This window comes from Mesorhizobium sp. M7A.F.Ca.US.005.03.1.1, from assembly GCF_003997975.1.
GTDB classification, from domain to species: Bacteria; Pseudomonadota; Alphaproteobacteria; order Rhizobiales; family Rhizobiaceae; genus Mesorhizobium; species Mesorhizobium ciceri.
On the sequence record NZ_RZRO01000012.1, the window covers coordinates 57,672 to 102,627 of the forward strand.

Genomic DNA, 44,956 nt, shown 5'->3' on the forward strand with positions numbered 1-44,956 from the left:
GGAAGGCGCCGGCGACGAACTCGGCCGCCGAAATAAAGCCCGGCGTGTGGTCGTTTTCCTCGAGATCATTGTCGATGGTTTTTGGCGCATGAACAAAGGCAATTGAGCCGCCGGCGGCGTCGGTCAGGATCTGCTGGGTACCCGACGTGTCGTTGCCGCCGATATAGATGAAGGCGTCGGCGCCGGCCTTCTTCAGGCCGTTGAGGATGACATCGCAATAGGCGGCGTCGGGCTTGTCGCGCGTCGAGCCGAGGGCGGCGCTCGGCGTGCCGGCAATCAGCCGCAGGCGGTCTTCCGGAATGGCGGAAAGGTCGACATAATTGCCGTCACGGATGCCGCGCACGCCATGGATCGAGCCCAGCACCTTGGCACCGGGATGCCGCTTGCGGATCTCCAGCGTCGCCCCGACAACCGTCTGGTTGATGACGGCGGTTGGGCCGCCGCCCTGCGCGATGACAAACGTTCCAGCCATGCTTGATTTCTCCCGGCGCGATGGTTTTCAAGGCACCTTGGCCTGTCTTGCCGCATCGCGCAACGGGAGTTTCGAGCGGCGCCAACACGCCGCATAAGCGTCAGACGACGACGACCGGATTTTTCTTGGAGACGCGGCTGTAGAGGTCGATGATGTCCTGGTTGATCAGGCGCACGCAGCCCGACGACATCGCTTGCCCGATGCTCCACCATTCGGGCGAGCCGTGGATGCGATAGCCGGTGTCCTTGCCGTCCTGGTAGATGTAGAGGGCACGCGCGCCGAGCGGATTGGTGAGGCCGCCGGGCTGTCCGGCCTGCCATTTCACCAGTTCAGGCTTGCGGGCGATCATCTCCGGCGGCGGCGTCCAGGTCGGCCATTCCCTGCCGTACTGGATGTTGGCGCGGCCGGACCAGCGGAAACCGTCCTTGCCGATGCCGACGCCGTAGCGAATGGCATCGCCACCCGGCTGGACGAGATAGAGCATGCGCTCCTTGAGATGGACGACGATGGTGCCGGGCGCCTCGCCTGTCGTGTCGACGACGATCTGGCGGCGGAATTCCGGCTTGACCTTCAGATATGGCACTTCCGGCACGTTGAAGCCGCCGTCGGTCAGCCCGGCATACATGACCCCGGGACTGGTGACGTTCTTGTCGACGCTGATGCTTGGCCGGATCGGCCGCACGGAACCCGTGGTGACGTCGTCGAGCTCGAGCGCCGGCAGGCCGCCGCCCGAGGTCGAGCAACCGGCGGCGCTCAGCAGCGCAAGCGCCCCTGCCCCGGACAGGATGGCGCGGCGGCAAAGATGATGATCGGTTTCGATTGCGTCGCCATTTCGCGGCGGCGTCAGACCTTGCGGCAACTCACGCATATACCCAGACCCTACGCTGTCGGCGGGAAGCACGGTCCGGCCGGATAGCAGGCATTTTCCTCATTCATGGTTGATAAAGCGTGAAGAGCTTGCACAGCCTGCATTTGCGCATGGCCTTGGCGATGTTCGACCTTCTTGCCTGAACTTGAACGAAGGCTGCTGCACAAAAAGACCTCGGTCGAGTCATATTCCCGGCGCCGGCGTCTCCTACTCCTCGAACCATCAGCGAGGGGCCTCCATGTGCAAGACCTTAAAAACCGACATCAAGCTTTTTGCCGCTGCCATTGTCGCGGCGGCAACCGTTCTTGGTGCCAATGTCAGCCTGGCCGATATAGTGAGCACGCTGAGCGGCGCGAACTGACACCGATCTGCCGCTGGCGCAGTTAGGGAAATCGCCTCTTTACATTCTTCCGGGCCTAAGGATTTATCCTCTTCTTTAAGCTCAAAGGAGACGAGCATGTCCTTCGAAAACTGGGCCGCCTTCGCTGCCGCATCGACGATCCTTCTCATCATTCCAGGTCCGACCATCCTGCTGGTCGTGTCCTATGCGCTGGGCCAGGGCTGGCGTACCGCTCTGCCGATGGCCGTCGGCGTGGCGTTGGGGGATTTCACTGCGATGACGTTGTCGATGCTGGGTATCGGCGCGCTGCTGGCGGCCTCGGCGACCGTCTTCACCATCCTGAAGCTGATCGGCGCCGGTTATCTGATCTATCTTGGCGTGAAACTGTTTCGCGCCGGCGGCGCGTTGAAGGCCGAACCGCGCACCGACGCGGTCTCCTCGGCCAAGATGATGGCGCACGCCTGGCTCGTCACCGCGCTCAACCCGAAAAGCATCACGTTCTTCGTTGCTTTCCTGCCGCAGTTCCTCGACCGGCACGCCGATTTCTGGACGCAGATGCTGATCTTCGAGACGACCTTCCTGGCGCTCGCCTTCGCCAATGCCTTCGGCTATGCGCTGATCGCGGCACGCGCACGCAACGTGGTGCGCAATCCCAAGGCGATCCGCATCTTCAACCGCACCGGCGGTACGCTGCTGGTCGGCGCCGGCATCGCCACGGTGGCGATGCGTTCCAGCAATTAAGCTGTCTTTTTGATCATGATCCCGAAACTGGTTTTCGGGATCATGACCGGCCTTACCATTTGACGCTGAAGCCCAGATTGCCTTCGAGGATCCGACGCTTGTCGCCACCGAGATTGGTGGTGTAGTCGCCGGTGGCGAAGATGCTGACCTTGTCCGTCACCTTGGCAATCACGCCGCCGCCGAACTCGAACGAGGTCGATCTGCCCTCGGTCGAGATGTCGGTGGTGTCGAAATTGACATGGCTGGTGCCGCCGAAATCGTGCCAGATGTTGGCCTTGAGATACGGCTGCAGCGCCATGCCATTGATCGCTGTTTCGCCTTGCAGCCGTGCGCCGAGCCGGCCGGTCACGCTGCCGTCCGTATCGAAGGAAACCGAAGCAAAGCGGTCCGACGCATCGTCGAGCGACAATTGCTGCCAGACCAGTTGCGCCTGCGGTTCAAGCGTCCAGCCTTGCGCCAGCGCGATGGGATAGCCGCCTTCCAGCGAAGCGGTGACGCCGGTCCCGCCGACGTCGATGCCAATGTCGCGCGACGATGTTGCGTTGCCGCCGAAGAAGGTGGCCATGAGGACGCCGTCCAGGTACCAGCCACCCTGACCGATCCGGGTCCAGTAGCCGCCGATACTGGTGCCGTTGATATCCATGCTGCCGACGGACAGATTGTCCCTGCCCAGCGCCTGGCCGCGCACGTCGCCATTCATGCTGGCATAGGCGACGAACAGGCCGGCGCGATCGGTCTGGCCCGACGCGGTTTCGCGGCCGAACAGATCGAAGCCCGCCTGGAGGCCGAACAGGGTGCCGTCAAAGGACGGCGACACCGTTCCTGAATAGGCCATTTTGCTGTCCTGACCGAAGATGCGGCCCCAGACCGGCGACAGCTCGGTGTTCGACAACAGGCTCTGCTCGCCGCGCCGTTCGTGGAATGTGCCGAGCGTCGTCATCGCCAGATGTTCGGCGACCGGCGGCAAGGCCGAATAGACCGGAACCTCGATGCGATAGAGCAGGATTTCCTCGCCCGCCGCCGCTGTCGGCAGGTCGGGCACCTCAGTTGGCACCACCGGCGGCGGCGGGGGCGGATCCGCCACTGGTGCCGGTGGTGGTGGCGGTGGTGTCGCGGGCGGCGGATCGGCCGGCACGACCGGCGGCGCCGGATCAACCGGATCGGGATCGCCGGGGGTGGATTCCGGCGGAGGCGGCGGCGCAGGGTCGATGGGCGGCGGCGGCGGCGGTTCGGCCGCCGGCGGCTCAGGTGCCGGCGGCGGAGCAGGTTCCAGCGCCGGCGGGGCTGCGGCCGGCGGGGCCGGCGTGTTCAGCGTCGAGCGCAGGTACCAGTTCTCCTCGCTGCCGGCGCTGACGCCGCCCTTGAACAGATAATATTCAAAGGCCCCGGCGGCGACCGGGGCGTCGAGCGCGAATGTCGTGGCGCCCGAGGTGGCGCCGTTGATTGCCTGGATGACCATGATGCCGTCCTGCGTGGTCGCAGCCCCCGCGCCGCCGAGATTGACCACGGAGATGCCGGTCGAACCGGAAGCCGTTCCGCTCGACAGGACCAACTTGTCGGATGCGGAGGAATCGTCACCGAGCTCGGTCTGGATAAGCAGCAGGCCACCCAGGCCGACATAATTGCCCGAAATCGTCAGGCTGTCGGTGGCGCCGGTGCTGCCATTGGTCAGGTCGATGCGCCCGGCATTGGTGACCTGCGCCAGCTGGCCTGCCGTAAACGCCTGGATCGCCGCATTGAAGCCGCCGCCGTAGAGCGTGCTTGCGGCATCGACACTGAGCGAACCCGTGCCGGTGCCGCTGTCGCCGAGCACCAGATTGCTGTCCATCGTCAGCTGGGTGTCATTGGTGGCGTCGATGCTTTCCCAGTTCTGGAGCCGGCTGACGCCATCCAGTTTGACGTTGTCCAGGGTCAGCGCATCGGTGCCGGCACCACCTGATATGGCATCCGTGGCACCGAGATTGGCGTTGGTGAGGTTGCTGAGCCTGGCGGTGTCGTTATCGCCGCCGAGATCGACGGAACCATAGATGATGCCGCCACCGTTCCAGACGAAATTGTCGGCGCCAAAGCTCATCAGTATATCGCCACCGACCGTGCCGCCGGTGACCGTGACGCTGTCATTGCCGCCGCTGACGCTGATGTTGCCGCCGATGGTGCCGCCCGACAGGATGATCGTGTCCTTGTCGAAGCCAGTGACGAGGTTGCGGTCGATGGTGCCGCCTGACATGTTGAAATAGTTCTGATCGAGCTTCATGTTGACCCGGCCGATGCGGCCACCGGTCATCACGGCGTGGTCGCCATCGTCGAAGAAATCGACGATGCGTCCGCCGGTCATGGTGAAGGTGTCGAGGCCGTCGCCCTGGTTGAGCGAGCCGATCTGGCCGCCGCTCATGTTGAAGTCGTCGATGCCGGCGCCCTGCTGGACATTGCCGGTGACGGTGCCCGCGCCAATTTTGAAGAAATCCGTGCCGCCACCCTGATCGACGGTGCCGGTTATGGTGCCTGACTGCATGTCGATGCGGTCCGTGCCGACGCCAAAGGTCACATTGCCTGATATCTGCCCGGTGCCGCCGGCGGGAAAATTCAGCGTGTTGTCGCCGTCGAGATCGGTGAGGCTGCCGCCTGAGTCGCCGCTGTCACAGGTGTAGACGGTGTTTCCGGCGGATGGAGCCAGCACGCATGCGGCAAACGCGGCGGAGTTGGGCAGCAACGCAAAAGCTGTAGTTGAGAGGATGCTAATAAGCCACGGATGTAACGGATGCGGCTTTCGCCATTGCGAAGCAATTGTCACCTGCACATCCGCCGAACGACTGTTCGGAAGCGAGTTCTTCACATGCCGCATCGCGTCCCCTCTCGATTCGCGATTTCCAGCCCCCGCCAGCCGCCGCAATGAAGACACAATTCATTCAATTTTACAAAGCCTAATCTGCCCCGCATGGTTGCTAAACTGCAAAGACTACTGAAAGGTCTGGCGTAGCGCACGGTTGGCGTGTCCGTGGCCTATGCTTTAGGATCGCTTTGGGCCGAAGGATCAAGGGCCTGTCACGGGTCGATAAAGGACATCGCATGGCAACCAGGGACGCATTCGGCCTGGCACTTTCGGGCGCGACGGAGGCGGGATTCACGCCTTACAGCCAGGCAGTGCGTGAACTGCAGTGCTTCATCGGCGATCCCGTAGCTTCCGTCGACCGCGCCATCGCTGAAGATCCCGGCTTCGTCATGGCCCATGTCTTCAAGGGATATCTCTTCGGCCTCGCCACCGAGCGGGAGGCGACGGCCGTGGCCAAGGCTTGCCATGAGGCCGCACTGCCGCTTGCCGCGACCACGCGCGAGCGGGCGCATGTCTCGGCCCTTGGCCATCTCGCCAGCGGGCGCTGGCATGAGGCCAGCCGCGTTCTCGAGGACATCACCATCGAGACCCCGCGCGACGGGCTGGCGCTGCAGGTCGGCCACCAGATCGATTTCTTCACCGGCAATGCCCGCATGCTGCGCGACCGCATCGCTCGTGCCCTGCCTTCGTGGCAAAGCGGCATGCCCGGCTACCACGCCATGCTCGGCATGCAGGCTTTCGGGCTGGAGGAAATGGGTGACTATGTCAGGGCCGAGCAGCTTGGCCGCGAGGCAGTCGACATCGAGCCGCGCGACGGCTGGGCGCAGCACGCCGTCGCCCATGTCATGGAGATGCAAAGCCGGCAAAGGGATGGCATTGCCTGGATGCGCGCCAATCCGGAAGCGTGGACACGGGAGAGCTTCCTGCAGGTCCACAATTGGTGGCACCTGGCGCTGTTCCACTATGATCTCGGCGAGACCGACGCGGTGCTGGCCCTCTATGACGGCCCTATCTACAGCGTGCAATCGACGATGGCGCTCAACATGGTCGATGCCTCGGCAATCCTGTGGCGGCTCCACCTCGGCGGCGTCGATGTCGGCGACCGCTGGGCGGCACTCGCCGCCAACTGGGGCAAGGCGGGAGCGGGCCTTTATGCCTTCAACGACGCCCACGCGATGATGGCCTTCGTGGGTGCCGGGTTAGATGCGCCGGCCCTCGCCTTGCTCGAGGCTCAGCGCGAGGCCATGCGTGGCAGCGACGACAATGCGGCTTTCACGCGAGATGTCGGCCATCCGCTGACGCTCGCCATCAAGGCATTCGGTGAGGGCAGCTACGCCGAGACCGCGCGCCTGATCCGGCCGATCCGCGCGATCGCACATCGTTTCGGTGGCAGCCACGCCCAGCGCGACGTCATCGACCTGACGCTGATCGAGGCGGCCTTGCGCGCCGGTGAGGGTGCGCTGGCCAGGGCGCTCACGGCGGAGCGTTCGATGGCGCGGCCCGACAGTCCGCTGTCAGCGCTGTTTGTGCGACGCGCCGCCGATTTGTCGGAGAATTGACCCGAAGCGGATCTTGTTTTAAAAACTGGCCAAGCCAGATTTTTTCGAGACCCGAAAAAATTAACTGGCGTGGGAGGAAGACATGTATCTGGGCCTCGATCTCGGGACGTCGGGCGTCAAGGCGCTGCTGATCGATGCCGGGCAAACCGTCATCGGTTCCGGCCATGGTTCGCTTGATGTTTCACGGCCGCACCCCGGCTGGTCGGAACAGAATCCCGAGCACTGGATCCGGGCCTGCGAAGACGCAATCGCCGAGCTCAAATCCTCCCATCCGCATGAACTCGCGGCAGTCAAGGGCATTGGCCTGTCTGGCCAGATGCATGGCGCCACGCTGCTTGACGCCGCCGACAAGGTGCTGCGCCCCTGCATCCTGTGGAACGACACGCGCAGCCATGCCGAGGCCGCCGTCCTCGATGCCGATCCGCGTTTCCGCGCCCTGACCGGCAACATCGTCTTTCCCGGGTTCACCGCGCCGAAACTGGCCTGGGTGAAGAACAACGAGCCCGCTGTCTTCGCCAAGGTCGCAAAAGTGCTGCTGCCCAAGGATTTCCTGCGGCTCTGGCTTTCGGGCGAGCACATTTCGGAAATGTCGGATTCTGCCGGCACGTCCTGGCTCGATGTCGGCAAGCGGCGCTGGAGTGCGGATTTGCTCGCGGCGACATCGCTCGATGAAAAGCAGATGCCGTCGCTGGTCGAGGGTACGCAGAAGGCAGGCGCATTGCGCAGCGAATTGGCATCGAAGTGGGGCGTCCAGGCCGGCATTCCGATCGCCGGTGGCGCCGGCGACAACGCGGCCTCGGCCTGCGGCATGGGCACGGTTGGCGCCGGCCACGCTTTTGTTTCGCTCGGCACGTCGGGTGTGCTGTTTGCCGCCAACGCTTCCTACCTGCCCAACCCGGCTAGCGCGGTTCACACCTTCTGCCACGCGCTTCCGAACACCTGGCACCAGATGGGGGTCATCCTGTCGGCAACCGATTCGCTCAACTGGCTGTCGGAAATCACCGGGAAGAGCGCCGGCGAGTTGACCACTGAGCTCGGCGACACATTGAAGGCGCCGAGCGGCGTGTCCTTCCTGCCATACCTCTCGGGTGAGCGCACGCCCTACAATGATTCCGCCATTCGCGGCGCGTTCACCGGGCTGGCGCATCAATCGAGCCGTGCCGTGCTGACCCAGGCCGTGCTGGAGGGTGTAGCCTTTGCCTTCCGCGACAGCCTCGAAGCGCTGGCCACGGCCGGCACAGCCTTGACGCGGGTGACGGCGATCGGCGGCGGTTCGCGCTCACGCTACTGGTTGAAGGCGATTGCCACCGCGCTTCAACTGCCTGTCGACATTCCTGCCGACGGCGACTTCGGCGCCGCCTTTGGTGCCGCGCGGCTCGGCCTGATCGCGGCGACGGGTGCCGATCCGCTCGAAATCTGTACGGCCCCGAGGACGGACGCAACTATCGAACCGGATGCGGCGCTCGGCGGCGCCTATGCCGATGCCTATCAGCGCTACCGGGCGCTGTACCCGGCAATCAGGGTCGCCACGGCGTGAACGGTCTTTCGCCCACGCCGCGGCTGTCCGGCTCACTGCGCCGGCACCTTGTCGAGAAAACCGGTGACGCTCTTGAGGCGGCCGTTCTCGATGATTCCGATGTCGGTACCTTCGATCACCGAAGGCGTCCCCTCAGGTCCGAGATTCCACGAGAAGCGGATCTTGTCGGCAAAACCGTCCGGCGTACCCTTCAGCGAGAACCGGAAACCGGCAAAGCGCTGCTGCACGCCGTCGATCAGAGCCGCGACGCCTTCATGGCCATCACCCTGCATGAGCGGATCGCGGTAGCTGACGTCTTCCGTGAAGGTCGCCTTGAGCAATTCGGCCCGGCGGCCGGCATCGCTTTCGTTCCAGGCGGTGATGTAGTTTTTAGCGATCTTGGTGAGGTCGGTCATGGTCTGTCTCCTTCGTTTGGTGGCTTTGACATGACCCTTTTCAACCAGCGCCGGCGTGAAACCAATTACGCCTGAGGTAATGGCGTCAGAACTTTGTGAGAGGACAGAAATCATGAGCAGTGGATTTTTCGGCGACATCCAGAAGATCAAATATGAAGGGCCGGATTCGACCAATCCGCTGGCCTATAGGTTCTACAATCCCGATGAGGTCGTCGCCGGCAAGCGGCTGGAAGATCATCTGCGCTTCGCCGTTGCCTACTGGCACTCCTTTGCCTGGCCGGGTGGCGATCCGTTCGGCGGCCAGACTTTCGACCGGCCGTGGTTTCCCAAGGCCGGCGGCACCGACACGATGGAGCTGGCAAAACTGAAAGCAGACGTCGCCTTCGAGATGTTCTCGTTGCTCGGCGCGCCCTACTTCTGCTTCCACGACGCCGATGTACGGCCGGAAGGCAAGGATTTTTCCGAGAGTGCGGCGCGCCTCGATGAGATCGCCGACTACTTCGCGGGCAAGATGAAGCAGACCGGCGTCAAGCTGCTTTGGGGCACCGCCAATCTGTTCTCCAACCGCCGCTTCATGTCGGGCGCGGCCACCAATCCCGATCCGGATGTCTTTGCCTACGCGGCGGCGACGGTAAAAAGCTGTATCGACGTCACCAAGCGGCTGAAGGGCGAAAACTACGTGCTGTGGGGCGGGCGCGAAGGCTATGAGACCCTGCTCAACACCGACCTTGCGCGCGAGCAGGAACAGGCCGGCCGGTTCCTCAGCATGGTCGTCGACTACAAGCACAAGATCGGCTTCAAGGGCACGATCCTGATCGAGCCGAAGCCGCAGGAGCCAACCAAGCATCAGTACGATTACGATGTCGCCACGGTCTACGGCTTCCTCAAGCGCTTCGGGCTGGAGAAGGAGGTCAAGGTCAATATCGAGCAGGGCCACGCCATCCTGGCCGGCCATTCTTTCGAGCACGAACTGGCTCTGGCCAATGCGCTCGGCATTTTCGGTTCGATCGATATGAATCGCAACGACTACCAGTCGGGCTGGGACACCGACCAGTTCCCCAACAACGTGCCGGAAATGGCACTGGCCTACTACCAAGTCCTGCAGGCTGGCGGCTTCAAGACCGGCGGCACCAATTTCGACGCCAAGCTGCGCCGCCAGTCGCTCGATCCGCAGGACCTGCTGATCGGCCATATCGGCGGCATGGACTCTTGCGCTCGCGGCCTGAAAGCTGCGGCGCGCATGGTCGAGGACAAGGCACTGTCGGCGCCGCTGGCCGAACGCTATGCCGGCTGGAACACGGCCGAGGGCAAGGCGATGCTTGCCGGCAAGCGCACGCTTGAGGATATCGCCGAGCGTGTCGTCAAGAAGAAGATCGAGCCGCAGCCGAGGTCCGGCCGCCAGGAACTGCTGGAAAACATCGTCAACCGCTACGTGTAGGGCGAGCGCCGCTTCATCTTTGGACCGACATCCGGCGCCACTGGCTGAAAGCCGCCGCCATCGCCATCTGCTAGTCAGCCCACTTCGCGACAAGCTGCCGAGGATCGCACAGATCTTCGGCAGCCTGCGTGAGACCAGGACGCTACACGTGTCACCGAAAGAGGACCCGTGCGGCGGCATGTCGTCGTCCCAAATCGCTGTGCACTTTGGGCGACATGCATTGGCAGGAGACGGAAATGGCAGAGGATCGAATCATTGTGCGCCCGGCGCAGGCGAGCGATATTCCGGCGCTGAAGCAGGTGCTGCAGGAAACCTTCGAAGGCACCTGGCTGCCGAACATCACCGAAGCAGCCGCGCAACGCTATGTCGAGACGGATATTGGCGGGCGCTATGTCGACCAGAGCTGGCCTGAATTCGCCGTTGCCGAGATCGATGGCGAGGTCGCCGGCTTGATCCATTGGCGCGCGGATTTCATCGAGGCCCTGCACGTGATGGCATCCCGTCAAGGCCAAGGTGTCGGCCGCAAGCTGCTTTCCCATGCCGAACAGGCGGTCAGTGCGGCCGGATTGGCGCAGGCGCGGCTGGAGACCGACACGTTCAACCTGCCCGCACAAGCACTCTACAAAGCGGTCGGCTATATCGAGAAAAGCCGCTATCCCGATGACGAATGGGACAGTGGCTTCACCACGGTGCTGTTCGAAAAGCGGCTTTGAGCAATTCCAGGAAAAGTGGGTAACGGTTTCCCCGGGAAAAGCGTACAGCGCTTTGCCTTGGGAATTGCGCAATCCAACAATAGATTTCTCGTTGACCTGACCTGCCTGGGCGCAGGAACAGCTTTGCGCATGGCCCGGTCCAGCGACATGGTTTTGCCCTTCGACGCCCTTCAATAACCTCGCTCTTGCCTTCAAACTGCCGTCACGAATCTCGTATAAGAGTGGCTCGTGGCGGGAGAGGAAGAAGGAGGCGAACCGATATGCAGAACGAACGTGAAATCGACGCCCTGCTCTCACCTGGCGAGGCTGGATCGATCATCGACCGGCTGATGGCAATGCCGCATCCGAAGGACGGCACGCGCCGCTCGAACGAATGGGATCGCGCTGTGGCCAGCCGTTTCGAGACCCATCTTGCCAAGCAAATGCGCTCGCAGATCGACGGCGGCAGCGACCGTCAGAACGCTGCCTGATTCTATCATAGTCAGCCCCGGCGCAGCCTGACCGGCGCTTCGCCGAAAGCCCTTGAAAACGCTCTTGAAAACCCCGCGGCGGATGAGAATCCGGTCCGCCCGGCAATATCGGCCATGGCGATCCTTGTATCGACTACCAGCCGGCGCGCGGCGCCCAGGCGCAGCCTGAGATAATAGGCGCCCGGTGTCTCGCCGATCGATTTGCGAAAGATGCTCTCCAGCGTCCGTGCCGTCACGCCGGCGCGCTTGGCCACCGCTTCAATGGTCAGCGGCTGGTCGACATGCGCTTCCATCAGCCGGATCGCTTGCGCCAGCCGCGGATCGTAGCCATCGAGCCGGCCGAGCGAGACCAGCGGCTGTGCGTCGGTGGCGGCGCGCGCCTGGTCGTAGATGAAGACGCTGGCGACATCGAGCGCGACGGCCATGCCGAGCCTCGTGCGGATGAGATGCAGCATCAGGTCGAAGGTCGGCGACGCGCCGCCCGAGGTGAACACCGGCCCGTCGATGACATAACGGTCCGGACGCACGTCGACGCCGGGAAAGGCCGAGGAAAAATCCTCCATGTCTTCCCAGTGGGTGGTGGCGCTGCGTCCTTCCAGCAGGCCGGCGCGCGCCACCAGCCAGGTGCCGGCTTCGACACCGCCGCAAGCGCGTGCTGTCCGTGCAGCCCGGCGCAGGCCGGACAACAGAGCCGAGGTTGCATAGTTCTGGGTGCCGAAGCCGGCGACGACGACAAGAACGTCGGTCGACTCGCCCGCATCGAAGCGGCCGCCGACCGCCACCGGCAGGCCGCAAGTGGTGACTGGAGCCTCGCCGGTCACCGAGACCAGCTTGAAATCGAACAGGGTCTCGCCGGAGATGCGGTTGGCCGCGCGCAGTGGATCGACGGCGGATGCGACGCACATGATCGACGAACCGGAAAATACCAGCAGCGTCACCCTAAGCGGCGAGCGCTCGGCGCGAAAGATCGTTGGTTTTTCGCTTTTCGTCATGGAAGCTTCGTAAAACGCAAAACAGTTTCCGGCAAGTCGGGCATTGTTGAGGTCTATTTCTTTCGGAGGAGAGTTCCATGCCGCTTGCGATGAACCGTGAGGTCTTCATTACCTGTGCCGTGACCGGGTCCGGCGGGTCGCAGGACCGCAGCCCGCATGTGCCGCGCTCGCCCAAGCAGATCGCGGATTCCGCCATCGATGCGGCCAAGGCGGGCGCCGCCATCGTGCATTGCCATGTGCGCGATCCCGAGACCGGTAGGCCGAGGCGCGACGTACATCTCTACCGCGAAGTGACCGAGCGCATCCGCGCGGCAGAAGTCGACGTCATCCTGAACCTGACCGCCGGCATGGGCGGCGACATGGTGTTCGGATCGCCGGAAGCGCCGCTGCCGCTCAACGAAAAAGGCACCGACATGGGCGGTGCCACCAACCGCATGGAACATGTGCGCCAATGCCTGCCGGAAATCTGCACACTCGACTGCGGCACCATGAATTTCGCCGAGGCCGACTATGTCATGACCAACACGCCCGGCATGCTGCGCGCCATGGGCGGCATGATGACGGCGCTCGGCGTCAAGCCGGAGATCGAGGCTTTCGACACCGGCCATCTGTGGTTCGCCAAGCAACTGGTCGAGGAAAAGGTGCTCAACCCGGATGCGCTGGTGCAGCTTTGCATGGGCGTGCCGTGGGGTGCGCCTGATGATCTCAACACCTTCATGGCCATGGTCAACAATGTGCCGTCGACCTGGAACTGGTCGGCCTTCGCCATCGGCCGCAACCAGATGGCTTATGCCGCGGCGGCGGTGCTGGCCGGCGGCAATGTCCGCGTCGGGCTGGAGGACAATCTGTGGCTCGACAAGGGCGTGCTGGCCACCAACGCACAGCTGGTCGAGCGCGCCGCCAGCATCGTCACCAATCTCGGCGCCAGAATCCTTGGGCCGGAAGAGGTACGGCAGAAGCTCAACCTCACCAAGCGGGCGCCGATCGCGGCATAAATTATTCGTCGGGAGGGTCGGCATGACTACCGTAAAATTCACCGCGATGAAGGATGGCGACCGGGACGACTACGAGTTCCTGACCGCGCATGAAATCGACTATGCGGCCAGGACCGGCGAGCGGCTGCTCGACGCGCTGGTGCAGCTCGACGCGGGTCTTTCCGGCTACAAGATCACCCGGCTCGGCCATTCGCTGCAGGCAGCGACACGTGCCTGGCGCGACGGCGCAGACACCGACTGGATCGCTTGCGCGCTGCTGCACGACATCGGCGACATCTATGCGCCTTACAATCACGACGAATATGCCGCTTCGATCCTGAAACCTTTCGTGCGCGAGCAGTGCACTTGGGTGGTGGAAAAGCATGGCGACTTCCAGCGGCTCTATTATGCCCATCATCTCGGCGGCAACCGCCACGCCCGCGACCGCTTTGCCGGCCATGCTTATTTCGACGATTGCGACGAGTTTTGCGAACGCTGGGACCAGTCTAGCTTCGACCCCGACTATGACACGCTGTCGATGGAATTCTTCCGGCCCTTCGTGCTCGAAGTCTTTGCCCGCAAGGCCTACGATCCCTCGGTGATCCGAGCCGGCGAGCGCGTACCCCTCATCGATCCCGCAACCGCCGCGACAAGAACCGGAGCTTCAGCATGAGCATCATCAACAAGGCAGCCGCCATCGGTGGCGGTGTGATCGGCGCCGGTTGGGTGGCGCGCCTGCTGCTCAACGGCATCGACGTGTCGATCTTCGATCCCGATCCCGAGGCGTCGCGCAAGGTCGGCGAAGTGATGAAGGGCGCGCGCCGCGCCTATAAGCAGATGGTGCCCGGCGGCCTGCCGAAAGAGGGCAAGCTGACCTTCGCCAAGACCATCGCCGAAGCGGTCGCCGATGCCGATTTCATCCAGGAGAGCGTGCCGGAGCGGCTCGACCTGAAACACCGCGTGCTGGCCGAGATCGACGCTCACGCGCCGGCCAACGCGATTGTCGGCTCCTCGACTTCCGGCATCAAGCCGACCGACATGCAGGTGGCGATGAAGAAGCATCCGGAGCGGCTGGTCGTCGGCCATCCGTTCAACCCGGTCTATCTCCTGCCGCTGGTGGAGATCGTCGGTGGCGAGCAGACCTTCCCCGAGGCGATCGAGGTCGCCAAGGAGATGTATGCCTCGATCGGCATGAAGCCTGTCGTCATCCGCAAGGAGATCGAGGCCTTCGTCGGTGACCGCCTGCTCGAAGCGGCATGGCGCGAGGCGCTGTGGCTGATCAAGGACGGCATCTGCACGGTCGAGGAACTCGACGACATCATGCGCTACGGCTTCGGCCTGCGCTGGGCGCAGATGGGCATGTTCCAGGTCTATCGCGTCGCCGGCGGCGAGGCCGGCATGCGCCACTTCATGGCGCAGTTCGGGCCGTGCCTGAAATGGCCATGGACCAAGCTGATGGACGTGCCTGAGTTCAACGACGAACTGGTCGACCTGATCGCCACGCAGTCGGACGAACAGGCGCATGGGCTGTCGATCCGCGAGCTGGAAAAGATCCGCGACGACAATCTGGTCGCCATCATGGATGCGCTGTCGAAACAAAACAAAGGCAAGGGCTGGGGCGCCGGCGCGCTGCATAAGGACTATACCAGGCAGCTGGCCAAGCTGGCGGCGAAGAAGCCCATGGCCTCCAAGGCGGCCGAGAAGGCCAAAGCCTTGAAACCGGTCAAGAAAGCCGAAAAGCCGAAGAAAAAGACCGGCAAGAAGAAAGGCTGAGAGCATGGATTTCGGGCTGTCGGAGGAACAGAAGCTCATCGTCGAGACGACGCGCGCGTTCGTCGAGAACGAGCTTTACCCGCATGAGCGCGAGGTCGAGCGCACCGGCGTGCTGCGCCGCGACCTGATCGAAGAGATCAAGGTAAAGGCGATCGAGGCCGGGCTCTATGCCGCCAACATGCCGGCCGATGTCGGCGGTGCCGGCCTCGATACGGTGACCTGGCTGCTCTACGAGAAGGAACTCGGCCGGGCCAATTACGCGCTGCACTGGACCTGCGTGGCGCGTCCCTCCAACATCCTCCTGGCCGGCACACCCGAACAGCGCGAGAAATATCTGTTCCCCTGCATCCGTGGCGAGAAATGGGACTGCCTGGCCATGACCGAGCCGGGCGCCGGCTCCGATTTGCGCGGCATGAAGGCAACCGCCGTTCAGGACGGCGACGACTGGGTGCTGAACGGCACCAAGCATTTTATCTCCCACGCCGACCTCGCCGACTTCGCCATCGTTTTCATGGCCTCAGGCGAAGAGGATTCGCCGCGCGGCAAACGCAAGAAGATCACCGCCTTCTTCGTCGACAAGGGCACCAAAGGCTTCACCGTCCGTGACGGTTACCGCAACGTCTCGCATCGCGGCTACACCAACGCCATCCTCGAATTCGACGATTGCCGGCTACCCGGAGCCCAAGTGTTGGGCGAAGTCCACAAGGGGTTCGACGTCGCCAATTCCTGGCTCGGCGCCACCCGGCTGCAGGTCGGCGCCACCTGCCTCGGCCGCGCCGAGCGTGCGCTTGGCCATGCCGTCGAATACGCCGCGCAGCGCCAGCAGTTCGGCCAGCAGATCGGCAAGTTCCAGGGCGTATCGTTCAAGCTTGCCGACATGGCGACCGAATTGAAGGCCGCCGACCTGATGGTGTTCGAAGCCGGCTGGAAGTACGATCAGGGCACCGTCACCGACCAGGACATGGCCATGGCCAAGCTGAAAGCCACCGAAATGCTCGCATACGTCGCCGATGAAGCGATCCAGATCCATGGCGGCATGGGGCTGATGGACGATCTGCCGCTGGAGCGCATCTGGCGCGACGCGCGCGTCGAGCGCATCTGGGAAGGCACATCCGAGATCCAGCGCCACATCATTTCAAGGGCGCTGCTGCGCCCGTTCGGGGCATAACATATGCATAAACTGGAGCGTCTCCTGCGGCCTAAATCGATCGCCGTCTTCGGCGGCGCGCAGGCCGCAGCCGTCGTCGCGCAATCGATCAAGATGGGTTTTGCCGGCGAGATCTGGCCGGTGCATCCGACCAAGGACGAGGTTGCCGGTCGCAAGGCCTATCGTTCGGTGGCTGACCTGCCCGGCGCGCCGGATGCTGCCTTTGTCGGCGTCAACCGGCATTTGACCATCGAGGTGATCAAGGCGCTGGCCGAACGCGGCGCCGGCGGCGCCGTCTGCTTTGCCGCCGGCTTCCTCGAAACCGAGGCCTATGACGATGATGGCGAGCGGCTGCAGGCCGAGCTGGTCGCGGCGGCCGGCCAGATGCCGATCATCGGGCCGAATTGCTACGGCCTGATCAATTATGCCGACGGCGCGCTGCTGTGGCCCGACCAGCATGGCGGCATAAGACTGGCCGAGGGCGGCAAGGGCGTCGCCATCATCACCCAGTCCTCCAACATCGCCATCAACATGACCATGCAGAAGCGCGGCCTGCCGATCGCCTTCCTGATGACCGCCGGCAACCAGGCGCAGACCGGCCTGTCCGAAATGGCGCTCGGCCTGATCGAGGATGAGCGGGTCACGTCGCTCGGCCTGCACATCGAAGCCTTCGATTCGGTAGCCGGCTTCGAACGGCTGGCGGCACGAGCCCGCGAGCTGAAGAAGCCGATCATCGCCATGAAGGTCGGCCGTTCCGAACAGGCCAGGCAAGCGACTGTCTCGCATACCGCGTCGCTCGCCGGCTCGGACGCGGCCTCGGGTGCGTTCCTGCGGCGGCTCGGCATTGCGCGTGTCGATTCAATCCCCGCCTTCATCGAGGCGCTGAAGCTGCTGCACATCACCGGACCTTTGCCCGGCTATAGGCTGTCGTCGATGAGCTGCTCCGGCGGCGAGGCCTCCGTCATGGCCGACAGCGCCGAAGGCCGCTGGGTCAATTTCCCTGTGCTGACCGACAGCCACCGCGCCCATGTCAAATCGACGCTCGGGCCGCTGGTCGCGGTCGCCAATCCCTTGGACTATCACACCTTCATCTGGAACAACGAGCCGGCGATGACCGCCACCTTCACCGCCATGGTGTCGGGCGGTTTCGACCTCAACATGCTGGTGCTCGATTTTCCGCGACCCGACCGCTGCTCGGTCACCGACTGGTGGGCGACGTTGCGCGCTTTCGAATCGGCGCTCAAGACCAACAAGGCGCATGGTGCGATCGTCTCCTCGCTGCCGGAGAACCTGCCGGAGGAATACACTGCCGAACTGATGGCGCGCGGCATGGTGCCGTTGTTCGGCATTTCGGAAGCGATGGATGCAGCCGGCGCAGCAGCCTTCATCGGCTGGGCTTGGGCTGAACCGCAGGCGCAGCCGATCGACACGTCGGCCTCCGGTGCCCCCGGGGGCGACCACGTCACGCCCGACGAAGCCGAGGCGAAGTCACGGCTGATCAAAGCCGGCCTGCCGGTGCCGAAGGGCGAGCGCGCCGCCAATGCCGTCGAGGCGGTGATTTCGTCCATGGCGCTCGGTTTTCCCGTCGCGTTGAAGGCGCTCGGCGTCACCCACAAATCCGAAGTTGGCGCTGTCAGGCTCAATCTCAGGGATGCCGAATCCGTCAGCACCGCAGCGCATGACCTGTTGCCGCTCGGCACCGGGCTCTATGTCGAGCGCATGGTGCGCGACGGTGTTGCCGAACTCATCGTCGGCTTCACCCGCGATCCGATGTTCGGCGCGGTGATGACGCTCGGCACTGGTGGCGTGCTGGTCGAGCTGTTGCGCGACAGCGTCACGCTGATGCTGCCGGCGACCCTCGACGATATCGAGGCGGCGCTGCGCGGCCTGAAACTGTTCCCGTTGCTCGAAGGCTATCGCGGCCGGCCTAAGGCCGATGTCGCGGCTGCCATCGATGCTATCTCTGGCATTGCCGCCTTCGTGCAGCAGAATGCCGGTGAGATCGAAGAACTCGACATCAACCCGCTGATCGTCTGTGCAGAGGGCAAGGGCGCCTGGATCGCCGACGCGCTGCTGGTGCTGGGAGAGAACAAGAATGTCTGACGTCATTTCGACCCGCCGCGAGGGCACCATCCTCGAAGTCACCCTCGACCGGCCCAAGGCCAACGCCATCGACCTGAAGACCTCGCGGCTGATGGGCGAGACCTTCAAGGCGTTCCGAGACGATCCGGAATTGCGCGTCGCCATCGTCAAGACCGCTGGCGACAAGTTCTTCTGCGCGGGCTGGGACCTCAAAGCAGCTGCCGGCGGCGATGCGGTCGACGGCGACTATGGCGTCGGCGGCTTTGCCGGCCTGCAGGAGCTGCGCGACCTCAACAAGCCGATCATCGCGTGCGTCAACGGCATGGCGGTCGGCGGCGGCTTCGAGCTGGCGCTGTCCTGCGACCTCATCTACGCCTCCGATCATTCCTCCTTCGCGCTGCCCGAGATCCGAGCCGGCACGCTGGCCGACGCGGCGACGATCAAGCTGCCGAAGCGCATCCCCTACCATGTCGCCATGGACCTTCTGCTCACCGGCCGCTGGATGGATGTCGCTGAAGCGCATCGCTGGGGCTTGGTCAACGAAGTGCTGCCCAAGGAAAAGCTGGAAGATCGCGTCTGGGAGATCGCCCGGCTGCTCGCAGGCGGCCCACCGCTGGTGTTTGCCGCGATCAAGGAGACGGCGCGCGTGGCCGAGGCGCTGACCTTCCAGGACGCCATGAACAAGGTGACCCGCCGGCAATTGCCGACGGTCGATGCGCTCTATGGCTCCGAGGACAATATGGAGGGTTTTCGGGCTTTTGCGGAGAAGCGTGAGCCGGTGTGGAAGGGGAAGTAAGGATTGTTGCCGAAATGACGGCGCTCACCCCCCTCTGTCCTGCCGGACATCTCCCCCTCAAGGGGGGAGATTGGCAGCTTCGATTTCTGCACTCTTCTTGCGACGCCGAAGGTTGGCGAAAGCCTTCGCAACATCCGATCTCCCCCCTTGAGGGGGAGATGTCCGGCAGGACAGAAGGGGGCGCCCAGGCTCAGCCTTGGCCGCCTTTCCAGCACCCATGACCGACAAAACCCTCATCGATGCCGAGACCTGGGCCTTCATCGAGCGCACCAATTCCTACTATCCGCCCGATACGATCGGCTACACGATCGCGCAGCAGCGCGAGATCTACGACCGCATGTGCCGGGAATTCTTTGCCGGCTATCCCGAGGGCGTCGCTGTCGAAACCTCCGCCATTGCAACGCCGACGCACGATATCCCGATCCGTATCTACCGAAGCCCACTCCAGGCAGGCGTGACGGTGCTCTATGTCCACGGCGGCGGCTTCATCCTTGGTGGGCTGGACAGCCATGACGATGTTTGCGCGGAGCTGTGCTCGCGCACAGGCTATGAGGTGGTCTCCGTAGATTACCGGCTGGCGCCGGAACATTTGCATCCAGCCGCCTTCGACGATGCCATGAGCGCCTTCGAATGGGCCGCCGCCAATCGCGATCATCCTATCGTGCTCTGCGGCGACAGCGCCGGCGGCAATCTCTGCGCCGCCGTCAGTCACGCCACGCGCGGCCATTCGAAAAGGCCGGTCGGCCAGGTGCTGATCTATCCCGGCCTCGGCGGAGACCGCTCGAAAGGCTCCTATGTCAAGCACGCCGAAGCGCCGATGCTGACCGTGCGCGATCTCGAATTCTACAAGCACATTCGCACTGGAGGGCAAAACCGTAGCGGCGATGCGACGCTGGCCCCGCTTGCCGACACCGATTTCTCCAACTTGCCGCCGACAGTGCTGATCACCGCCGAATGCGACCCGCTGTCATCGGATGGCGAGACCTATCGCGACCTGATCATCACGGCAGGTGGCCACGCGACGTGGTTCGAGGAGCCGGGATTGGTTCACGGCTATCTCAGAGCCCGGCACACGGTTGGCCGCGCCCGCACCAGCTTCACCCGGATCGTCGATGCGGTGACCGCGCTTGGACGGGGCGGCTGGCGCTGGTGATCGCGGCCAAACTCTGAGGACCAAGTGGCGCCCCTTCACGCCACCGAGGCAGCCGCTGCCCGGCCGGCGCTGCGGCCGGAAAAGATGCAGCCGCCGAGGAAGGTGCCTTCGAGCGCCGCATAGCCATGCACGCCGCCGCCGCCGAAACCGGCGGCTTCGCCGACGGCATAGAGCCCGGCGACCGGCTGCCCATCTGCCCCCAGCACGCGGCTGTCGAGATCGGTCTGCAGGCCGCCCAGCGTCTTGCGGGTCAAGATGTTGAGCCGCACCGCGATCAGCGGGCCATTTGCCGGATCGAGCATCTTGTGCGGCTTGGCCGTGCGGATCAGCCGGTCGCCGAGATAGGCGCGGGCGCCACGCAGAGCGGTGATCTGCATATCCTTGGAGAAAGGGTTATCGAGCTGCCTATCGCGGGCGCGGATCTCGCGCTCGACTTGAGCCACCTCAAGCAGCGCCTCGCCGCCGGCCAGCGCGTTCATGCGCGCGACCAGCGCCGGCAAATCGGCCTCGACGATGAAGTCCTCGCCCTTTTCCATGAACGCCTTGACGGGGCCCGGAATGCCCGATGTGGCGCGGCCGAGCACCTGGCGCCAGCTCTTGCCGGTCAGATCGGGGTTCTGCTCGGAGCCCGACAGCGCGAACTCCTTCTGGATGATCTTCTTGGTCAGGATGAACCAGGAATAGTCGAAGCCGGTGCTCATGATGTGGGAGAGCGTGCCCAGAGTGTCGAAGCCGGGATAGAGCGGCACCGGCAGGCGCTTGCCGCGCGCATCGAGCCACAGCGATGATGGGCCGGGCAGGATGCGTATCGCATGGTCGGTCCAGATCGGCGCCCAGTTCTTGATGCCCTCGACATAGTGCCACATGCGGTCGCGGTTGATGATCGAACCGCCGGCCTGTTCCGTGATCGCCAGCATGCGGCCGTCGACGTGGTCGGGCACGCCGGTGATCATGCGCTTGGGCGCCGCGCCCAGCCGCTGCGGCCAGTTTTCCCGCACAAGCTGATGGTTGGCGCCGATGCCGCCGGAAGCGACGATCACGGCTTGCGCGCGAAGCTCGAAATCTCCTGATATTTCGCGCGAACTCTTGTGGCCGCGCTCGGCGGTACTCGGTTGCAGGATGTCGCCGCGCACCCCGTCGACAGTCGCACCCGTGCGGGTCAATTCATCGACCCGATGGCGGAATTTGAAACTGATCAGTCCGCGCTTCTGCGCCTCGCGCACGCGCTGTACGAAGGGTTCGAGAACGCCGGGGCCCGTGCCCCAGGTGATGTGGAAGCGCGGCACCGAATTGCCGTGGCCGATGGCATTGCCGCCGCCACGCTCGGCCCAGCCGACCACGGGAAAGAATTTCAGGCCGCGCTGTATCAGCCAGGAGCGTTTTTCGCCGGCGGCAAAGCCGACATAGGCTTCCGCCCATTTGCGCGGCCAGAAATCCTCGGGCCGATCGAAAGCCGCGGTGCCCAGCCAGTCTTCCAGCGCCAGGTCATGCGAATCGCGGATGCGCATGCGCCGCTGCTCGGGCGAATCGACGAGGAAAAGGCCGCCGAACGACCAGAATGCCTGGCCGCCGAGCGACTGCTCCGGCTCCTGGTCGACGATGATGATTTTCTTGCCGGCCTCGGCGAGCTCGGCGGCGGCAACCAGCCCTGCAAGGCCGGCGCCGACAATGATCACGTCCGCATCGTCAGCCATTTTTCCTCCCAGAATTAGCCGGCTATTTCAATGCAAGGAATTCAGACGGTCTCCCAGCCTTCTTTGCCGCCGGCGCGGAAGATGGCGTCGATGACTTTCTGATTGAGCACCGATTCCTCCAGCGTGAAGACGCGCTCCTTGCCGCCCTGTGCCGCGCGCGCGAAGGTCTCGACCTCCAGCCGGTACTGCTGCGTGCCGGGAAAGCGAAAAACCTGCGCCTCGGTGTGGTTCTGGTTGTGCAGTTCGACGCGGTGGTGGTCGTAGAGCCCGGCATTGAAAGGCGAGAACAACTCGATGAAACCCTTCTCGCCGTGGAACACCATCACCTGGCGCGCCGCCATCTGAGTCGACAGATAGAACGACAGCTCGAAGTCACCGAAATCGGCACGGATCGAGGAGTAGATGTCGGTGCCGAATGTCTTGTCGCGCTCGATCGTTGCCTGCACGCGCAGCGGCTCCTTGCTGGTGGAAAAGCGCGTCGACACGGTCGGGTAAACGCCGATGTCGGGCAGCGCGCCGCCGCCGAGGTCGAGCTGGTTGCGCATGTTGCTGGGGTCGACGTTGTAGTAGGAGAACGCGCCCTGCACATGGCGCAGCCGGCCGATGGCGCCGCTGGCGATGAGCTCGCGCACCTTGATCCATTGCGGGTGGTAGATGACCATGAAGGCTTCGCAGACCAGCACCCTTTTCTGGTCGCGCAGCTTGATCAGCGGCAGGATGTCCTTGGCGTCGAGCGCCAGCGGCTTTTCGACCAGCACATGCTTGCCGGCTTCGATGGCCTTGGCCGCCCACTCGACATGCTGCGAGGTCGGCAGCGGGATGTAGACGCCGTCGACCTCGTTGGAGGCAAGCAGTTCCTCATAGGAGCCGAAGGCATGGCGCGCACCGAAGCGATCGGCCAGCGCCTTGGCCTTCGACAGATCGCGGCTGGCGATCGCCGACAGCACGCTATTCTCCGCCTCGACCATCGCCGGCAACAAATGCTCGCGGCCGATCTTGGCCGTCGACAACACACCCCATCGGAACATCAGGCATCTCCATCACGATTACAGGCGACGAGGTTTGCCCGAAATCGCCGGAAAAGCCAATGACGAGGTCAGCCCCTTTTGCCGGTCAGCGTCATGTCGAAGTCGACGATGTTGGAATAGATCGGCGTGCCGACATCCATGCCGTAGCGCGACCTCAGCACCTTGCCGGTGACATGGAATTTGATCATGCCGGCCTTGAGACCGCCGAGCTCGGCCGTGAATTTTTCCGGGAACGTCTTGCCGCGCGCCGTCAGCCGGCCGCTGACGAGAGCCGTGGTGTCGCTGGTTCGGGTCACGCTGGTAGAGCGGAACTGGATTTCCGGGCTGTTGGCGGCATCAAACACCGCGTCGGAGCGCAGGAAGGCATCGATACGGCCCTGGCCGGTGCCGACGCTTTCGGGAAAAATGGTGAAATTGACAGCTGAGCGCCCGACATCGCTGTTGTCGATGCGGATCGAGCCCTTGAAGCGGGCGAAGGTGCCATTGAGGCCGCCGCCGCCGACCTTGCCGATGGAGAAGCGGATGCTGGAGCTGGCCGGGCTGATCGAATAGCTGCCGGCGGCGTCACCCAGCGCGACGGCCGCAGAAACAGGCATGGCAAGGCAAGCGGCGACCGCCGCAAATCCGAGGATGCGCGTGTACATGGGGATGTTCCTTGTTGGAGGCAGCGCATTTCTTGCGCCCTCACTCCATGAACGAATGAACCGCTCGCTCTATTCCGAATCTGACGAAGGCGTGACCATGCGCGTGAGCACGCCATCCCTGAGCTGGAAATGATGCCGCAGCGCCGCCGCGACGTGGAGAGCCACAAGCGTCATGCCGGCATAGGCGAGATACCAATGTGCAGCCGCCCAGAAGCTCTCGGCACCATCCGATTCGGCCAGCGGCAGGTTCGGCATGACGAACAGGTTGAACGGCAGGCTGGGGATCTCCAGCATCGAGACCGACACCAGCGCCCAGCCGGACAAGGGCAAGGCAAGCTGAAACGCGTAGAGCGCAAGATGGGCCAACGGTGCTGCCCGACGCTCCAGGGTTCCGACCGAGCGCGGCAGCGCCGGCGTTGCATTGCCAAGACGCCAGGCGATGCGCAGCAACACAAGCCCGAGCAGCAGGAAGCCGAAGGATTTGTGCAGTTGGATCAGCTCGAAGGCGGTGCGCTGGCTGGTCAACCGCACCATGACGAAGCCGAGCCCGAACTGGCCGATGAAAATGAGCGCAATCAGCCAGTGGAGAAGGATCGCGCCCCAGCCATAGCGGGTGGCGCTGTTGGTGATCGATGTTTGCATGGGGAGTGAACGAATGTTGGTTCGGCTTTCTTCCAGCGCGCTTCACCCTCCCCCTTGTGGGGAGGGTCGCGCAGCAAATGCCGCGAAGCGGATTTTGCGAAGCGGGGTGGGGGTCTCGTAGGGCGCTACCCACCCCGTCCCTCAGCCGACCTACCGGGGCGAGCGAGCCCGCTCTATCCACTCACCTTGAAGAAATCGACAAACGCCCTGAGCGCCGGGCGCATCTGCCGGCGGCTCGGATAATAGACGAAGAAGCCGTCGAAGGAGGGGCACCAGTCCTCCAGCACACGGATCAGCCTGCCGTCGGCGAGCGGCGCGCGGACATAATCCTCAAAGACGAAGGCGAGCCCAGCGCCGTCGACCGCCGCCTGGGCGATCAAATGGTCCTCGTCGAGGATCAGCGGTCCCTCCACCGCCATCTCGATCGCCTCGCGGCCTCTCTCGAACTCCCAGCGGTAGAGGATGCCGCTGGAGAAGCGGAAGCGGATGCAGCGGTGGTCAGCCAGGTCGCGCGGGTGACGCGGCTTGGGGTTGACCTCGAAATAGACCGGGGCGCCGACCACCGCGCCGCGAAGGTCCGGCCCGATGCGCACCGCGATCATGTCGCGCTGCAGGCTCTCGCCTAGCCTGACGCCAGCATCGAAGCCCCCTTCCACCACGTCGGTGAAACGGTCCTCGATGACGATCTCCAGCACGATATCGGGATAGGCCGACGCAAAGGCGCCCAGCCGTGGCGTCAGCGCCAAATGGGCTGCGGTGCGCGGCACGGTCAGGCGCAGATTGCCGGCCGGCCGGTCGCGTGTCTCGATTGCCGTCTCCAGCGCCAGATCGATCTCCGACAGCGCCGGTCGCAGCCGTTCCAGCAACTGCGCACCTTCTTCGGTCGGCGCGACGCTGCGTGTGCTGCGCGCCAGCAGCCGAACGCCAAGCCGCGCCTCTAGGCTGGACACCGCATGGCTGACCGCCGAAGGCGCGATGGCCAATTCCCTGGCCGCGCCGCGAAAGCTGCCGCATTGGGCAACGGTTGCCAGCACGGCCAGTTGGGAAAGATGCGCGCGATTCATTGATCTATCTTTTAGAACAGCCCGTGCAAATGAGAGCCGATTATCGAACACAAGGCAAGGCGCTATTTCTGCCGCATCGCAACAAGGAGACGCGTTATGCAAACCCGCAAGCTAGGAACTGAATTGAACGTCTATCCCGTCGGCCTCGGCTGCATGGGCATGAGCTTCGCCTATGGCGGCCAGGCGGAAGCCGACGCAATCGCCACGCTGCACCGCGCCATCGATATCGGCGTCAATTTCTTCGACACGGCGGAGGTCTATGGCCCGTTCGAGAACGAGATCCTGCTCGGCAAAGCGCTGAAGTCCGCGCGTGACAAGGTGACGATCGCGACAAAATTCGGCTTCAGGATTTTGGAGGAAGGTACAGGCCTCGACCGCATGGCCGGCGTCGACAGCCGCCCCGAGCACGTCAAGGCGGTCGCCGAGGCGTCGCTGAAGCGGCTCGGCACGGATGTGATCGACCTCTACTACCAGCACCGTGTCGACCCCAACGTGCCGATCGAGGACACGGTCGGTGCCATGGCCGAGCTGGTGCGCGAGGGCAAGGTGCGCGCGCTCGGCCTGTCGGAGGCGAGTGCGGCGACCATCCGCCGGGCCCATGCCGTGCATCCAATTGCTGCCGTGCAGAGCGAATATTCGCTCTGGAGCCGCGACCCGGAAGACGAGGTGTTCGCCGTCTGCCGCGAACTCGGCATCGGTTTTGTTCCCTACAGCCCGCTCGGCCGTGGCCTGCTGACCGGCACGATCGCCAAGCCCGAGGCGCTGAGCGACGACGACTGGCGCCGGACCTTGCCGCGCTTCCAGGCCGAGGCGATGGAAGCCAACGCCGCTGTCATCGCGACGCTGGAAAAGCTGGCAGCTGAAAAGGGGGTAACTTCGGCCCAACTGGCGCTGGCCTGGGTGCTGCACCAGGGCGATTTCATCGTGCCGATCCCCGGCGCGAGAAGGATACGCCATCTGGAGCAGAATGCGGCGGCTGCCGGGATCGCGCTGAGCGCGGTCGAGGTGCAGGCGATTGGTGACGCGCTGTCGCCCGACAAGGTGGTCGGTAGGCGCTATGCGGAGAAGGAGCTCACGCTGGTGAATGGTTGAAAACTGGTGAGTAATCGGAAGGGGCGCCGCGCGCCCCTTTTTCGTACGCAGCGCGGTGCAGAAGATGGGGACGCTGACGTGAAGCGCCCCCCTCTGCCCTGCCGACATTTTTACCAAGGCTCGACACTAATCTCCGGCCAGTTCTCCCTTGCACGCTTACCCTTCGCCTCATGCGTGCGCTGATTGTCCATCACCCGGTTCGGCGTGATGCGAAACGAGAAAATGTCGTCAAGACCAAACGGTGCCACGATCTCGAGCTGCCCGTCAGCGTCGTATCGAACCCCGACGGCGTGCGTCTTCGAGGCAAAATGGCTGACGGATTCGCTGGCGCTCGAATAGCGCGGGCACGGCCGTCCGAACTTCTGCGGATACCACAGATGCACCCGCGCCTGGTTGCGCACCTCGACCGGCAACGCCAGCCCCTCGAAATGCTTCTCCGCCCGGCGGATCACCGCGTCCTCGGCCTCATAGGACAGGTCGCTGTCATCGAAGTAGAAAAGATCAACATCCCTGATGCCGTAGCCCGACGGTTTGCCGGTCAGGTGGTTCCAGATGCTGTTGTAGAGAGCGCCGGATACCACCAGCCAGTCCGGCAGGTCGAGCGTGCGAGCCCGCGCCACCGCGTCGCATAACAGCGGGTCGGCAGACACGATGGCGAGAAACGCCGCGCGCTGTTCTTCAAGGGGAAGGCCGGAATACCGCAGATGGTCCATCGCCCTTTGGAGGGCGATTCGCCATCTGCTCGCAAGTTTTTTAGCCCCGCAGAACGCCCCCGGTCTGCTTGCCGACATTCTCGATGATGCGCTTGGCCAACGCCTCGAAATCCTCGTCGGTGAGCGTCTTTTCGACCGGCTGGATCGACACTTCGATGGCGATCGATTTTTTGCCCTCGCCCAGCGAAGCGCCTTCGAAAATATCGAAGACCGAGACGGCGGTGATGAGCTTCTTGTCGGCGGCGAGCGCTGCGCGCACCAGCGTGCCGGCCTCGACCGACTTGTCGACGACGAAAGCGAAATCGCGCTTGACCGCCTGGAAGGGCGACAGTTCCAGTTTCGGCTTGGTTTTCGTCGGCTTGGCCTTCGGTTCAGGCACGGCATCGACGAAGACCTCGAAGCCGCACAGCGGGCCAGAAACATCGAGCCCTTCCAGCGTCTTCGGATGGAATTCACCGAAAGTTCCGAGCACGGTTTTCGGGCCGAGCTTGATCGTGCCGGAACGGCCGGGATGATACCAGGCCGGGCCGCCGGCCTCGATCTGCAGCCGGTCGACAGGCGCACCGCAGGCTTCAAGTGCGGCGATCGCATCGGCCTTGGCGTCGAACACGCCGACCGGGCCGGAATTGCCGGCCCAGTTGCGGCCGGAACCGTCGAGCTTGGCGGTGCCGCGACGCACGCCGGCGGCGACGCGCCGCTGCTGGTCGGCGCCGTCGCCCTCATAAGTGCCCGACACTTCGAACAGCGCCACGTCGCCAATACCCTTGTCGGCGTTGCGCTGGGCAGCCGCGATCAGGCCCGGCAGCAGCGAGGGCCGCATGTCGGACATGTCGGCGGCGATCGGGTTGGCGAGCTTCAGCGCGGTCTGGCCGCCGCCGAACAGCTCGGCGTGCTTGGCCGGAATGAACGACCAGGTAACGGCTTCCATCATGCCGCGCACGGCAAGCGCGCGCTTGGCCGTGCGGGTACGGACCTGCAGCGTGGTGAGGATCTTTGCATTGACCGCGTCATGCGCACCGAGCGGCTGCGGCGCGATGTTGTCGACACCGTGGATGCGCATGACCTCCTCGACCAGGTCTGCCTTGCCATCGACGTCGGGGCGCCAGGACGGCACGGCGACATCGACGACATCGCCCGAGCCCTCCGGCTTGAAGCCGAGGCGCGACAGGATGTCGAGGCTTTCCGCGCTGGGAACCTCGATGCCGGTCAGCCGCTTCACTTCCGAAAGCGGGAAGGAAACGATCTTCGGCGTGTGACCGGCATAACCGACGACCTCCATTTCGGTCGGCGTGCCGCCGCAGAAATCGAGCACCAGTTTCGTTGCCAGTTCGACGCCCGGAACCATGAATTCGGGGTCGACGCCGCGCTCGAAGCGGTAGCGCGCATCGGTGATGATGCCGAGCGTGCGGCCGGTGCGCGCCGTGGTGATCGGATCCCAAAGGGCGGATTCGATCAGCACATCTGAGGTGTTCTCGTCGCAGCCCGAATGCTCGCCGCCCATAATGCCGGCGATCGACTCGACGCCGTTGTCATCTGCGATGACGCACATTTCCGGCGTCAGCGTGTATTCGCGGCCGTCGAGCGCCTGCACCTTTTCACCATCGCGCGCGCGGCGCACGACGAGATTGCCGGCAACCTTGCTGGCGTCGAACACATGCAGCGGGCGGCCGCGGTCGAAGGTGACGTAGTTGGTGATGTCGACCAGTGCGCTGATGGGTCTCAGCCCAATGGCGATCAGCCGCTGCTGCAGCCATTTTGGCGAGGCTCCATTCTTGACGCCCTTGACCAAGTTGAGCGCGAAGCCGGGGCAAAGCTCCGGCGCTTCGATCGTCACCTTGATCGGACACATGCCATTGCCGACATGCGGCATGATGGCGCCGCCGACGAGGCGGCCAAGCCCGCTCGCCGCCAGATCCCTGGCGATGCCGTAGACGCTGGTGGCATCCGGCCGGTTCGGCGTCAAGTTGATCTCGATGACCGGATCGTCGATGTGCGCATAGGCGGCGAAGCTGGTGCCGACCGGCGCATCCTCAGGCAGGTCGATGATGCCATTGTGTTCGTCGGACAGCTCCAGCTCGCGCTCGGAACACATCATGCCGTGGCTTTCGACGCCCCTGATCTTGCCGACCGTCAGCGTTACGTCGATGCCGGGCACATAGGTGCCGGGCGCGGCAAAGGCGCCGATCAGGCCCGCGCGGGCGTTTGGCGCGCCGCAAACGACCTGCACCGGAGGCTTGCCGTCGCCGGTGTCGACGGTCAGCACGCGCAGCCGGTCGGCATCGGGATGCTGAACCGCCGTCAGCACCCTGGCGATGACGAATGGTTTCAGGCTCGACTTGTCGTCGACATGCTCGACTTCGAGACCGATCGAAGTCAGCCGCTCGACGATCTCGTCGAGCGTGGCGTCGGTCTCGAGGTGGTCCTTGAGCCAGGAGAGGGTGAATTTCATGGGACTGTTCCGTCTGGTCTTTTGACGCTTGATTTCAGATGTCTCGGCAGGTCGTCGGACATATGCAGGAAGGCAAGCTGCTCGCCGATATAGGCATGCAGCGTCGGCTGGAAATCGGCCGGCATGTCCATGGCGCCGAGCATGAAGTAGATGTCTTCTTCCAGCCGCTCGTCGACATAGGCGATGGGTGAGCCGCAGGTGCCGCAGAAAGAGCGCGTCACCGGGCCGTTCTCATACATCTTCAGCGCCTTGCCGGTGAACGCGACCTGATCGACCAGGAAGCCGACAAAGGCCGACACCGGCGCGCCGCTGGCCCGCCGGCAATCGCCGCAATGGCAGTAGCTGACGTGATGCGGTTCGGCAGAGGCCTCGAACCGCACGGCGCCGCAGCGGCAGCCGCCGGCATAGGGCGCTGTCATGCGCTCAGGCCTCCGAACAAAGTCGGCATGTCGAGCGGCCGGAAGCCGTAATGCGACAGCCAGCGCACGTCTGCATCGAAGAAGGCGCGCAGGTCCGGCATGCCGTATTTCAGCATGGCGATGCGGTCGATGCCCATGCCCCAGGCAAAACCCTGATATTCGTCCGGATCGAGACCGCCATGGCGCAGCACGTTGGGATGCACCATGCCACAGCCGAGGATCTCCATCCAATCGGAGCCTTCGCCGAAGCGCACTTCGCCGGGCCGCGAGCGATCGCACTGGATGTCAACCTCGAGGCTTGGCTCGGTGAACGGGAAGAAGGACGGCCGGAAGCGCATCTTAACCTGCGGCACCTCGAAGAAGGCCTTGCAGAACTCCTCCAGCACCCACTTCATGTTGGCGACGTTGGCTGTCTTGTCGATCACCAGCCCCTCGACCTGATGGAACATCGGCGAGTGGGTGGCGTCCGAATCCTGCCGGTACGTCTTGCCAGGAATGACGATGCGGATCGGCGGCTTCTTCGTTTCCATGGTGCGGATCTGCACCGGCGAAGTGTGCGTGCGCAAAAGCTTGCGCTCGCCCTTCTCGTCCGGCTGGAAGAAGAAGGTGTCGTGCATCTCGCGCGCCGGGTGGCCTTCGGGAAAATTCAGCGCGGTGAAATTGTAATAGTCGGTCTCGATGTCGGGACCTTCCGCGATGGAGAAACCGAGATCGCCGAAGATCGCGGCAATCTCGTCGATGACCTGGCTGATCGGATGGATACGGCCGCGCTCAGCCGGCGACTGCCGCACCGGCAGCGTCACGTCGACCTTTTCGGCGGCGAGGCGGGCGGTGATCGCCACATCCTTGAGCTCAGCCTTGCGGGCAGTCAGCGCGTCGGTGACGCGGTTCTTGAGGCCGTTGATGGCTGGGCCTTTGATCTGGCGCTCCTCGGCGGTCATGGCGCCAAGTGTCTTCAGCATCTCGGACACGCTGCCCTTCTTACCGAAAGCAGCGATGCGCACGGCCTCGATGGCCGGCTCATCGGCGGCCGAGGCGATCTCGGCCAGAAGTGAGTTTTCAAGCGTATCCAGGCCAGTGGTTGCGTCGTTCACGGTCAAACTCGCTGCGTTGGGAGGTCGGCCTCAAAGTGAAAGTCACTTCTAAAGTGAAATCACTCCAAGGATCAGGCAAAAGAAAAACCCGCGCCAGCCGTGCCAGCGCGGGTTCCCCAAATCAGAATTGCGAATGCTTGGGAAGCGCTGGTCTTAGGCGACAGCGCTTTCAAAAGCGTTCGGCGTGGTGTTCTTCAGATATTCGAGCGCCACCTTGGCCTTGGCGACCAGGGCCGCGAAAGCCTGCGGCTCGTGGATGGCCATGTCCGACAGGATCTTGCGATCGATCTCGATGCCCGACTTGTTGAGGCCGTCGATGAAGCGGCCATAGGTCAGGCCATGCTCGTGGGTCGCGGCGTTGATACGCTGGATCCACAGCGCGCGGAAGGAGCGCTTGCGGTTCTTGCGGTCGCGGTAAGCGTATTGCAGCGACTTTTCCACCGCCTGCTTGGCGATGCGGATGGTGTTCTTGCGGCGGCCGTAGAAGCCTTTCGCGGCTTTCAGGACCTTCTTGTGCTTGGCGTGCGAAGTGACGCCTCTTTTTACGCGTGCCATGTCATGATCTCCTTAAAAGCAATTCCAGGAAAAGTGCCTTGCGGTTTTCCGTTCGGAATTGCGTAAAACAAATGCGTGTCCGGACCGAATGCCTTAGAGGCCGTTCGGCAGAAAATTCTTGATGACCTTCTTGCCATCCGGTTCAGCCAGAACCATCGTGCCGCGGGCATTTCGAATGAACTTGTTGGAACGCTTGATCATGCCGTGACGCTTGCCGGCCGCAGCCGACAGGACTTTACCCGTACCTGTGATCTTGAACCGCTTCTTGGCGGCCGATTTGGTCTTCATCTTGGGCATTTTGCTACTCCGTATTGTTGGCGCACTATCGCGCTTCTTGTTCGCTTCAGGCCGACCAAAGCCCGAAAAGCAAATGAAACCGCCACGGCATGCCCTGCCGGGCGGTTTTCTTGAACGGCGGTGCTATACGTCAAAGACGGCCCGCGCGCAACACCTGTGGAGATGCGGCGCTGTGTCCTCGTCAGGGCAGCGTGAACCAGACCGGCAACATGCCTGACAGCTGGGCGCCGTCGATCAATTCGAAGGCCGGCAGCGCGATCAGAAACACCAGGCCGTCGAGCAGCGTGGTCAACAGCAGGCGCGGCTTGAAGTTTCCGGTATCGCCCTCCTGGTAGAGCGACAGTTTTGGGAAGAAGCGAGGCACCCGCGCCAGATAGGCCTGATACGGCGCGCCGAGCGCTTCCTTGAGGAACTTCTCCTCGCGCAGGATGACGATATGGAACGCCCCCGCGCACAAAAGCCCGAAGAGGATGATACCGGAGAACGAACCGATCTGCGCGCCGACACCGGCTGCGGCTACGGTCGAGAACACATAGAGCGGGTTGCGGGTGATCGAGTAAGGCCCGCCAGTCACCACCTCGGACGATTTGCGCCCGCCTATGTAGAGTGTCGCCCAAAGGCGGCCCACGATGCCGAGGAAAATCAGCAGCACGCCGAACATTTCGATCGTCTCGTGCACGGCTGTGTCGGGCGGAAACGTCGATTGGCCAAATAGCAATGCTGCAAACAGCACGACCACGAGAACGGCAAGCACTATCCGGCGCATATGCTGGTAATTGCCCAGCCCGTGTTTGAAGTCCACGTCCGAAACCTTGACTTCATCGACCATAGTGAATCCGATCGTCAGGAATTTTGCCGGCGATCGCAGCGTCTGAACAAGAAGAAGGCGTCCCGCCGATCGCCGGGACGCCTTGCGATGTGATTCAGGCGGATTTAAGCGCGATGGCCAAGCCTGACGTCATCGTGATCCTAGATACGCGCCGATGCAGATCTTAGCGCGGCGACAGCACCATCATCATCTGGCGGCCTTCGAGCTTCGGTTCCGCTTCGACCTTGGCAATCGTCGCCACTTCCTCGCGGACCTTGTTCAGAAGCTGCATGCCGAGTTCCATATGCGCCATCTCGCGGCCACGGAAGCGCAGCGTCAGCTTGACCTTGTCGCCTTCCTCGAAGAAGCGGCGAACCGCCTTCATCTTGGTCTCGTAGTCATGGCTGTCGATGTTCGGGCGCATCTTGATCTCCTTGATCTCGATGACCTTCTGGTTCTTGCGCGCCTCGGCCGCCTTCTTCTGGTTGGCGTATTTCAACTTGCCGAGATCAAGGATCTTGACGACGGGGGGCACCGCGTTGGGCGATATCTCGACGAGATCGAGCCCGGCCTCTTCGGCCAGCAGCAATGCGTCGTTGATGGAAACATCGCCGCGGTTCTGGCCTTCGGCGTCGATAAGCTGGACCCGGGGAACCCGGATGTCACGGTTGGAGCGCGGGCCATCCTTGGTCGGCGCCGCTGCTTTGAAAGGTCTGCGAATGGTCGTGGTCTCCTTGGCCGTTTCGTTCAGGATTTGTCAGTGTTGATGCATGGACGCGCCAATGTGGTGAGCGCGCGGGCGGAGTCAATAGCACAGCATTGACAGAAAATCACCCTGATCGCTGCCCTGCACCAAACAAAGAACATAGTGAGCACTTTTCGCCACGCCACCGACCGTGCCACAAGAATCCCGCGCCAGAAGAGGGCCTGAGGAAAAAGCCATGACCGCAACGCCCCCCGTCTTTATGGATGTCGATGGATCGCGCATCGCGGTGCGCCATACTGCTGGCTCTGCGCCCGGCATCGTCTGGCTCGGCGGCTACAAGTCGGACATGCTGGGCGCGAAGGCGCAGACGCTGTCGGACTGGGCGGCAAAAGAAGGCCGCGCCTTTCTGCGCCACGATTATTCCGGCCATGGCGAATCCGGCGGCGCCTTTGCCGACGGCACGATTTCGACATGGCTTGCACAAAGCCTTGCCGTGTTCCGGCATTTCACCAAGGGCAAACAGATCCTGGTCGGCTCCTCGATGGGCGCCTGGATCGCGCTGCGCATGGTGCAGGAATTGCGCAAGGCTGATGACAGCAACGTCGCCGGCCTGGTGCTGCTGGCGCCGGCACCGGATTTTACCGCTGAACTGATCGAACCGGTGCTGACCAAGGCGCAGAAGCGCGATCTCGCCAAAAAAGGTTTCTTCGAAGAGCCGTCGGACTATTCCACGGAACCCTACATCTACACCCGCGCGCTGATCGAGGACGGGCGCGACAACCTGACAATGACAGGCCCGATCGACACCCATTGCCCGGTGCATATCCTGCAGGGCCTGGCCGATGCGGATGTGCCGGCAAGCCATGCACTGAAGCTGGTCAGCCTGCTGCCCGCCGACGACGTGACCCTGTCGCTGATCCCTGACGGCGACCATCGCCTGTCGCGACCGCAGGATCTCGACATGCTGGTGCGGGCCGTCGATGCAATGGCGCAGAGGGGAAACTGATGCGCCTTTCCATTCCGATATCCGCCTTCGTCGCGGCGATCGTCGGCTTCGGCGGCACGCTGGCCATCGTCATCGCCGCCGCCAACGCAGTCGGCGCGACGCAGATCGAGACGGCAAGCTGGGTGACGACGATCTGCCTGGCCATGGCGATCGAGAGCCTGTGGCTGTCATGGCGCACGAAAATGCCAGTCATCACCGCCTGGTCGACGCCGGGCCTGGCGCTGATCGCGGCATCGAGCGGCTTTTCGATGGGTGAGGCCGTCGCCGCCTTCATCGTCACCGGCGTCCTTCTGATCGCCACCGGGCTGTTTCGGCCCCTGACGAAGCTGATCTCGAGAATACCGCCTTCCGTCGCCTCGGGCATGCTGGCCGGTATCGTCGTCACCTTCGCGCTCAATGCGGTGAAGACCATTCCCATCGACCCGTGGCTGATCCTGCCGCTGATTGCAGCCTTCTTCGTCATCCGCCTGTTCAACCCGGCGCTGTCGGTGCTGGCGGTGCTGATCGGCGGTGGCCTTGCCGCTTTCCTCACCGGCCGTGTCGGCGGCCTGCCGACACCGGAACTGTCGACGCTGACGCTGATTGCGCCTGATTTCACCGCCAAGGCGGTGATCGGGCTGGCACTGCCGCTCTATCTCGTCACCATGGCTTCCCAGAACCTGTCCGGCCTCGCCGTGCTGCGCGCCGCCGGCTACCATCCGGAGCCCGGCCCGCTGATCGGCGTCACCGGCCTGTTTTCGCTGCTGTCGGCGCCGTTCGGCGGCTCGACCACCAATCTGGCGGCGATCTCGGCCGCGATCTGCACCGGGCCGGACGTCCACCCCGACCCCGCCGAGCGCTGGAAGACCGGGCCGTTCTATGCGCTCGCCTATCTCATCTTTGCGATTTTCGGCGCTTCGCTGGTGGCGATCTTCGCGGTGCTGCCACAGAGCCTGATCGTACTGGTGGCGGGCCTGGCGCTGATGGCGTCGCTCGCCAACGCGCTTTCTATCGCGCTGAAGGAAGAGGCGGATCGCATGGCCGCCACCGTCACCTTTGTCGTCACCGCGTCGGGTCTGACGCTGTTCGGCGTTGGCGCCGCATTCTGGGGCCTGATTGCCGGGCTGGTCGTGCTTTTCCTCGATATGATCAAAAAGCGATAAACATTTCAGATGCTTGTCCGGATTTGGCGGACATTGTCTTGAATCGCCGTTTTTCTCTTCCCATTTCGATTCCACGCAGCCGGGTTTGGCTGTCTCCAACCGAAGGAATGGGAGAAAATGAACACATCCGCATTGATCCGTCCGGCCTGGACGCCGGCAACCATCGCGTTGATGGTTGTGGGTTTCATGGTGTTCTGGCCACTCGGCTTCGCCATGCTCGCCTACATCATCTGGGGCGACCGCCTCGATGGCTTCAAGCGTGACGTCAACCGCGCGACCGACGGCATCTTCGCCGGTTGCCGCCGCGGTTCCGACAAGGCCGCGCGCTGGGGCAATGGTTCCGCCCGCACCGGCAACGTCGCTTTCGACGACTGGCGCGAAAAGGAACTTGAGCGGCTGAACGAAGAGCGCCGCAAGCTCGACGAGATGCTGACCCAGTTCGACGAATACGCCCGCGAATTGCGCCGCGCCAAGGACCAGGACGAGTTCGACCGCTTCATGGCCAACCGCAACAAGTCGACGGCGCCGACGAAGACCGATCCGAGCACCGGAACGACGACCACCAAGCGTGGCAAGGGTTCGAACCTGCTTGACGACTGAGATCCGGCGACTGGTCACATCGTGAAAAAACGGCGTCGCGCGAGCGGCGCCGTTTCTTTTTTGTTCTAGTCGTTTTTCTCGAATCGCGTATCGTCCCGCCATGACTCTCGGCTTCTTTCGCAATCTGACAAAGCCCAAGCCCACGCCTGTCGTGGAGCGCGAATATTGCGTCGCCGGTCGCACGCTGCCGCTCAAGATCGTCGAGAGCGCCAGGGCGCGCCGAATGACGCTGCGTATCGATTCAGGCGGCCAGGGTCTGCGCATCACCGTGCCGCCAGGCCTGCGCCGCGGCGAAGTGGACAGGTTCCTCGAGCGGCATCAGGACTGGCTGGAGCAGCGACTGGCCAAGGTGCCGACGCGGCCGCAGGTGCGGCCCGGCATCAGGATCCCGGTGCGCGGCGTGCCGCACCGCATCGTCCATGAACCGTCAAAGCGCGGCACCGTCACCGTGTCGCGCGACGAACGTGGTCCGCTCTTGATCGTGCATGGCGACCGCATACATCTGCCGCGCCGCCTCGCCGATTTCCTCAAGCGCGAGGCCAAGAAGGAAATCGAGAAGCTGGTGGCCAAGCACACCGAGGCGCTTGGCAAGCGCGCCAAGGCGATCCGCTTCAAGGACACGTCAAGCCGCTGGGGGTCATGCACCTCCGAAGGCAATCTGTCCTTTTCCTGGCGCATCATGATGGCGCCGTCGCCGGTCATCAACTATCTCGTCGCGCATGAAGTGGCGCATCTCAAGGAGATGAACCACGGCCCGAAATTCTGGAAACTGTGCGAAAAGCTCTGCCCCGACGCCGATCGCTGCAAGGACTGGCTGAAGCGCAATGGCGGTGCGCTGCAGGCGATCATGTTCGAGTAGATCGCTCAATCGTCGTTGGCGGCGTTCAAGTCTTCGGGCCGCAACCCCTCATCGCCATGATGCGGCCACGGCAGGAAATTGCCGTCGAACTCATCGCCGCCGAAATAGTCGAGCGCGCGGTGCGCCTCGGCGCCATTGAATGCGGCCTTGTCGATCAGGTGCGCGATGACCTCGCGCGCCTGCGCAATCTTCTGCCTGAGTTCGGCTACGGTTCTGTCGGCCATGATCGTGCTCCCGCCTTGCGTCCTGTCCATCCATAGGTAGCGCCTTTGGCCGTGCCGGCAAACAGCATGCTTTTTCTCGACTCTTATCGCTTTTCATGCCAATTCCCGCGCCATGGCACTCGACATCAAAATCTGCGGCTTGAAGACCGACGCGGCAATGGCCGCGGCGCTGGCCGGCGGCGCCAGCCATGTCGGGTTTATCTTCTTCGCCAAAAGCCCGCGCTATGTCGAACCTGCCGAGGCTGGCCGTCTGCGCGAGGCCGCGCGCGGCAAGGCGATGGCGGTTGCCGTCACCGTCGATGCCGGCGACGCCTTCCTGGATGAAATCGTTGCCAAAATGCAGCCCGACATGCTGCAGCTGCACGGCGCGGAAACGCCCGAGCGCGTCGCCGAGGTCAAAGCCCGCTATGGCCTGCCGGTGATGAAGGCGCTGCCGCTCAGCGAGGCCGCCGATCTCGAACGAATGAAGCCATTCATCGGCATAGCCGACCGGTTCCTGTTCGACGCCAAGCCGCCCAAAGGCTCCGAACTGCCGGGCGGCAATGGTGTTGCCTTCGACTGGCGCATTCTCGCCGGCCTTGACGGCGGCGTCGATTACATGCTTTCCGGTGGGCTCAACGCCGCCAATATCGGCGATGCCCTTCGGCTTGCCAACCCGCCTGGGATCGACATTTCTTCAGGCGTGGAAAGCGCGCCGGGCGTCAAGGATCCGGCGCTGATCGAACAGTTTTTCCGGGCCGTCAGGGCCGCGCGGAACACCCGCGCAGCCTAGTGGTGCCTCAAACCAGAGCATGTCCCGGAAAAGTGGGAACCGGTTTTCCGACAAGGACATGCCTCATAGTCAAGATGCCAGGAGATCGGCGATGAACAAGCCGGCGACACCCAATTCCTTCCGCACCGGGCCCGACGAACAGGGCATGTTCGGCATTTTCGGCGGTCGTTTCGTTGCCGAAACGCTAATGCCGCTGATCCTCGATCTGGAACGGCATTGGAACGAGGTCAAGAACGATGCGGACTTCAGGGCTGAGCTGACTGACCTGTCGACCCACTATGCCGGACGGCCGTCGAAGCTTTATTTCGCCGAAGGCCTCACGAAGCATCTTCGTGAGGTTTCCTCGGCCAGGGGCCTCGCGGGCGGCGCGAAGGTCTACTTCAAACGCGAGGATTTGAACCACACCGGTTCGCACAAGATCAACAACTGCCTCGGCCAGATCCTGCTGGCCAAGCGCATGGGCAAGAAGCGCATCATCGCCGAGACCGGCGCCGGCCAGCACGGCGTGGCCTCGGCCACGGTTGCGGCCCGCTTCGGCTTTCCCTGCGTCGTCTACATGGGCGCCACAGACGTTGCCCGGCAAAGCCCGAACGTCTTCCGCATGAAGCTGCTCGGCGCCGAAGTGCGCCCGGTGACCGCCGGCCACGGCACGCTGAAGGACGCCATGAACGAGGCGTTGCGCGACTGGGTGACCAATGTCGAGGACACTTATTACCTGATCGGCACCGCCGCCGGCCCGCACCCCTATCCGGAGCTGGTGCGCGACTTCCAGTCGGTGATCGGCATCGAGGCGCGGGCACAGATCCTCGAGCAGGAAGGCCGGCTGCCCGACACCATCATCGCCGCTGTCGGCGGTGGTTCGAACGCCATCGGCCTGTTCCATCCCTTCCTCGACGACAAGGAGGTCCGCATCATCGGCATCGAAGCCGGCGGTCGCGGTCTCGACGGCATCGAGCATTGCGCCTCGATGAATGCCGGCGCGCCGGGCGTGCTGCATGGCAACCGCACCTATCTGCTGCAGAATTCCGACGGCCAGATCATGGACGGCCATTCGATCTCGGCCGGCCTCGACTATCCCGGCGTCGGGCCGGAGCATTCCTGGCTGCGCGATTCAGGCCGGGTCGAATACGTGCCGATCCTCGATGACGAGGCGCTGGAGGCTTTCAAGCTGACGACGCGCGTCGAAGGCATCATCCCGGCGCTGGAATCGGCGCACGCCATCGCGCATGCGGTGAAGATCGTGCCTGCCATGGACAAGGATCAGATCGTCATCGTCAACCTGTCCGGCCGTGGCGACAAGGACGTGCACACGGTGGCCAGCATGCTGGGCATGGAGATCTGATCATGGCCACCCGCATCGACCGCCGCATGGCGAAGCTCAGGACCGAAGGCCGCCCGGCGCTCGTCACCTATTTCATGGGCGGCGACCCCGACTACGATACCTCTTTGTCGATCATGAAGGCGTTGCCGGGCGCAGGTTCCGATATCATCGAGCTCGGCATGCCGTTCTCCGATCCGATGGCCGACGGCCCGGCGATCCAGGCGGCGGGCTTGCGGGCGCTGAAAGGCGGCCAGACGCTGGCCAAGACGCTGAAGATGGCGGCCGACTTCCGCGCTGGCGACAATGAAACGCCGATCGTGCTGATGGGCTACTACAATCCGATCTACATCTATGGCGTCGACCGCTTCCTCAAGGACGCGATCGCCAGCGGCATCGACGGGCTGATCGTCGTCGACCTGCCCCCGGAGATGGACGAGGAACTGTGCATTCCGGCATTGAAAGCCGGCATCAACTTCATCCGGCTGGCGACGCCGACGACCGACGACAAACGCCTGCCCAAGGTGCTGCAGAACACGTCGGGCTTCGTCTATTACGTGTCGATGACCGGCATCACCGGCTCGGCGCTGGCCGACACCGGCAAGGTGGCGGCGGCGGTCAAGCGCATCAAGGGCCACACCGACCTGCCGGTCTGCGTCGGCTTCGGCGTCAAGACCGCCGAGCAGGCCCGGGTGATCGGCGCCAATGCCGACGGCGTCGTCGTCGGCACCGCGATCGTCAATGCGGTGGCCAATGTGCTGGGGCCGAAGGGCGAGAAGACCGCCGATCCGGCCGAGGCCGTCGCCACGCTGGTCAGCGGGCTTGCGCAAGGCGTGCGCTCGGCCCGCCTTGCTGCTGCCGAATAGTTTCCCTACGTCAGGTCTTGTGCATGCCGTTATCCCAGAACCGGTTCCCACTTTTGGGCGACATGCATTAGCAACTCTTCGTCAGGACAGGAGCCGAAGCGATGAACTGGATCACCAATTACGTTCGCCCGAAGATCAATTCGATGCTCGGCCGGCGCACCGACATGCCCGAGAATCTCTGGATCAAGGATCCGGAGACCGGCGAGATGGTGTTCCACAAGGACCTGGAATCGAACCAGTTCGTCATTCCCTCGTCCGGTCATCACATGAAGATCTCGGCCAAGGAGCGGCTGAAATTCTTCTTCGATGGCGGCAAATACGAGACCCTGGACAACCCCAAGGTCATGCAGGATCCGCTGAAATTCCGCGACGAGAAGCGCTATGTCGACCGGTTGAAGGACGCCAAGGCCAAGACCGGCCTTGAGGACGCGATCATCAATGCGCTGGGCACCGTCGAGGGTCTTCCGGTTGTGGTCACGGTGCAGGACTTCGCCTTCATGGGCGGTTCGCTCGGCATGGCCGCCGGCGACGCCATCGTGCACGGTTTCGAAGTGGCCCTGCAGCGCAAGCGGCCGCTGATCCTGTTTGCTGCTTCCGGCGGCGCCCGCATGCAGGAAGGTATTTTGTCCCTGATGCAATTGCCTCGGACAACGGTCGGTGTCGACCGGCTGAAGGAAGCCGGCCTGCCCTACATCGTCGTTTTGACCAACCCGACCACGGGCGGCGTGACCGCCTCCTACGCCATGCTGGGCGACGTGCACATCGCCGAGCCCGGCGCGCTGATCGGCTTTGCCGGACCGCGCGTCATCGAACAGACGATCCGCGAGAAACTGCCCGATGGCTTCCAGCGCTCCGAATATCTGATGGAGCACGGCATGGTCGACATGGTCGTATCCAGGCTGGAAATGCGTGAAACGATCGCGCGCCTGCTCAAGATGCTGCTCAAGCTGCCGGAAGAGCAAAAAACGCTGGAGCCGGAAATCCTGCCGCCGGCGGTGGTTGCCGCGGAAGCTCGGCCGCAAGCCTGAAGCGACACGAAGCGCCGCGACCGCGATTGCACGAGGGCTTCGGCGCGCTGTAGCCTTTGATTGCCATGGCCATCCGAAACCGATTCTGGTTTTCAGGCTCATGCGCTAGGATTCCACCATGACGACGCTTGCCGCCGACCGCGAAATCGAAGCCCTGATGGCGCTTCATCCGAAAGGCTTCGACCTTTCGCTCGACCGCATTTCGCGGCTGCTGGAGCGGCTTGACAATCCGCAGGACCGGCTGCCCCCGGTCATCCACATCGCCGGCACCAACGGCAAAGGTTCGTGCGCAGCCTTTTCACGCGCCCTGCTCGAGGCTGCGGACTACCGCGTCCATGTCCACACCTCGCCGCATCTGGTCAACTGGCATGAGCGTTACCGGCTGGCCGCCGATGGCGGCGGCAGGCTGGTCGAGGACAGGGTTTTCGCCGATGCCATTGCCCGTGCCGCCAGGGCCAATGAAGGCGAGAAGATCACCGTCTTCGAGATCCTCACCGCCGTCACCTTCCTGTTGTTTTCCGAACACCAGGCCGACGCTGCGATCATCGAAGTCGGGCTCGGCGGCCGCTTCGACGCGACCAATGTCATCAAGGAGCCGGCCGTGTCGGTGATCATGCCGGTGTCGCTCGACCACGAGGCCTATCTCGGCGACCGTGTCGAACTGATCGCAGCCGAAAAGGCCGGCATCATCAAGCCCGGCTGTCCGGTGGTCATCGGCGCGCAGGAAAGCGAGACGGCTCTGCAGGTGCTGATCGAAACCGCCGAGCGGCTTGAATGCCCCACCTTCGTCTACGGCCAGGACTTCCTTGCCTTCGAGGAAAACGGCCGCATGGTCTACCAGGACGAAGACGGCTTGATGGACCTGCCGCCGCCCAGGCTGCCCGGCCGCCACCAGTTCGCCAATGCGGCGGCGGCGATCGCCGCGGTCAAAGCGGCCGGTTTCGAGATCAGCCATCGCGCCGCCGAAAAGGCGATGATCAATGTCGCCTGGCCCGGCCGCATGCAGAAGCTCGTGCAGGGCCGGCTGGCCGAACTGGCACCCAAGGGCGCCGATATCTGGCTCGACGGCGGCCACAATCCCGGTGCCGGCGTGGTGGTTGCCGAAGCGCTGGCCGAGCAGGAAGAGAAGAACCCGCGTCCGCTGTTCCTCATCTCGGGCATGATCAACACCAAGGACCAGAGCGGCTATTTCCGTGCCTTCAAGGGCCTCGCCCGGCATGTCTACACGGTGCCGGTGAGCCTCAGCGAGGCCGGCGTGCCGAACGACGAACTGGCGATCCGCGCAACGGAAGCCGGGCTGACCGCCGAGCCGGTGAGTTCCGTCGCCAGCGCGCTGATGCTGCTGCGCGACACCTGGGACGGCCCGTCGCCACGCATCCTGATCAGCGGTTCGTTGTATCTGACCGGAGCGGTGCTGGCCGAGAACGGCACCCCGCCGACCTGAAGCAGGCGACTATTCATGCCTTGGGTGGCTGCGGCGGCTGAGGCCGAACCTTGGCTTTCGACCTTCAGAAATCCCACGGTGAGATCAGATCAAGGCTGGTGGTGCCAAAGTCGCTGAGATTGCGCGTTGCCAGCCGGCCACCGTTCACGCGCGCTATCGCCGCAATCATGCCATCGGGGGCTGACATGCCGGCACCTTGGCGTGTCGCGGCACCCATGATCTCGCCGTAAGCCAAGGCAGCATCTTCAGTCAGTCCAAAAATCCGGCCGGCAAATCGATGGCGCCACCGGGAAAGTCCCTGCTCCAGCCGATCGGCACGCTCATCAGGCCGTATTTTTTGGATGCCGAAGGCGATTTCAGCAATCGTCACTGTGGGAAGGGCCAGTTCAGCGTCATTGCGGACAAGCCATGCCAGGACAGCTTGGTCCGGCGCCTTCTTCAGACTCTCCGAAATCACGTTGGTATCGACGAAAATCAAAGCTCAAGTCCCGAATGAACCTGGCGGCCTTCGCGAATGATCTTTTCCAGATCGATGTCGGCGCCATGGTTTGCAGTCAAGCTGGCATAGAAGGTGGAAGCAGGTTCACGGCCAGCTTCACGAATTTCGTAGGATTCGAGCGCACGTTCGACCACATCGGCTATCGAACGATTTTCACGACGAGCAAGTCTATGAGCCAGGTCGCGTGCTTTTGCGCTTCGGACTGAGAGTTGTGGTTCGGCCATTTCGAACTCCCTTTTAGAACGGATATAGGCCGATCCACTGCTGCCATCAAGGTGGCAGCTGATGGCGTGCCATCACGCGGTGGATTTCCAGCGCATTGATAGGCGACGTTACTTCAGCTCGATCTCGATAAAGGCGTATTCGCCTTCATTGGCGTTGATGACGTCGTGCTCTACGCCCTCCTTGCGGAAATAGGGCGCGCCCTTCTTCATCTCGGCGAAGGATTCGCCGTCCTTGGTCAACAGCTTCACCTTGCCGTCCATCAGCGGCACGACGACGTAGTCGTGGCCGTGGCGATGCCAGCCGGTGTTCTCGCCCGGCGCGAAGCGGTATTCGGTGACGATGACACGCTCGTTGTCGATGAAGACGGTGGCCTTGGCGGATCCGGTCATGGAGTTCTCCTGTCTGGCTCAAGCAGATGACATGGAGTGCCCGGATGCGAGAGCCAGAGCCACGCACCGATGACGCCAACAAAAAGCCCGGCGCGAGGCCGGGCTTGATATCAGGAATTTCAGATGGGTCAGGCGAGGTTGCCATTGATCCAGTGCGACAGCGCGGTCTTCGGCGCGGCACCGACCTTCATGTCGGCCATTTCGCCGCCCTTGAAGATCATCAGCGTCGGGATCGAGCGCACGCCAAACTGGGCGGCAAGCTCCGGATTCTCGTCGATGTTGAGCTTGGCGATCTTGACCTTGGCGCCAAGTTCGGTGGCGATATCTTCGAGCGCCGGCGCGATCATCTTGCAGGGACCGCACCATTCCGCCCAGAAATCGACGACGACCGGTACGTTGGCGTCAAGCACGTCAGCTTGGAAGTTGCTCTTGTCGACCTTCACGGTTGCCATATGGAAAAATCCTTTTGAAAGTTTTTGTCCCACCAAATGTGGTGGTGATCGCGCCCTTCTTCAAGCAGGTGTTGTGTCACGCTCCCGTGAGTCGAGCAAGGGCGTCGTCCATGGCGCTGGCAGGCAGTTCGATCAGCCGCGGCGCTTCGGTGAACAGCAAGGCCGCCTTGACCGTGCGGCCGGGATAGAGCGGCTGCAACAGCGCGCGGTAGAGCGCCAACTGCAGGACATAGGCCGGCGGCACCTCGGCCAGAGTGGCGGGCGCCGGCCGGTTGGTCTTGTAGTCGACAATCGATACCGTGTCCGGCGTCACCGCCAACCGGTCGATCTTGCCGGAAATCGAGCGCTTCTTGCCCTTGACCTCCAGGCTGCCCATGATCGCAACCTCGGCACGCGACGATGGCGCAAACAGCTGACCGAAGCCGGGATCGGCAAGGATCGATGTGACCGACGCCAGGGCCTTTTCACGCTCTGATGGCGGCCAGTCCGCACCGGTTCGCAAGAGATAGCGTTCTGCCGCTCCCGCACGTTCGGGCTCGGCAATACCGGGCAGCATCTGCAGCAGTTTGTGGAGGGCGAGCCGGTGCACCGTTTCCATGTCACCAAGCTGCCCCCCGTCGCGCCAAGTTCCGCCGATCAGCTACGGC

General features: G+C 63.4%; 47 protein-coding genes and 1 pseudogene (1 of these 48 running past the window's edge). 24 read left to right on the plus strand and 24 right to left on the minus strand.

What is annotated here, in order from left to right; genetic code table 11:
* Positions 1 to 472, minus strand: the start of a protein-coding gene (locus EN990_RS08305; RefSeq protein ID WP_013528281.1) for a diphosphate--fructose-6-phosphate 1-phosphotransferase. Its footprint begins 695 nt before the window's first position; 472 of the gene's 1,167 nt are visible here — the first part of the coding sequence; the start codon lies at positions 470 to 472; its stop codon lies off the left edge, out of view.
* A 100-nt stretch (positions 473 to 572) separates the two neighbouring features.
* Entirely contained in the window at positions 573 to 1,340 is a 768-nt protein-coding gene (locus EN990_RS08310; RefSeq protein ID WP_127370519.1) for a L,D-transpeptidase, read from the minus strand.
* Between the two features lie 238 nt (positions 1,341 to 1,578).
* Here EN990_RS08310 and EN990_RS36620 point away from each other — a divergent pair, with 238 nt between their 5' ends.
* Positions 1,579 to 1,701 (plus strand): hypothetical protein, encoded by a 123-nt coding sequence (locus EN990_RS36620; RefSeq protein ID WP_013528283.1) that lies wholly within the window; start codon positions 1,579 to 1,581, stop codon positions 1,699 to 1,701.
* A 96-nt stretch (positions 1,702 to 1,797) separates the two neighbouring features.
* Positions 1,798 to 2,421: a LysE family translocator gene (locus tag EN990_RS08320; RefSeq protein ID WP_023761181.1), complete on the plus strand. Its 624-nt coding sequence runs from the start codon at positions 1,798 to 1,800 to the stop codon at positions 2,419 to 2,421.
* Between the two features lie 52 nt (positions 2,422 to 2,473).
* On the opposite strand, the gene EN990_RS08325 is transcribed toward EN990_RS08320, so the two are convergent.
* The gene (locus tag EN990_RS08325; RefSeq protein WP_127385132.1) at positions 2,474 to 5,263 is read right to left on the minus strand and encodes an autotransporter outer membrane beta-barrel domain-containing protein; all 2,790 of its coding nucleotides are present in this window, start codon (positions 5,261 to 5,263) and stop codon (positions 2,474 to 2,476) included.
* 224 nt (positions 5,264 to 5,487) lie between these two features.
* On the opposite strand from EN990_RS08325, the gene EN990_RS08330 reads away from it, so the two are divergent.
* Together EN990_RS08330 and xylB are read left to right on the plus strand one after the other, a co-directional pair.
* Positions 5,488 to 6,810, plus strand: a complete 1,323-nt coding sequence (locus tag EN990_RS08330; RefSeq protein ID WP_127368672.1) for a tetratricopeptide repeat protein — start codon at positions 5,488 to 5,490, stop codon at positions 6,808 to 6,810.
* Between the two features lie 82 nt (positions 6,811 to 6,892).
* A complete protein-coding gene (gene xylB, locus EN990_RS08335; RefSeq protein WP_027161005.1) occupies positions 6,893 to 8,347 on the plus strand; it encodes a xylulokinase in 1,455 nt (484 codons plus the stop codon).
* Between the two features lie 32 nt (positions 8,348 to 8,379).
* Here the strand turns inward: xylB and EN990_RS08340 are convergent, their stop codons facing one another.
* Positions 8,380 to 8,742, minus strand: coding sequence for a nuclear transport factor 2 family protein (locus tag EN990_RS08340; protein WP_013528288.1), 363 nt, complete (start codon positions 8,740 to 8,742; stop codon positions 8,380 to 8,382).
* Between the two features lie 112 nt (positions 8,743 to 8,854).
* On the opposite strand from EN990_RS08340, the gene xylA reads away from it, so the two are divergent.
* The 3 genes from xylA (at position 8,855) to EN990_RS08355 (ending at position 11,363) form a co-directional block, all read left to right on the plus strand.
* On the plus strand, positions 8,855 to 10,180 hold the full coding sequence (gene xylA, locus EN990_RS08345) for a xylose isomerase (protein ID WP_024501968.1): 1,326 nt from the start codon (positions 8,855 to 8,857) through the stop codon (positions 10,178 to 10,180).
* Positions 10,181 to 10,416: 236 nt separating this feature from the next.
* Positions 10,417 to 10,893, plus strand: a complete 477-nt coding sequence (locus EN990_RS08350) for an N-acetyltransferase (protein ID WP_013528290.1) — start codon at positions 10,417 to 10,419, stop codon at positions 10,891 to 10,893.
* A gap of 260 nt (positions 10,894 to 11,153) precedes the next feature.
* The gene (locus EN990_RS08355) at positions 11,154 to 11,363 is read left to right on the plus strand and encodes a hypothetical protein (protein WP_013528291.1); all 210 of its coding nucleotides are present in this window, start codon (positions 11,154 to 11,156) and stop codon (positions 11,361 to 11,363) included.
* An 11-nt stretch (positions 11,364 to 11,374) separates the two neighbouring features.
* Here the strand turns inward: EN990_RS08355 and EN990_RS08360 are convergent, their stop codons facing one another.
* Positions 11,375 to 12,355, minus strand: a complete 981-nt coding sequence (locus tag EN990_RS08360; RefSeq protein WP_127368671.1) for a GlxA family transcriptional regulator — start codon at positions 12,353 to 12,355, stop codon at positions 11,375 to 11,377.
* A 77-nt stretch (positions 12,356 to 12,432) separates the two neighbouring features.
* Here EN990_RS08360 and EN990_RS08365 point away from each other — a divergent pair, with 77 nt between their 5' ends.
* The 7 genes from EN990_RS08365 to EN990_RS08395 all read left to right on the plus strand — a co-directional run bounded on the left by EN990_RS08365 (position 12,433) and on the right by EN990_RS08395 (position 20,280).
* Entirely contained in the window at positions 12,433 to 13,350 is a 918-nt protein-coding gene (locus EN990_RS08365) for a 3-keto-5-aminohexanoate cleavage protein (RefSeq protein ID WP_013528293.1), read from the plus strand.
* A 22-nt stretch (positions 13,351 to 13,372) separates the two neighbouring features.
* Positions 13,373 to 14,002, plus strand: a complete 630-nt coding sequence (locus EN990_RS08370; RefSeq protein ID WP_127368670.1) for an HD domain-containing protein — start codon at positions 13,373 to 13,375, stop codon at positions 14,000 to 14,002.
* Positions 13,999 to 15,102 carry a carnitine 3-dehydrogenase gene (locus tag EN990_RS08375; protein ID WP_024501970.1) on the plus strand — a complete coding sequence of 368 codons (1,104 nt, stop codon included), beginning with the start codon at positions 13,999 to 14,001 and terminating at the stop codon, positions 15,100 to 15,102. The genes EN990_RS08370 and EN990_RS08375 overlap by 4 nt, the downstream gene beginning before the upstream one ends.
* 4 nt (positions 15,103 to 15,106) lie before the next feature.
* Complete coding sequence (locus EN990_RS08380; RefSeq protein WP_013528296.1) at positions 15,107 to 16,270, plus strand: acyl-CoA dehydrogenase; 1,164 nt, start codon at positions 15,107 to 15,109, stop codon at positions 16,268 to 16,270.
* A 3-nt stretch (positions 16,271 to 16,273) separates the two neighbouring features.
* Positions 16,274 to 18,352 (plus strand): acetate--CoA ligase family protein, encoded by a 2,079-nt coding sequence (locus EN990_RS08385; protein ID WP_127368935.1) that lies wholly within the window; start codon positions 16,274 to 16,276, stop codon positions 18,350 to 18,352.
* A complete protein-coding gene (locus tag EN990_RS08390) occupies positions 18,345 to 19,127 on the plus strand; it encodes a carnitinyl-CoA dehydratase (protein WP_013528298.1) in 783 nt (260 codons plus the stop codon). Before EN990_RS08385 ends, EN990_RS08390 begins: the two co-directional genes overlap by 8 nt.
* 217 nt (positions 19,128 to 19,344) lie before the next feature.
* Positions 19,345 to 20,280, plus strand: a complete 936-nt coding sequence (locus EN990_RS08395; protein WP_127368934.1) for an alpha/beta hydrolase — start codon at positions 19,345 to 19,347, stop codon at positions 20,278 to 20,280.
* 35 nt (positions 20,281 to 20,315) lie between these two features.
* On the opposite strand, the gene EN990_RS08400 is transcribed toward EN990_RS08395, so the two are convergent.
* The 5 genes from EN990_RS08400 to EN990_RS08420 all read right to left on the minus strand — a co-directional run bounded on the left by EN990_RS08400 (position 20,316) and on the right by EN990_RS08420 (position 25,352).
* On the minus strand, positions 20,316 to 21,974 hold the full coding sequence (locus EN990_RS08400; RefSeq protein WP_027161012.1) for an FAD-binding dehydrogenase: 1,659 nt from the start codon (positions 21,972 to 21,974) through the stop codon (positions 20,316 to 20,318).
* Positions 21,975 to 22,015: 41 nt separating this feature from the next.
* On the minus strand, positions 22,016 to 23,002 hold the full coding sequence (locus EN990_RS08405) for a Gfo/Idh/MocA family oxidoreductase (RefSeq protein ID WP_127385133.1): 987 nt from the start codon (positions 23,000 to 23,002) through the stop codon (positions 22,016 to 22,018).
* Positions 23,003 to 23,070: 68 nt separating this feature from the next.
* Positions 23,071 to 23,646 carry a YceI family protein gene (locus tag EN990_RS08410; protein WP_013528302.1) on the minus strand — a complete coding sequence of 192 codons (576 nt, stop codon included), beginning with the start codon at positions 23,644 to 23,646 and terminating at the stop codon, positions 23,071 to 23,073.
* Positions 23,647 to 23,715: 69 nt separating this feature from the next.
* Positions 23,716 to 24,288: a cytochrome b gene (locus EN990_RS08415; protein ID WP_013528303.1), complete on the minus strand. Its 573-nt coding sequence runs from the start codon at positions 24,286 to 24,288 to the stop codon at positions 23,716 to 23,718.
* Between the two features lie 173 nt (positions 24,289 to 24,461).
* On the minus strand, positions 24,462 to 25,352 hold the full coding sequence (locus tag EN990_RS08420) for a LysR family transcriptional regulator (protein ID WP_013528304.1): 891 nt from the start codon (positions 25,350 to 25,352) through the stop codon (positions 24,462 to 24,464).
* Positions 25,353 to 25,448: 96 nt separating this feature from the next.
* Here EN990_RS08420 and EN990_RS08425 point away from each other — a divergent pair, with 96 nt between their 5' ends.
* Positions 25,449 to 26,444 carry an aldo/keto reductase gene (locus tag EN990_RS08425; RefSeq protein ID WP_027161015.1) on the plus strand — a complete coding sequence of 332 codons (996 nt, stop codon included), beginning with the start codon at positions 25,449 to 25,451 and terminating at the stop codon, positions 26,442 to 26,444.
* Positions 26,445 to 26,554: 110 nt separating this feature from the next.
* Here EN990_RS08425 and EN990_RS08430 read toward each other — a convergent pair whose 3' ends face one another.
* The 8 genes from EN990_RS08430 to infC form a co-directional block, all read right to left on the minus strand.
* Positions 26,555 to 27,157, minus strand: coding sequence for a nucleotidyltransferase family protein (locus EN990_RS08430; RefSeq protein WP_063169791.1), 603 nt, complete (start codon positions 27,155 to 27,157; stop codon positions 26,555 to 26,557).
* A gap of 40 nt (positions 27,158 to 27,197) precedes the next feature.
* Positions 27,198 to 29,606, minus strand: a complete 2,409-nt coding sequence (gene pheT / locus EN990_RS08435) for a phenylalanine--tRNA ligase subunit beta (protein ID WP_127368041.1) — start codon at positions 29,604 to 29,606, stop codon at positions 27,198 to 27,200.
* Positions 29,603 to 30,025 (minus strand): GFA family protein, encoded by a 423-nt coding sequence (locus EN990_RS08440; protein WP_013528308.1) that lies wholly within the window; start codon positions 30,023 to 30,025, stop codon positions 29,603 to 29,605. The genes pheT and EN990_RS08440 overlap by 4 nt, the downstream gene beginning before the upstream one ends.
* Complete coding sequence (gene pheS, locus EN990_RS08445; protein WP_013528309.1) at positions 30,022 to 31,119, minus strand: phenylalanine--tRNA ligase subunit alpha; 1,098 nt, start codon at positions 31,117 to 31,119, stop codon at positions 30,022 to 30,024. The genes EN990_RS08440 and pheS overlap by 4 nt, the downstream gene beginning before the upstream one ends.
* A gap of 153 nt (positions 31,120 to 31,272) precedes the next feature.
* Positions 31,273 to 31,674, minus strand: a complete 402-nt coding sequence (rplT, locus tag EN990_RS08450) for a 50S ribosomal protein L20 (RefSeq protein ID WP_013528310.1) — start codon at positions 31,672 to 31,674, stop codon at positions 31,273 to 31,275.
* A 93-nt stretch (positions 31,675 to 31,767) separates the two neighbouring features.
* Positions 31,768 to 31,971, minus strand: coding sequence for a 50S ribosomal protein L35 (gene rpmI / locus EN990_RS08455; protein WP_006201248.1), 204 nt, complete (start codon positions 31,969 to 31,971; stop codon positions 31,768 to 31,770).
* A 181-nt stretch (positions 31,972 to 32,152) separates the two neighbouring features.
* Entirely contained in the window at positions 32,153 to 32,800 is a 648-nt protein-coding gene (locus EN990_RS08460; RefSeq protein ID WP_013528311.1) for an isoprenylcysteine carboxylmethyltransferase family protein, read from the minus strand.
* 163 nt (positions 32,801 to 32,963) lie between these two features.
* Positions 32,964 to 33,500 (minus strand): translation initiation factor IF-3, encoded by a 537-nt coding sequence (gene infC / locus EN990_RS08465; RefSeq protein ID WP_013528312.1) that lies wholly within the window; start codon positions 33,498 to 33,500, stop codon positions 32,964 to 32,966.
* A gap of 220 nt (positions 33,501 to 33,720) precedes the next feature.
* Between infC and EN990_RS08470 the strand changes: the two genes are divergently transcribed.
* From EN990_RS08470 to EN990_RS08485, 4 genes are all read left to right on the plus strand, one after another.
* Positions 33,721 to 34,491, plus strand: a complete 771-nt coding sequence (locus EN990_RS08470) for an alpha/beta hydrolase (RefSeq protein ID WP_027161018.1) — start codon at positions 33,721 to 33,723, stop codon at positions 34,489 to 34,491.
* Positions 34,491 to 35,633 carry a benzoate/H(+) symporter BenE family transporter gene (locus EN990_RS08475; RefSeq protein ID WP_013528314.1) on the plus strand — a complete coding sequence of 381 codons (1,143 nt, stop codon included), beginning with the start codon at positions 34,491 to 34,493 and terminating at the stop codon, positions 35,631 to 35,633. Before EN990_RS08470 ends, EN990_RS08475 begins: the two co-directional genes overlap by 1 nt.
* Positions 35,634 to 35,750: 117 nt before the next feature.
* Positions 35,751 to 36,233: a DUF2852 domain-containing protein gene (locus tag EN990_RS08480; RefSeq protein ID WP_063169787.1), complete on the plus strand. Its 483-nt coding sequence runs from the start codon at positions 35,751 to 35,753 to the stop codon at positions 36,231 to 36,233.
* Positions 36,234 to 36,333: 100 nt separating this feature from the next.
* Positions 36,334 to 37,092, plus strand: a complete 759-nt coding sequence (locus tag EN990_RS08485; protein ID WP_127368043.1) for a M48 family metallopeptidase — start codon at positions 36,334 to 36,336, stop codon at positions 37,090 to 37,092.
* A gap of 5 nt (positions 37,093 to 37,097) precedes the next feature.
* On the opposite strand, the gene EN990_RS08490 is transcribed toward EN990_RS08485, so the two are convergent.
* The gene (locus EN990_RS08490) at positions 37,098 to 37,316 is read right to left on the minus strand and encodes a hypothetical protein (protein WP_013528317.1); all 219 of its coding nucleotides are present in this window, start codon (positions 37,314 to 37,316) and stop codon (positions 37,098 to 37,100) included.
* 112 nt (positions 37,317 to 37,428) lie between these two features.
* On the opposite strand from EN990_RS08490, the gene EN990_RS08495 reads away from it, so the two are divergent.
* The 5 genes from EN990_RS08495 to EN990_RS08515 all read left to right on the plus strand — a co-directional run bounded on the left by EN990_RS08495 (position 37,429) and on the right by EN990_RS08515 (position 42,744).
* Positions 37,429 to 38,088: a phosphoribosylanthranilate isomerase gene (locus EN990_RS08495; RefSeq protein WP_024501981.1), complete on the plus strand. Its 660-nt coding sequence runs from the start codon at positions 37,429 to 37,431 to the stop codon at positions 38,086 to 38,088.
* Between the two features lie 91 nt (positions 38,089 to 38,179).
* Complete coding sequence (trpB, locus tag EN990_RS08500; RefSeq protein WP_013528319.1) at positions 38,180 to 39,430, plus strand: tryptophan synthase subunit beta; 1,251 nt, start codon at positions 38,180 to 38,182, stop codon at positions 39,428 to 39,430.
* A gap of 2 nt (positions 39,431 to 39,432) precedes the next feature.
* Complete coding sequence (gene trpA / locus EN990_RS08505) at positions 39,433 to 40,272, plus strand: tryptophan synthase subunit alpha (RefSeq protein WP_027161022.1); 840 nt, start codon at positions 39,433 to 39,435, stop codon at positions 40,270 to 40,272.
* Positions 40,273 to 40,373: 101 nt separating this feature from the next.
* Positions 40,374 to 41,300 carry an acetyl-CoA carboxylase, carboxyltransferase subunit beta gene (accD, locus tag EN990_RS08510; protein WP_013528321.1) on the plus strand — a complete coding sequence of 309 codons (927 nt, stop codon included), beginning with the start codon at positions 40,374 to 40,376 and terminating at the stop codon, positions 41,298 to 41,300.
* A gap of 118 nt (positions 41,301 to 41,418) precedes the next feature.
* Complete coding sequence (locus EN990_RS08515; RefSeq protein WP_063169785.1) at positions 41,419 to 42,744, plus strand: folylpolyglutamate synthase/dihydrofolate synthase family protein; 1,326 nt, start codon at positions 41,419 to 41,421, stop codon at positions 42,742 to 42,744.
* Positions 42,745 to 42,808: 64 nt separating this feature from the next.
* Here EN990_RS08515 and EN990_RS08520 read toward each other — a convergent pair whose 3' ends face one another.
* From EN990_RS08520 to EN990_RS08540, 5 genes and pseudogenes are all read right to left on the minus strand, one after another.
* Positions 42,809 to 43,222, minus strand: coding sequence for a type II toxin-antitoxin system VapC family toxin (locus EN990_RS08520; RefSeq protein WP_063169784.1), 414 nt, complete (start codon positions 43,220 to 43,222; stop codon positions 42,809 to 42,811).
* Positions 43,219 to 43,467, minus strand: a complete 249-nt coding sequence (locus EN990_RS08525; protein WP_013528324.1) for a type II toxin-antitoxin system VapB family antitoxin — start codon at positions 43,465 to 43,467, stop codon at positions 43,219 to 43,221. The genes EN990_RS08520 and EN990_RS08525 overlap by 4 nt, the downstream gene beginning before the upstream one ends.
* Positions 43,468 to 43,575: 108 nt before the next feature.
* A complete protein-coding gene (locus tag EN990_RS08530) occupies positions 43,576 to 43,857 on the minus strand; it encodes a cupin domain-containing protein (protein ID WP_013528325.1) in 282 nt (93 codons plus the stop codon).
* A gap of 128 nt (positions 43,858 to 43,985) precedes the next feature.
* Positions 43,986 to 44,309, minus strand: coding sequence for a thioredoxin (gene trxA, locus EN990_RS08535; protein WP_013528326.1), 324 nt, complete (start codon positions 44,307 to 44,309; stop codon positions 43,986 to 43,988).
* 76 nt (positions 44,310 to 44,385) lie between these two features.
* Positions 44,386 to 44,889, minus strand: a pseudogene (locus tag EN990_RS08540) (PD-(D/E)XK nuclease family protein); the annotation flags it as partial.
* Positions 44,890 to 44,956 lie beyond the last annotated feature (67 nt).

Excerpts from the sequence above, each read along its gene's own strand:
- EN990_RS08525 (WP_013528324.1), bottom strand. The coding sequence starts at position 43,467 with ATGGCCGAACCACAACTCTCAGTCCGAAGCGCAAAAGCACGCGACCTG.
- EN990_RS08430 (WP_063169791.1), bottom strand. The coding sequence starts at position 27,157 with ATGGACCATCTGCGGTATTCCGGCCTTCCCCTTGAAGAACAGCGCGCG.
- trpB (WP_013528319.1), top strand. The coding sequence starts at position 38,180 with ATGAACAAGCCGGCGACACCCAATTCCTTCCGCACCGGGCCCGACGAA.
- EN990_RS08485 (WP_127368043.1), top strand. The coding sequence starts at position 36,334 with ATGACTCTCGGCTTCTTTCGCAATCTGACAAAGCCCAAGCCCACGCCT.
- pheT (WP_127368041.1), bottom strand. The coding sequence starts at position 29,606 with ATGAAATTCACCCTCTCCTGGCTCAAGGACCACCTCGAGACCGACGCC.
- EN990_RS08380 (WP_013528296.1), top strand. The coding sequence starts at position 15,107 with ATGGATTTCGGGCTGTCGGAGGAACAGAAGCTCATCGTCGAGACGACG.
- EN990_RS08405 (WP_127385133.1), bottom strand. The coding sequence starts at position 23,002 with ATGTTCCGATGGGGTGTGTTGTCGACGGCCAAGATCGGCCGCGAGCAT.
- EN990_RS08330 (WP_127368672.1), top strand. The coding sequence starts at position 5,488 with ATGGCAACCAGGGACGCATTCGGCCTGGCACTTTCGGGCGCGACGGAG.
- rplT (WP_013528310.1), bottom strand. The coding sequence starts at position 31,674 with ATGGCACGCGTAAAAAGAGGCGTCACTTCGCACGCCAAGCACAAGAAG.
- EN990_RS08480 (WP_063169787.1), top strand. The coding sequence starts at position 35,751 with ATGAACACATCCGCATTGATCCGTCCGGCCTGGACGCCGGCAACCATC.
- trpA (WP_027161022.1), top strand. The coding sequence starts at position 39,433 with ATGGCCACCCGCATCGACCGCCGCATGGCGAAGCTCAGGACCGAAGGC.
- EN990_RS08400 (WP_027161012.1), bottom strand. The coding sequence starts at position 21,974 with ATGGCTGACGATGCGGACGTGATCATTGTCGGCGCCGGCCTTGCAGGG.
- EN990_RS08470 (WP_027161018.1), top strand. The coding sequence starts at position 33,721 with ATGACCGCAACGCCCCCCGTCTTTATGGATGTCGATGGATCGCGCATC.
- EN990_RS08410 (WP_013528302.1), bottom strand. The coding sequence starts at position 23,646 with ATGTACACGCGCATCCTCGGATTTGCGGCGGTCGCCGCTTGCCTTGCC.
- trxA (WP_013528326.1), bottom strand. The coding sequence starts at position 44,309 with ATGGCAACCGTGAAGGTCGACAAGAGCAACTTCCAAGCTGACGTGCTT.
- EN990_RS36620 (WP_013528283.1), top strand. The coding sequence starts at position 1,579 with ATGTGCAAGACCTTAAAAACCGACATCAAGCTTTTTGCCGCTGCCATT.
- EN990_RS08325 (WP_127385132.1), bottom strand. The coding sequence starts at position 5,263 with ATGCGGCATGTGAAGAACTCGCTTCCGAACAGTCGTTCGGCGGATGTG.
- EN990_RS08385 (WP_127368935.1), top strand. The coding sequence starts at position 16,274 with ATGCATAAACTGGAGCGTCTCCTGCGGCCTAAATCGATCGCCGTCTTC.
- EN990_RS08440 (WP_013528308.1), bottom strand. The coding sequence starts at position 30,025 with ATGACAGCGCCCTATGCCGGCGGCTGCCGCTGCGGCGCCGTGCGGTTC.
- EN990_RS08460 (WP_013528311.1), bottom strand. The coding sequence starts at position 32,800 with ATGGTCGATGAAGTCAAGGTTTCGGACGTGGACTTCAAACACGGGCTG.
- accD (WP_013528321.1), top strand. The coding sequence starts at position 40,374 with ATGAACTGGATCACCAATTACGTTCGCCCGAAGATCAATTCGATGCTC.
- EN990_RS08375 (WP_024501970.1), top strand. The coding sequence starts at position 13,999 with ATGAGCATCATCAACAAGGCAGCCGCCATCGGTGGCGGTGTGATCGGC.
- EN990_RS08515 (WP_063169785.1), top strand. The coding sequence starts at position 41,419 with ATGACGACGCTTGCCGCCGACCGCGAAATCGAAGCCCTGATGGCGCTT.
- rpmI (WP_006201248.1), bottom strand. The coding sequence starts at position 31,971 with ATGCCCAAGATGAAGACCAAATCGGCCGCCAAGAAGCGGTTCAAGATC.
- xylB (WP_027161005.1), top strand. The coding sequence starts at position 6,893 with ATGTATCTGGGCCTCGATCTCGGGACGTCGGGCGTCAAGGCGCTGCTG.
- EN990_RS08395 (WP_127368934.1), top strand. The coding sequence starts at position 19,345 with ATGACCGACAAAACCCTCATCGATGCCGAGACCTGGGCCTTCATCGAG.
- EN990_RS08350 (WP_013528290.1), top strand. The coding sequence starts at position 10,417 with ATGGCAGAGGATCGAATCATTGTGCGCCCGGCGCAGGCGAGCGATATT.
- EN990_RS08420 (WP_013528304.1), bottom strand. The coding sequence starts at position 25,352 with ATGAATCGCGCGCATCTTTCCCAACTGGCCGTGCTGGCAACCGTTGCC.
- EN990_RS08425 (WP_027161015.1), top strand. The coding sequence starts at position 25,449 with ATGCAAACCCGCAAGCTAGGAACTGAATTGAACGTCTATCCCGTCGGC.
- EN990_RS08355 (WP_013528291.1), top strand. The coding sequence starts at position 11,154 with ATGCAGAACGAACGTGAAATCGACGCCCTGCTCTCACCTGGCGAGGCT.
- EN990_RS08495 (WP_024501981.1), top strand. The coding sequence starts at position 37,429 with ATGGCACTCGACATCAAAATCTGCGGCTTGAAGACCGACGCGGCAATG.
- EN990_RS08310 (WP_127370519.1), bottom strand. The coding sequence starts at position 1,340 with ATGCGTGAGTTGCCGCAAGGTCTGACGCCGCCGCGAAATGGCGACGCA.
- EN990_RS08530 (WP_013528325.1), bottom strand. The coding sequence starts at position 43,857 with ATGACCGGATCCGCCAAGGCCACCGTCTTCATCGACAACGAGCGTGTC.
- EN990_RS08490 (WP_013528317.1), bottom strand. The coding sequence starts at position 37,316 with ATGGCCGACAGAACCGTAGCCGAACTCAGGCAGAAGATTGCGCAGGCG.
- EN990_RS08370 (WP_127368670.1), top strand. The coding sequence starts at position 13,373 with ATGACTACCGTAAAATTCACCGCGATGAAGGATGGCGACCGGGACGAC.
- EN990_RS08320 (WP_023761181.1), top strand. The coding sequence starts at position 1,798 with ATGTCCTTCGAAAACTGGGCCGCCTTCGCTGCCGCATCGACGATCCTT.
- EN990_RS08360 (WP_127368671.1), bottom strand. The coding sequence starts at position 12,355 with ATGACGAAAAGCGAAAAACCAACGATCTTTCGCGCCGAGCGCTCGCCG.
- xylA (WP_024501968.1), top strand. The coding sequence starts at position 8,855 with ATGAGCAGTGGATTTTTCGGCGACATCCAGAAGATCAAATATGAAGGG.
- EN990_RS08340 (WP_013528288.1), bottom strand. The coding sequence starts at position 8,742 with ATGACCGACCTCACCAAGATCGCTAAAAACTACATCACCGCCTGGAAC.
- EN990_RS08475 (WP_013528314.1), top strand. The coding sequence starts at position 34,491 with ATGCGCCTTTCCATTCCGATATCCGCCTTCGTCGCGGCGATCGTCGGC.
- EN990_RS08415 (WP_013528303.1), bottom strand. The coding sequence starts at position 24,288 with ATGCAAACATCGATCACCAACAGCGCCACCCGCTATGGCTGGGGCGCG.
- EN990_RS08365 (WP_013528293.1), top strand. The coding sequence starts at position 12,433 with ATGCCGCTTGCGATGAACCGTGAGGTCTTCATTACCTGTGCCGTGACC.
- EN990_RS08390 (WP_013528298.1), top strand. The coding sequence starts at position 18,345 with ATGTCTGACGTCATTTCGACCCGCCGCGAGGGCACCATCCTCGAAGTC.